Here is a 57,671-nt window from a genome sequence, read left to right on the forward strand (position 1 = left end):
TGTAGTGTTAGGTAAACCCAACTTTCACTTTAGAACCATGAGGCTCCAAAGATTATCCGGTATTAGCTTCGGTTTCCCGAAGTTATCCCAGTCTACAGGGCAGGTTGCCCACGTGTTACTCACCCGTCCGCCGCTAATTTCAGGGAGCAAGCTCCCATCCATTCGCTCGACTTGCATGTATTAGGCACGCCGCCAGCGTTCGTCCTGAGCCAGGATCAAACTCTCCATAAAAGTGTTTGATAAAGCTCATAATAAAACATTGACGAGATATTTACTATCTCTTTTAATTCGCTTGGCTGTGTGTTCAGTTTTCAAAGAACAATTATTTCGAAGTTGTTTTTTTCAACAAGGACTCAAGTTTATCAAACCGAACGCGTCTTGTCAACAACTTTTTTTCAGTAACCCCGTCGCAAAATTAGCAACTTAGCTAATGTACCATAGAAGTAAAGTAAGTGTCAATACTTTTTTTATGGTGGGCCTAAGTGGACTCGAACCACCGACCTCACGCTTATCAGGCGTGCGCTCTAACCAGCTGAGCTATAGGCCCATATGGAGCGGGTGATGAGAATCGAACTCACAACATCAGCTTGGAAGGCTGAGGTTTTACCACTAAACTACACCCGCATATGAAATCTTATGGTCGGGAAGACAGGATTTGAACCTGCGACCCCCTGGTCCCAAACCAGGTGCTCTACCAAGCTGAGCCACTTCCCGAGATATTAAAACTGATATGGCGCGCCCTGAGAGATTCGAACTCCCGACCTTTTGATTCGTAGTCAAACACTCTATCCAGCTGAGCTAAGGGCGCAAATTTAAACTTGCAGTGTGATTAAATTAAATATAACTAAGTGCGGTCGAGAGGACTCGAACCTCCACGGGAGTACTCCCACTAGCCCCTCAAGCTAGCGCGTCTGCCATTCCGCCACGACCGCATATACAAACAGTAGACCTGAAGTGAAGTTGTCCTAAAAATAAAAATGGTGCGGGTGAAGGGACTCGAACCCCCACGTCAAAGACACTAGATCCTAAGTCTAGCGCGTCTGCCAATTCCGCCACACCCGCATCTTTATTAAAATATGGCGGACCCGACCGGGATCGAACCGGCGATCTCCTGCGTGACAGGCAGGCATGTTAACCGCTACACCACGGGTCCTAAACATTTAGATGGTGGAGGATGACGGGATCGAACCGCCGACCCCCTGCTTGTAAGGCAGGTGCTCTCCCAGCTGAGCTAATCCTCCAGGTAAACAATTATAGATAATCATAGTAATTGGTGACCCGTACGGGATTCGAACCCGTGTTACCGCCGTGAAAGGGCGGTGTCTTAACCGCTTGACCAACGGGCCATAAAAAGTGGCGGAGAAGGAGGGATTTGAACCCTCGCGCCGCTCACACGACCTACACCCTTAGCAGGGGCGCCTCTTCAGCCACTTGAGTACTTCTCCTTAATATGGCTCCACAGGTAGGACTCGAACCTACGACCGATCGGTTAACAGCCGATTGCTCTACCACTGAGCTACTGTGGAATAATCACTTCCGACTTAAACTATTTTAACTTGTTCATGTCAGTTTGTCAACAATATTTTTCATTCCGAAATTTCGTTCATCAATTTAGCGACTTTTTAAATTTAACATAGACGACCAATTAAAGTCAACTTGTTTTATAAGTTTTCTCTTTCTTTATTTTACCTTTACAATTCCCACATACATATTTCTTCGTATCAATCAAACGCTTCCTGTTAAACATCGTTTTACAAGATGTACAAATATAAACATGCACAGTCTTACTTTGTTTTCTAGCTCCTGGAATAGAATTACAGTACATAGAGCCTTCCACTTTTGATAAAAGCTGCTGAAAATCTTTGTCTACATGACGATATCCCCTTTTTTGAATGTGCAAGTGGTAATGACATAATTCATGCTTAATTATATCAATTAACGCCTGTTTTCCAAAATGCTCTAACTGCTTCGGATTTATTTCTATATTGTGATTGCCAAGAAGATACCTTCCACCAGTTGTACGTAATCTTGGGTTAAACGTTGCGCGATGTTTAAAAGAAATCCCAAAATACTTATTAGATATTTCCTCAACTAACAGCTGCAAGTCATGTTCATTCATGAATGTCTTTCCCCTTATTAGTTATTGTTTATTTGAAAATCAATCGTACAAGAACGAATTTAATTACTAAATTAAATTATCCTTAGCAAAAATTAAAAAAATCATCAACAATGACAACCTTCCGTTCATATACTATTCATACTACCACATCATAGAATAATTCTATTATAAAAACTTTCAACTTAACATACTCGCTCTTAATCATTAAAGACTAGTCTTGTTTTTCATACATTAATAAAGGAAGGGGGACTTCCGGTGCCTGACTGGCTACAAAAGCAAATAAAAAATGCTTTCCTCGAAAAAAACACTCAACAAATCCGTTTGTTAAACCAATGCTGGTTTTACTACCATCGGAGGTATGAACCAAACAACACCCACAAAAAACAAACAAAATAGAGAGAAGAGGGGATAATGAAATCCCTTCTTCTTGTATATCATCACTTTCTAGAGGCTATAAACATACTTTCATTCAATTCCGATCGATAAGGTCCTACTCTACTAAATCTGTACTTTATACCTGATTTTCTGGTTTAAGCATAGTTAACGCAATACGTTGTTTCTTAATATCAACAGAATCAACCCAAACTGTAACAACATCACCCACAGAAACAACTTCCATTGGATGTTTGACAAAACGATTAGTTAATTTCGATATATGAACAAGACCATCTTGTTTAACCCCAATATCTATGAAAGCACCAAAATCCACAACGTTTCTAACAGTACCTTGTAATTCCATACCACTTTTTAAATCTTCCATCTGTAAGACATCTTTCTTTAAAAGCGGTGTAGCAACCTCGTCCCTCGGGTCTCTTCTCGGTCTAATAAGCGCATCAATAATATCCTTTAATGTAGGGATCCCGATACCTAGCTCTACCGCAACTTCTTCTAGATTAAGCTGTTTTAGCCGCTCGCTTAATTCTGCAGAACCAATTTGATCAGTTATTGCACCAACTCGGTCAAGAAGCTTCTTCGTCTCTTGATAACTCTCAGGATGAATCCCTGTCTGATCTAGCGGCTCTTTCCCATCAGTAACTCTCAAAAATCCAATACACTGTTCATACGTTTTAGCACCTAACCTAGGAATTTTTTTCAGTTGTGTACGATTAACAAACTTCCCTTCTTCTTCTCGCTTTTTTACAATATTATTAGCCACAGTTTTTGACAAACCAGAAACATACTGCAGTAGCGAACTTGAAGCAGTATTTACATTTACACCTACCTGATTAACAACCGTTTCAACAACAAAAGTCAAGGAATCGTTAAGCTTCGATTGAGTCACATCGTGCTGATATTGACCTACCCCAACAGATTTAGGGTCAATTTTTACTAGCTCCGCTAACGGATCCTGCAATCGTCTAGCAATCGAAATCGCACTTCGCTCTTCTACTTGTAAATCAGGGAACTCCTCTCTTCCTAGCGGTGAAGCTGAGTAAACACTTGCTCCAGCTTCATTAACAATTAAATAGTAAACGTCTTTATTCGTCTCTTTTATTACATCGGCAATAAACTGTTCTGTTTCCCTCGAAGCTGTTCCATTCCCGATAGCAATGACCTCTATAGAATATTTTTTTATTAAATCTTGAACAATTTGTTTCCCTTTTTCAACCTCATTCTTTGGTGGTGTAGGGTATATAACCGATATATGTAATACCTTTCCAGTTTCATCGATAACCGCCAATTTACACCCCGTCCGATAAGCAGGGTCTACCCCTAATGCGACTCGTCCTTTTAATGGTGGTTGTAACAAAAGGTTCCTAAGATTTTCGGAAAATATATGTATCGCTTGATCTTCTGCTTTTTCTGAAAGTTCTTTTCGAATTTCACGGTCAATTGACGGCTCAATTAGCCTTTTATAGCTATCAGCTACTGTCTCCTTGATATACGACGTTACAGGCGAATGCGAATTTTTTATATACTTCTTTTCAATCAACGTAATAATTCGCTCTACCGGAGCAGATAGCGATACCTTTAATATCCCTTCTTTTTCACCTCTATTTAAGGCTAATATACGGTGTGGTACAATTTTTCCGATTTGTTCTTCATATTCGTAATACATTTCGTAAACGTTTTTTTCATCCTTTTCCTGGTCTTTTACAAGAGAGATGATTTTCCCTTCTTTATAAGTCATTTGGCGTAAAAGTTTTCGTACCTCTGCATCATCAGAAATCCACTCAGCAATAATATCTTGCGCTCCTGATATTACATCCTCAATTGTGTGAACTTCCTTTTCCTCTGAAATATAACCCTTAGCGACCTCATGAACATTCCCCTCAGCCGGAAATGAAAACAACCACTGAGCAAAAGGTTCGAGCCCTTTCTCCTTAGCAACAGTTGCACGAGTTCGACGCTTTTGTTTATAAGGGCGATAAAGGTCTTCCACCTCTTGTAATTTTGTGGCTTTCAAAATAGATTGCTTAAGTTCATCTGTCAGTTTATTTTGTTCCTGAATGATGCGGATAACTTCTTCTTTTCTTGTTTCTAAATTATTTATGTATGTCCACCTTTCAACAATAGTTCTAATTTGAACTTCATCTAGGGAACCTGTTAACTCTTTTCGATAACGAGCAATAAAAGGTACTGTATTACCTTCCTCTATTAAACCTATTACGCTTTCAATTGCTTTAGTCGAAAACGATGTCTCTTTCGCGAGTAACTGAAGCATCTTTTGTTTTTTTTCTTCCATTTTACGCCAACTCCCTTCCTTCATATTTATCTATTTTATATAAACGATTAAAGAAAATAAAGAAAACATCTAAACTTTTTTACCAAGAGATACAAAGTAAATAAGAAAAGCGCAAGCGCCTTGGTCACGAGCGAAAGGCACTGGAAGGCCTTTGACAGAAGCCGCTCTTTGGCTTCCTACGTGCTTCTGTGTCTTCTAGTATGCTTCGTAGGAAGCTTCCTCGAAGCAGTGTTTTGTGCGACGAGTAACCGCAGGAGCAATTGTTTTCCGTGCGACGAGTAACCGCAGGAGCAATTGTTTTCCGTGCGACGAGTAACCGCAGGAGCAAAGCTGCATGAAGCTATTCAGAGACGTTATTCATGTAGTTATTGAAGTCAGTAGCTTGACTGAAGTGATCGAGCTCGTAGGCTGCTTGCGCTAGACAGTTTCCAAGTTAGAAATTTATAAATTCTGATACTGCAAAAAAGGATGACTTTTCATGTTAGTCACCCCCTTTAAAGAAGTTCTTTACTATTAGTTTGGCCTTGTCGATGATTAACACTAATAATTGCATTATAAACTTTCCGAAGCATCGGTTGGTAAGGATTCCTGTACTTTCTCCAACGCCCTTCTTTGCAAACGGGATACGTGCATTTGTGATATCCCTAATTTTTTGCCAATTTCCTTCTGACTAAGACCTTCATAATAAACACAATATAATATTTGTTTTTCCATATCATTCAACACCGAAAAGGCCTTCTCTATTAATAGCTGCTGATCGGTCTTTTCATAACCGGTATCAGTTGCTCCAACTAAATCTAACAATGTCACAGTTCCACCTTCTTGATCAGCATCAATCGAACGATCGACAGAGAGAGCATGATAACTCCTTGACATTTCCATCGTCTCTAACACTTCTTCTTCTGTTACATCTAAAAAACTCGCTATTTCATAAACCTTTGGTGAACGTTGCAATTCTGTTGTTAGTTTTTCAACTGCATTCTTTATTTTTGGACCTAATTCTTTTATTCTTCTAGGCACATGTACACTCCAGGTTTTATCTCTAATATATCTTTTTATTTCACCTATAATTGTTGGCACAGCAAACGCTTCAAAACTGCGCCCATAAGATGAGTCAAACCTTCGCAAAGCTGCTAAAAGACCTATCATCCCCACTTGAATAAGGTCATCACCATAATCTTTACCTTTCGAGAACTTTCTTGCTAACATATGCACTAACGATTCATACTTTTTTACTAATATGACTTGTGTTTCTTCTGAATTCGACCGTTGAAAGTCTTTGATCAATTGTTCAATTTGATTGTCGATCTGTAGTTGTTGCTGAAGATCTTCCGACATTTTGTTCCACCTCACCTCTTTGTAGGAACTTAGTCATAACAACAATAACCCCAATATCATTTCTAATCTCAACTTTATCCATTAAGCTTTCAATTAAAAACAAACCCAGACCACCTTCTTTTAAATCAGCAATTGGCTTATCTGTATTAACTGGTCCAAAATCACCCCTTAATTTCTCTAGAGAAAAACTCTGACCTCGGTCTGCTACCATAACTTCCAACCTGTCTGGATATACTCCGCAACCCACAGTCATTTGACCACCTTCATCGTTATAAGCATGAGCAACAACATTTGTACACGCTTCGGCTACCGCTATCTTAATATCTTCGATTTCATCATACGAATACCCTAACCGATTGGCTATTCCAGATATAGTTAATCGGATTACACCGACGTATTCAGGCTTCGCTGGTAATTTCATCTCTATATAATCAGATGTTTGGCTCACTTCGCTTCCTCCCTCATACTTTCATCGATGTTCATTACTTCATCTAACCCTGTAATATGAAATAATCTTCTCACTCGTTCAGTCATCCCAATGAGTTTAATAGAACTATCATGTTTGTGGGAAGATTTTAATGCTCCAATGAAAGTCCCCAGTCCAATGCTATCAATATAATTCACCTGAGATAAATCAATAATTATTTCATTTCCTTCTATTCCTGTTAAATGAAGGAGAGTTTCATTAAGTTTCTTCGCTGTATAAACATCTACTTCTCCATTTAGAATTAGGTATTGCTTTCCCGCTTTTTCTATTTGTATAATTTCCAAATTCAATTTTTGTCCCTCCTCAAAATCACAATCTTTATATACCACTAGAATGAATATTTTAAACGTTTCTTCTAATAATCATTAAAGTAAAATCATCTTTCAAACTATAATTTTGAATTTTTTCTAACTCAGAATAAACGCTATCTACGATTTCTTGAGCAGATAAATGTATATATTTTTTTATTATCCTCGGAATCTCGACCCTTTCTAGAAATCCCTCATCAGTCCGGCACTCTGTGACACCATCAGAAAGAAGGATAATTAAATCATTTTCCATTACTTCTCGTTCATACTCTATAAATTTTGCTTTTTTACTTAAACCGAGCACTAATCCCTTCGTAGTTAAGTCATAAAATTCTCCTGTACTATAGCAATAATAAAAGCCCGGTTCATGCCCTGCACCTGAATACCGAAATACGTGTTCATTTAAGTCATACGAACCAAATACCATCGTTATAAACATATTAGAGCCAATATTCTGCTCAACAACTCTATTTAAATTTTCTAATAGAGCATTAGGTTGCAAGCGTAATTCAGGTAAGCTATCCAAAGCATATTTAATCATAGACATACAAAGGGCAGCCGGTACTCCTTTACCTATAATATCAGCAACAGCCACTCCTAGGTGCTCTTGTTCATCATGGATAAAATGATAATAATCACCACTGACGGCACTCGCGGCAACACTTTTAATGCCAATATCCAGTTTTGGTGTTTTAGGAACAACTTTCGGAAACAACTCTTGTTGCATCTTTGCTGCAACTGCCAATTCAGAATCCAGGTGTTTTTGCCGGTCTCTTAAACTTTGATGTTCTTGATAGGCTAATCCGTAACTAACCATCACTTCAAGTAACAGGTCGTTTGTATCCACTACTTCCTTAGGTAAGTTAGGAAGTAACTCTTTAATAACGGATACATGGAGACTCACCATATCCTCTGGCGAAACATTTCTTTTGGTTATATCGACAGAAAATTTTCGAGCTTCATGAAACGAACATTGACTGCCTGTCTTTAAGTATTTTTCGATAATTGTTTTATAGTCCGCGCGTAGATTCTCACTCTTTTTTTCCATAAGCTTCCCCTTTCAAATGAAGCTTTTTTATTAACACTATAGTCTTCTCCATTCACCACAATTTTGAGCCTAATAATAAATTTAGCTGTTTCTATCATTATTTCATTTCTCGATTTAGGATGCAAAGATTTGCATAGTAATTAACTCCTATTATCATTTATAACTTTTATATCGTCTGAATACTCAGAACATTAAATACAAATAAAAAAAGCTGCTCATTAATAGCAACTTTCCCTATCTGCATAATTTATTTATTAATATAAATAAATAATTAAAAATCAATTAGTCCTAAACTAATTTGTAGCGCTTCATTTACTCGGGACATCATATCATCATCTAGATGAGTAATCTTGTCTGTTAGACGTTGTTTATCGATTGTTCGAACTTGTTCCAATAGAATAACAGAGTCCCGATCAAAGCCATAGCGTTTAGCGTTTATTTCCACATGAGTTGGTAGTTTTGCCTTTTGAATCTGAGCTGTAATTGCTGCGACGATGACTGTTGGGCTAAACCGATTTCCTATATCATTTTGAATGATGAGAACTGGCCTTACTCCCCCCTGCTCTGAACCAACAACTGGTGAGAGGTCAGCAAAATAAACATCGCCACGTTTAACAATCAAAGTTTACACCCCACTTACTAAGTCAAGTGTACGCGTATGCTCCGCTTCCTCTTCGGCAAGAAATGCTTCTGAAGCAATGTTCAAATTAATTTTAGCCATTTCCATGTAACCCTGCTGCATAGTTTCTCGAATTTGACGTTTCTTTTTTTCACGAAGATACGCTTTTGTAGCTTGTGAAATAAATTCACTACGGTTTACATTTTCTCTTTTAATCAACCCATCAACCTCATTTAATAAATGTTGTGGTAAGCTAACCGTGATCCTCTTTGTGTTATCAGACACAAAAACACCTCCAACATACACCTACAACTAAATTTAGTTTATATCCATCAATAATCATAGCATTACAATTCAAGTTTTGCAAAGGTCTTTGTTATTTATCCCTAGATAAATGTTCGTCAAATTCTCGTACCATTCTTGTTATTTCTCGTATTCTTTATAAAACTTCATTATTTATTGTTACTATTTTCCTATCCTTTAAAAAGACTCTTGGAACACGGTAACTAATCATGCATGGGACCTCGTAATTAATCGTCCCAAGACGATCAGCCACTTCATCAACGGAAATTGCATCTCCCATTTGTTCTCCAATTAACGTAACTTGAGTACCGACTGGAACTTCTTTTGGCAATTTTACCATCATTTGATCCATACAAACCCTACCCACTATAGGAGCCCTTTCACCTTCGACGAGAACATAACCATTATTACTATTTTGACGTAGCCACCCATCGGCGTAGCCTACTGGTATTGTCGCAATCCATTCCTTTCCAATTGTTCTATAAGTAGCTCCATAGCTTATTCCTTCATTAGCATTAACTTCTTTTACATGAATTATTTTGCTATGAAACGAAAAAGCCTCTTTTAATAAGAAAGGAATTTCATCTTCAATTTCCTTAGACGGAGTGAGACCATACATAGAAATACCTACTCTCGTCATCGTAAACATTTTTGACGGAAATCTTATCGTTGCGGCGCTGTTGCCACAATGAATGTATTGAACATCTACACCATAATTACGTAACCACTGAAGCATGTCTTCAAAAGAATTGTATTGCATTTGGAAATAATCTAAATCCTTTTCATCAGCTGTTGCAAAATGTGTGTATATTCCTTCTAGAAAATATTGTTTATTTTCATTTATACAATCAATAACAGCTTTTCCTTCATTTTTTGATCTTATACCAATCCTGCCCATCCCAGTGTCAATTTTCAAATGAAAAGTACACGAAAATTCTGAATAAAGATGCGGTTTCGCCTCTTCTAACCAGTCTGCTTGAAAAACAGTTAAGGTTATATTATGTTCTGCCGCTATATTTATGTCACTCGGTCTTACCCATCCAAGTACTAAAATAGGTGCATTTATCCCCTGTTTCCTTAATGCGATCGCTTCATCTAATATAGCTACTCCTAAATAGTGGGCACCAGCTTCTAACGCAGCGCGTGCTACGTGAACTGCTCCATGACCATAGCCGTTAGCTTTAACTGCAGCCATGATTTTAACATCGTTAGGTAGGTTCCTCTTGATGCAAGTTACATTCTCACTTATTGCATCAAGATCGACTTCAACCCACGTATCTCGATAAAAACAGTTCAAATTTCTCAAAACGTGCCCTCCTCTAACAACAACTTTTATATATGATAATAATAAAGCCATAATACAACTTGTCAAGAACTTATAGGAAAATTAATTATTAATTATTTTCAACTATAAACCTCCTTCGTAATCGGAAATATTTTAGGTTTGATAAGAAACTCCCGTGGCGGCGTAAAACGCCGCCATGGGAGTTTCTTATCAAAAATGCAGACCCCTAGTTTTACGCTACAGAGTCTGCATTTCCTTTTTACAGTTTATCTAACTCATATTACGTAGAAAGCCCACCTATAAACCTTGATGCCCCCTAGGTAAGGGAGCTCCTAAAGTCAATAAACTAACTTCAGAAATGAAGATTGTTATACACTTTTATAAAATCATAAATACTTACTGCTATCAGTTTCCTCAAAAATTGAAGTGAACTTTATTATTTTACTTCAGTTCCATAAACTGATCTCGCGATTGAAATCATTTCTTCCGTACTTAAATCCTTTGAAGCTAAGAAGAAATCTACACCGTCATAAGACCAATTAATTGATTTTGTTTGAGCTTCACTTGTAAGTGCCCCAACTGTAAACCCTAAATCTACAGGTTCTCCATCCGTAATATGCATTGGAGTACTTGCTTGCTGGACTCTGCTTTTTTGTTGAATTAACGTAAAATCTTGGTCACCGGTATATGTTAAAATTACTCTTTTCCCATCCTCAATATTTACTTCTTTTGAATCGTTTAACACCGTTCCATCTGGTACATACATCGGGAATGAAACAACTAGTGGCTCGTCACTTTCTTGGGCCATTGCTGGAAGACTTTCTAATTGAGCCCCTGTCATATTACGATCCATATCGAAGTCACCTTCATTAAAGCTAGCATTTAGTTCGAAATCTTCAAACTCTACATTCACCAATACCTTTAACTCGACATCCATAATCTTAGCAGATACAGGTGTTAAATCTTTTTTATTTAAAGTAATTTCTTGTTGTTGTAAATTTTTATTTGTGTAATTTGTTTTAGTTTGGAATACATAGTGCTCGTCATTCGCTGTAAAGATTCGTTCCGGGTCCATTAAAATATCGTTTACAAGGGACTCATATAAGTAGACTTGACTGTTGTTTTCTGGCCAATCACTTTGGAAACGGAAACTTTTATTTAATGCTGGTGTCAAAACAAAAACACCCTCATCATTTCGTAAAATAATTTGACTTTGATCCTTGTTAGCGTTATTTAACGCTACACGATAATAATTTGGATTCTTATGCCAAATTTCAACAACATATTGCTGAGGATCTTTCCCTGTTTCAAGAGTCATCGTAGCCTCAGCTTTGTACCCTGTCATATTTTTTATTTTTTCACCTAATTCTTCGATGATATCTTCTTGTGTTTTTTCACCACAACCAGCTAACATCCCTAGAAGTACGAAACACGAGAAAATAAGTGCTACCATTTTTTTCATTCATTCTCAACCCCTTTGTCTCATTTAGACGACAAGGGAGGGAATTCTATCGGTATTTGTGATAACGGTTTTGAATACTATTCAAAACTTTCGGCATTATATTAATTAAGTCAGATGCCATTACACTTAACGGACTATATTCATGACTAATTAAATAATCCGCCGCCATACCATGAAGAAATATAGAGTTACTAATGGCTGATTGCAAATCTTTTTGTTGCATAAGTAACGCAAGCACCATACCCGTTAATACATCTCCTGATCCACCCTTAGCCAAACTGGGATTTCCACTTGTATTAATGAACTGCTGTCCGCCTGGTGTTGTCACTACTGTATATGGACCTTTTAATACAAGATAAACTCCATATTTAACAGCAAAGTCTCTAGAAACCTGAAAACGATTTTTCTCAACCTTAGCAATAGGCTCATTAATGAGATAAGCAAACTCACCTAAATGAGGTGTTAAAATAGTTGTACCTTTTCGTTTTGCTAAAATCGTTAAAAAGTCCTTCAAGTAAAAAAGACCATCTGCATCAATGACTATCGGTTTATCAAAATCATGTAAAAGAGTTTCTATAAACTCGCCATTATTATTTCGCCCAAGTCCAGGACCTACGGCGATTGCATCAAATCGATTCATTAATTCATCATCAAGATTTAAGCTGTTAATTTCACCGTTTACCGATGGACATAGGTGAAATGTTGACTCAATCAATTGACTTGCAACTGTGTTAATGATTGTGTCAGGGAGCGCCAACGTGACTAATCCAGCTCCTAACCGATGGCATGCTTTAGCAGTCAATATTGGTGCTCCAGTCATAGTTCGAGAACCTGCAATAATAAGCCCCTTTCCATGACTTCCTTTATGTGATGATGGCTTTCTTACCGGCAAAGAACAGGCAACATTTTCTTCAGTCCAAAGAAACCGTTCACTATCAATTTGTTTAATAGCAAGCTTTGGTATGCCTATATCAACTATCGTCAAATCTCCGTAATATTCCCTGGAAGGAAAAGTGTAAGCACCAAGCTTCGGACACTGTAAAGTAATAGTACGAGATGCTTTTATTGCATCAGTAATACAGGAATTCCCATTTGCGGGCAACCCACTAGGAAGATCGACAGAAATAATTTGACATTCTAACTGATTGACTTGTTCAATTATCTCCTTATATGGCTGACGCAAAGGACCAACTAACCCTGTACCTAGCATTGCATCTATTACATGTGTTTTTCCCTTTAAATTTCTAACTAAATCCTCACAAGTAATTGCCTCATAGCTAGTAAACTCATATCCACACTTCTTAAACACTTCCATATGATAGCGTGCCGTGCCTTTCACCTTTTTCACAGGTGGAATTAGCCATACATCAACTTGATAGCCTTTTTCTAATAAAGACCTCGAAATAACAAAACCATCACCACCATTGTTCCCTACACCAATGAGCACAGCAATTTTAGCTGTCTTCTTATTCATTAAATGTAAAATAGAACTTACGAATGCAAGACCTGCATTTTCCATTAGTAATTCGGCTTTTAATCCTATTTCTTCAATGGTATAGCGGTCAATTTGGTGCATTTCTTCACCAGTTACCACATTCAAAATAGTTCCCTCCTATCCGCACTACCACTATATGAGACTGTCCTAAACAATATGCAGACTAGCATGACAAGCTCGATAAAATTTCATATAGAAATGTTGCAAATAATATGTAAAAAAGCTCTTATGACAAGCAAAGCACTTATTGAAATATTTCACAAAAAGGATTTACAACTCAATAATTACATTTGCCACGGCATATTCTTTACTATGCGAAATCGATAAATGAATTTTACCATTTGTTTTTTCGGAAACGATAGTTGGTTTACCGTTTATAGCCGGTAAAATTTCAACATCCTTCCAAGAAAGATTTCTCCCAATACCAGTTCCAATTGCTTTGGAAAAAGCTTCTTTCGCAGCAAAACGCCCTGCTAAAAACTCTATTTTTCTTTTCTCTATAAGCTTTTGAAAATTTTGTTCCTCTTTTTCAGTTAAGATACGTTTTATAAAATTAGGATGTCTATGTAGCGTATCTTCAATTCTTTTTAACTCGACAATATCAATTCCCGTACCAATGATCATAAAAATTTGCTTCCTTCCAATCATTTATTTAATCATAAGCTTAGCTTCTATCGACCTTTCAGGGGCCATTGACCATACCTAAAAATACGTTGATAAGTTATAAAGCGAATTTCTTACTAACCTTAAGAGCAGGATTAAAAAGTTTACTATTTAACCCTATTTCGCTTTTTGTGGCATTTATGAGATATTACCCAACTCGTTTTCCTAACATTTTATCACAGATAAAATCATAGAATAGAAAAAGCTTACTATTCATTTTGTCTCAATTATTACTGTAAACGCATGATTTTATGCTACAATAATGTTAATAAATCTAGGAAAAGGTGATCTACAATGTTTGTGAGAAATGAAAGTTTTCGTTCGTTCCTCAGATCCTACCCAGTTGTATCTGGAATTGTTGCCATCCATCTTATATTATTTTTATGGATGTTTTTATTTCCATCACTAGGTGGAAACCTTATATTTATTCTAGGAGTAGGACACAATTTATCAATTGCTCAAGGTGAATTATGGCGATTAGTAACACCAATTTTTATGCATATCTCACCTGCACATTTCTTATTTAACTCATTCTCATTAGTATTATTTGGCCCTGCACTTGAAAGGTTACTTGGAAAATGGCGTTTTATTTCTATATATATATTAACTGGAATTCTCGCTAACGTTGCAACCTTTTATATTGGCGGTTTAGGATACTCACCTCACCTAGGCGCAAGCGGAGCAATATTTGGACTTTTTGGGATATACCTGTATATGGTCCTTTATAGAAAAGATTTAATCGATCAAAACAATTCTCAGGTGGTAATAACGATACTAGTAATAGGACTGATTATGACGTTTGTCAATGCACGTATTAATGTTTACGCACACATTTTCGGGCTGATTTCAGGGGCTGCTCTTGCACCAATTTTCTTATTCAAACTAAGAAGATACGCACCGCAATATCGACATGTTTTTGATGAAGGCGAAATCAGTTTTAATCCTAACCGTTGGAAAAATAGACGTTTTGGCGCCAGAACAAAGAAAACAGTATTTTGGATCCTCTTTGTTTTACTTGTAATTTTAGGAGTAATTTTTAAATAAATAAAAGCCATGTCCAATTCATCATTTAGGACATGGCTTTTATTTATTTCGTTTAATACTTTTTCAATAAATATCGTAATGGAATAATTGAAACAAAAACAATTAATAATGCAGCCGGTGCAGCTAGGTGATAAATCGCTTCCGATGCTTCAAAATATACTCTAACCGCTAATGTATCAAAACCAGGTGGGCGTAACATTAATGTAGCTGGTAACTCCTTTATTGAGCTAACGAAAACAAGTGCCCCTCCTGCTAAAACTCCCGGCAATATTGAAGGAAGTATTACCTTAAACATAACTTTCCAAGGAGGATGTCCAAGGCTTCGGGCAGCCTCATCAATGCGGGGAGATACTAGACTTAGCGAAGCTTCTCCTGCCTGCATTGCCTGTGGAAGAAATCGGACCACAAAAGCTAATGCAACCATATAAAAAGTATTATATAGCATCGGGATGTGATTATTAAAGATAAACACGAAACCTAGTGCAACTATGACTCCAGGTAGAGCATATCCCGCATAACAAAGCTTATCAATAATTGTCGTAATAAAAGATGGATAACGGGTTTTTAAATAGATAATTGGTAACGCAACAAGCATACATAAGATAGCTGCTAATGCAGAAACTTTAAAGCTATTCCATGCAAAACCAAAAAATCTTCCATCTAAAGCACCCATTCGAACTCCAATATTTGACCAATATCCAAGTACACTTATTGGCAAAAATACAGATACAAAAAATACAGAACTTACAAATACTAAAGCTAACGGCTTCCACTTACCTAATTTTAATATTTCTGGCTCTCGGAAAGTGTTAGAGGTTTGATAATATTTATTTTTTCTTCGTGTCCGTGCTTCAATCCACAATATTAAGATCGTAAGAATAATTAAAACTAAGCTTAGTACTGAAGCAGATTGAGTGTCAAAGCTTGCTCTCTGGAAGTAGATCGCTGCTGTGAATGTAACATATCGTAGCATCGCGATAGCACCGAAGTCAGAAAGGACATAAAGAGAAATAAGAATCGCCCCTGCACCAATGGCAGGTCGTAAAAAAGGCAAATTTACTTTCCAGAAAATCTTAGCTGTACTCATCCCTTGTGAACGAGCAACCTCTTCAAAATTACGATTCATTTTACGAAGTGACGCACTCGTAATCAAGTAAACATATGGATACGTAAACATCGTTAAAACAAAGAATACTCCCCAAAATGAATATATATTAAGTGGGTAATTTCCAAATGTATCTACTAGCCAAGGCGTATCACGCCAAAAATTACGTATCCAACCACTTGGACCAAATACAATGATATACGTAACCGCCCCAACATAAGGCGGAATAACAAGAGGTAAAGCTAGGAGCCATTGCCAAACCTTACGTCCCGGTACATCCGTACGAACGACAATCCAAGCTAGCCCAACTCCAATTATAATGGCACAAATCGTGACAGCAAACGTAAGGGAGAATGTATTCCATAATAATTGCGGAATCCTTTCATCCAAGAGACGCATCCAACGATTAACTCCCGCAAAGAGTGAACGCCACATAACATATATAATCGGAATTGACATTATAATTGCAACAATTACTCCCAGAAGTAATAGAACTGGACCTGGGGGATTACCACGCCAAATCGCAAACCATCTTCTTCTTAAGATATGGAGAAGGGTTGGGGAAGACGTTTCCCCAACCTTAGCATTTTGATCATTATTTAATTTAGATTTTTTATCAATATCATCATTCATAATGCCCTCTCCTATACATTGCAAGTTATCTATAGTTATCTTAATTCTAGATCTAATCCTGATTGTTCAATTAGTTCTTTTGTATCCTCAAAGTAATTCCCTAACTCTTTAACTGGCATTTCTTGAGATTTCAACTCACTAAATTCAACAATATGTGGCTCTACTTCTGGTGGATATACAGCACCATATTCAGAGTTAATTAAAAGCTCTAAAGATTCACCAACAAACGCTACTTGATTTTCAGGTAATAATAACCACTCTAAAAACGCTAAAGCATTAGCTTCGTTTGGTCCACCTTTTACAAGTCCTACACCCGCAGCGTTTGCTACAGCACCCATTTGGCCTTCTTCTTGATCTAAGTAAATAAACCCTACGTTGTTGTCAGTTGGCTCAAGTAATTGCTGGTGGAAATAGTAATTGTTTACTAAACCGAATGAATGTAACCCTTCACCTACTGCACGACGAATGTCGCCGTGACCTTGGTAAATACCTGCTGCATTTTCCTTAATTGTTTCAATCCATTCAGCAGTTTTTTCATCGCCCCACTCGTAACGAAGAGCTGAAACATGACCAATCATACCACCGTTACCACCACGAGTAATTGCAAATTGATCTGCCCACTTGTCATCAAATAAATCTTCTACACTTTTAGGCATTTCTTCTTCTGTAATGATATCTTTATTGTAAATAAATCCACGTGCACGAGCAGAAATAGCAAAGTATGCATTATCGTCAGCACGGAATTCTGCTGGAATTGTATCAATTCCTTCCAGGTCAGCCCCTTCTAATAACCCTTCCATGTGTAGATATCCTAAAGCTCCTAGGTCATTTGAAATATAAATGTCTGCTTGAACATTTCCAGCTTCTTCAACAAGTTGAAGTGGGTCAGCACCATGTAAAGCTACAACCTCTACACCCGTTTCTTCTTGGAACTTGTCAAGTAATGATTGAACAAAATTCTCGTTACGTGCTGAGTATACCACAATTTTCCCATCTAATTCTACTACTTCTTCCTCTTGTTGCTCATCTTGTCCACTCTCTACTTCGTTCTCTTCTGGTTCTGCTGTCTCTTCTTGTCCACCGCATGCTGCTGCAAATAGTAGTCCTAGTGAAAGGATTGCAAAAAGAAACATTTTTAAAGATTTGTTCATTGTTATTGCCCCCTATGTACTTTAAATTTAATTAACGGAATGAAATTCATTCTCAATAACCTTCATAACATGAATTATATTGCCATTGATAATCATTGTCAATACGTTCCGAAGAAAAAAATTAGTGTTCACTAACCTTTCACTTTTTTTGTCAAATGTTTTGCTTATGGTCAGCACCCTAAAAGGTAAGAACGTTCTTTCGTGATTTACTATCTTAGTGTCGAAACATAATGAAGATGCATGGCGTTTTCTTTTTTCCTCAAAACAAGAAAAAGTCTCCCCCATTAAGAGGGAAACTTCATCCTCAGGTTAATTACTCTACTACACAAACCAAGTCTGACTTAATATTAAATGAGACGACTGAACCTATTTCGATCTCTTGATCTATTGGCGCATAAATAACCATTGGGTCTGATAGAGAATTTGATTGAAAATTTATATATAATTCTTGGTATTCGCCACTGTAAGTGACTCTCTCAACTTTCCCACAATAATTCCCTGTTCCTTCGGCTACTATTTGGCAACCTTCTGGTCGAATCGAAAGTTTTACTGTTTCACATATTTCAGTTGTTTGATTCGGTAAGCATACTGTACCAATTGTTGTGGTTACATGTTTCATGTCCTTTTCTAGTTTCCCAGTAAGTAAGTTTGTTTTACCGACAAATTGTGCAACAAAGCAATTCTTAGGGCAGCGATACATCTCTCGCGGGCTAGCTACCTGCTGAATTATGCCATCTTTCATAACAACTACACGATCAGAGACAGCAAAAGCATCTTTCTGGTCATGGGTTACGATAATGGCTGTAGTATTTGCTTTTCTTAAAATATTTGTAACATCAAAACGCATTTTTTCTCTTAATCCAGCGTCTAAATTACTAAAAGGTTCATCCATTAATACTACATGAGGACGTGGAGCTAACGCTCTTGCTAAAGCAACACGCTGCTGCTGACCTCCTGAAAGCTCACTCGGATAACGACTAGCGTAATCTGCCAAGCCTACAAGTTCTAAAACTTCGATAGCACGTAATTTTCTATCTTTTGTTTTCCATTTATTTAAACCAAACATGACATTTTTCTCAATCGTCAAATGAGGAAAAAGAGCGTAATCCTGAAATACCATACCAATTCCACGTTTTTCAGGTGGCAAAGAGCGGTGGTCATCGTACACAACTTGATCTCCAATTGATATTTTCCCCATACTCGGTTGCTCAAAGCCAGCAATCATTCTTAACGTTGTCGTTTTCCCACAACCACTGGGTCCTAATAAAGTAATAATTTCTCCTTGTTCTATCTTTAAATCCAATGCATCAACTGCCGGTTGTAATGCATTAGAAAAAAATTTCGATACTTGTTCGAGATGAATAAAGCTCACGATACTTAACCCCCTTTGACAATATGTATCTGCCTTTATCTCAAATAAATTCTGAATATAAAAGTCTAATGATAATGATTTTCATTTTAATACAATTATATCATAGGCTTTTTTTTAACGTCAATGTTGTTCAAGAGCTTGTCATATGTTTCGTCAACATTTCTACTGTTTTTACAAAGTGAGTGAGATACTTGTTCAGAGGCAAGGTACTCTACTTCAAAATCCATTAATTTTCTTATAAAATATTAATCTTTATCCTGTTTATAAAGACACAATTAACTGTTTTTCATATACATATATCAAGACTTTTTAAAGCGAGGTCTCTTAATGGATAATTTGCAGTTCAACAAAAAAGATTATTCAATGTTTCATATAATAACTTTTTTCTCACTTACGGCAATTTTTATCGTTTCAAATCTTTATATCATGATACCTTTACTTGATAGTGTTTCCATTACTTTTTCAATTTCAACGACACAAGCAAGTCTTTCAATAAGTGCGTTTTCTTTTTTCTATGCTTTTGGGCTAATTTTTTTTGGGTCTTTATCTGAACGTTTTGGGTTAAAAGAAACGATCTCAGTTGGGCTTTTCATTCTTACAATTTTAATGATTGTTAGCTATTACATCAGTAACTTTTCGGCGTTTCTTATTCTTAGGGGATTTCAAGGGTTTTGGGCAGCGACGTTTGCACCTGTCTCTTTCATTTATATATTTAACGTACTTTCTTTAAAGCATCAAGGTATAACAATTGCCGTTATTAATACAGGATTCTTATCAGCTGGCGTTGTTGGACAACTGTTTAGTTCTTCTATACATCTTTTTTGGGGTTGGGAAGGAGTCTTTATTGCATTATCGTTACTTTATTTACTTCTTTTTATCTATTCATTAAAATGTTTACCTCGTCCTACAAAACCCGCTCAATCGAGGTCGGTCCATTCGCTAATTAGAACTTTATTAAAAATACCTTTTAGAAAAGACCTAAGAAAACTCTATTTTATAACATTTACAATCCTTCTAACTTTTGTAGCCTACTACACTTCATTAGAAAATTATTATTCTACTATACTTGGTTTCCTCCCTGAAAATACACTGCTTATTAGGAGTTTTGGATTAACCGGGTTACTACTAACAATACTTTCGAACAAAATTAGTGGTCGAATTGGCTTTGAAAACACAATATTCATGGGGCTAACTTTAATGTTAACAGGTGTATTATGTAGTACATCCTCAATTATTCTTTTTCTCATTTTTGGATCTGTTATTTTTGTTGCCGGAACGTCAATCACCATACCTTCACTCATTTATATCATTAGTATAAAAGGTGCAGAAAATAAGAGCTTAGCAATTTCAATGTATAGCTTTATCTTATTAATTGGAGCTAGCTTCGGTAGTGTAATCACAATCATTACAAACTATTACGCAAAGCTTGCATTTTTATCGTTAATCTTACTCTGTTCTCTACTATCAATATTAATGGAAAAAAGAAGCAAACTCGTTTCAGCAAGCTGAAACATCGGAAAATCCTACCTAACTACGCTTAGAGGTGGGGGTCTTTTACCCTGAAAAAAAATCAGATAAATACCTATAATGACTAGAACCTAAAGGTTAAACTCATGTGTTCAAAGGAAGTGTTAGTATGAATGAAGATCAATTAACAGTTCAAATAATTAAGTATTTGAAAGAAAACAAAAAAAGTGCTTTTGAAAAAGTTCTTGATGAGCTCCAACCTTATGATATTGCTCAACTGTATCGTAACCTTCCTGAAAAAAATCATTTAAAGTTTCTTTTATTTTTAACACCTAAAGAGATTGCGGACCTTATCCAAGAGCTAGAAAGCGACTTACAAATTGAGATTATTCACCGGCTAGGTGTAGAAAAGTCATCAAAAATAATGGATTTGATGGAGAATGATAATCTGGCTGATTTGTTAAGTGAACTATCTGTTGAGAACATTCAAGAGTATTTATCAGTAATGAAAGCTGAAGATTCTACTTACATTCAAAATTTAATGAGTTACTCGGCTGATACCGCTGGCGGACTTATGACCAATCAATTTATGTCAATAAAAGATGACTATACTGTTCAAGATGCTGTTGATAAATTAAAATCATTCGCAGAAATGAATCATACCATTTACTACTTATATGTTATTAATGATGAAAAACAGCTTGTAGGCGTTGTATCATACCGCGATTTGGTATTAGCAGATACAAACGAAAGAATAAGTAAAATTATGTTTAATCGTGTTATTTCTGTACCTGTAGATCTAGATCAAGAAGAAGTTGCCAACCTAATTGAAAGGTACGACTTCATAGCGCTTCCTGTTGTCGATGAAAACCATAAACTTCTTGGTATTGTTACCGTAGACGATGTCATTGACGTTGTGATCCAAGAAGCTAATGAAGATATTGAAAAATTATCAGCATCAGGAAAGGATATTGACTTTTATACAAAAGCAACCACTGCTGCTTTTCGAAGGTTACCATGGTTAATTTTACTATTATTTATCGGTTTAATATCTGGAAGTATTATTAGTGGGTTTGAAGAAACACTCGAGCAAGTAGTAGCATTGGTATTTTTCATGCCAATGATCGCTGGTATGACTGGTAACACCGGAACACAATCATTAGCTGTTGTTGTTCGTGGGCTTATCACTCATAAGCTAGATAAAAAAACGGTCCTAAATCTCATTATTCGCGAGTTTAGAGTCGGAATAATCATTGGAATTATTTGTGGATTACTGATAGCTATTATTGCTTTAGTATGGATGGGTTCAGTCATTGCACTTGTTGTTGGTATCTCATTAATACTAACTTTAATCATTGGAACATTAGCAGGAACTCTCATACCGTTATTATTGTATAAATTGGGGGTCGACCCTGCAGTTGCCTCTGGCCCTTTGATCACAACATTAAATGATATCTTTTCGTTAATTGTCTATTTTAGTTTTGCAACAGCTTTTCTAGCTTATCTCTAAGTAAGTAAGTTAGTATTACGGCATCCTCGAACCATTGCCTTGTTCAACTATTGAATTAATTTTACGATACTACAATCAAAACTATAAACATAATCACCTCATACTTTCGCATACAATACAACATGTCCCGTAAAATGAGGTTGATGATAAATGTTTAATAAAGAGAAGTTGTTCGCTATTTTAGTAGGAAGTTTTATCATAAGTATCGGAATTAATAACTTTTTTGTTTCTTTTCATATTTTAGATGGTGGTATGATCGGTTTAGGCTTAATCTTTCACTACAAATATGATGTTAGTATTGGCATTTCTATTTTACTTTTAAGTATTCCTATCTATATCGCTGCTTGGGTTTGGTACCGCGAGTTTTTCTATAATAGTATTGTCGGTTTTGTTGTCTCTTCATTATTTATTGATATCTTTCATTGGCTTACTTTTAATACAGAAGATGTATCCCCACTCGTCGCGGCTTTAAGCGGCGGTGCGCTTCTCGGCATAGGAGTAGGTATCATGTTTCTATATGATGTAAGTACAGGTGGCCTAGATTTATTTGGACAGATGATAGCAGACATTACTAAAGTTAATGTAGGTATTATGATTTTCGTCATAGACTTACTCGTAGTCGTTGCAGGTGTTACAATTATTACATTTGATGAAATCATCCTATCCACAATTGCTGTTGCAGCTACAGGTGTAACAACGACAGCAATCGTCATGTTTAAGGAATCGATTGGGTAATATCCGACAATATATTTCCCAGGAAAACACAATTCAGCTAAAAATGAAAAAAATCGAGTAAATAATTACTCGATTTTTTTATTAATCAATTTTAAATTTGTTTACCTGGTCTTGTAATTCTTTCGCCATTTCTAATAGTTGTTCGGAAAATGCTGTAATTTCATTTAAGGATGTTGATTGTTGACTAACTGATGCGGCAACTTCATTAACTTGACCTGCTGCTTTCCTTGCAATATTAGCCATTTCCTCAAAGGATGCATTTACTTCCTCTGTACTTGCCGACATTTCTTCAGCTGTTGAAGTAAATAAGTCAACCTGATCTACTACATAACTAGCCGACTCCTTTATTTTTTCAAAGGCTTCACCAGATCGTTGAATTACAGTTACACCCGTATCTACCTCAGTAGTTACTTGATTCATTGCTTCTACCGTCCGCGAAGTTTCTGTCTGGATTTTTTGAACAAGTTCAGATATCCCCTCTAACGAGTCACTTGTTTGTTCCGCTAACTTTCTTACCTCGTCGGCAACTACTGCAAAACCACGTCCTTCTTCGCCAGCCCTAGCTGCTTCAATAGCAGCATTTAAAGCAAGTAAATTCGTTTGAGATGCAATTGCTGAAATGACCTCTATGATTTTACCAATATCATTTGAATAATGATCCAACTTTTGAACTAGTTTCGTCGAATTGTTTACTGATTGGTGAATAGAATTCATTTGGTTAGATACAAGTTCTACCGTATTGATCCCACTCTTTGAATCTTCCACTGTAGTATGTGTTGCATCGGATACTTGTAAAGCAGTCTCTACAATATATTGTACACCTTGGGTTAAATCATCTATTGCCTGTGCACTTTCTTCAGAACTTCTAACAGTTGTTTTAGCCCCTTCACTAACTCCGTTCATCTCACTAATAATTCGCTTGTTATTTGCACTCGCCTCATGGAAGCTATTAAACAATCTTTCTGATGTTTCAAAAAGCATATTTGTGTTTTTATTGATACTATAAATCATACTATTCATTTCGTTCACCATATGTTGAAATGCATGACCTAAGTTACCAATTTCATCTTTACGATCGACGGAAAAATTTACTGTTAAATCGCCAGCCTTCACTTGATTGACTTGCTTCGTTAATAGTCTTAAAGGCGCAACCAAAAATCTAGTCATAAGGGCTAATACTACTACACTTATGAGCGATACCGCTAATGTTATCCACATGGCTCTTTTTCTACTATTCTCTAGATTTTCAGCTACATAAGTAGCATCAAAATCTGCACCCACAATCCCAATCACTTCTCCTGATGTATTTACTATGGGAGAATAGGCATATATCAGTGAACCATATTCTTCACTATTAACCAACTCTCCAGCCATAGCTTGTCCACTTCTATAAACTTCTTCAATTATTGGATAATCTTCTATGTCTTCCTCTATATCACCAATATTTGACGCATCCTCATCACCTATTGGAAACCCATCTACGACATAATAATACTCATCAGCTTCTTTATTTTTAGCCATTGTGTAAAGATATAAAAGACCATTTGTTTCGCGAATTTGATCTAGCCTCTCACGCAAATAATAATAGTAATCAGTTTCACCTTCTATTAATATCTGTTCAAACTTACGAGCATCAATGATTTTAGCTGTACTTTCAGCCATTAATTTCGCTTGATTCCCTACTGATGATTCTACAATATTTTTTGCATTGATAAACATTATTAATCCAACAAAAGAAACCGTTAAAATAAAAAAGATAGAAAAGAACACGATTATTTTTCCTTGAATACTTTTCACTTTTCATCCCACTCCCATTAGGTTTTAAAAGAATTCACCACTCTACTCACCAAAAACATAGCCAAATTTACCCATGCGAAAATCACTAAAACAACAAAATTATACATCAGTTGACCAAAAAATGGTAGAAAAAACAAAGAGAAAGTGCTGACCTTCCCTTTTTATAGCCAAATTTACTTATTCATTCCTCTCAATATACTCAAATAAAAAAGATTGTCCATTTCTGTAAAAGCGCGGATCATAAATCCCTAACTTATCATCCTCATCAACTATTACAACAAACGGAGACCATTCATACAATGTTTTGGCTTCTGGCTTCTGGTCAAATAGATGGTCCAAATCAGCATTCTCGTGACTATAGAGGACGACATCAACAGACTTTTCTGACCATAAAGTTACTTTTGAAATCTCAATATCATGGTTATTCTTTCCAATTAACGTAAAGTTCCACGGGATAAAACTTGCTGATAGGGCTTTTTGTTCATAAAGCTCATTCGTTTGCTGATATATGATATAGCCTTGTCCTGTTTGTAAAGCAACGTGTAACAAAATCGCCATCCAAACATATCGATAAATGAAAAACGACTGAATTTTAGCTTTTTTTGCTATAATAAAGCCAATAATCATGATTGTCCAAATAACAAAGTCAATGATTGGTAACGTACCAAAGCTAATTCTGCCTTTAAAGAAAGGTTCAAAATATCCCGTTCCCCAAGCATTAAATAGGTCGCTAGTGTTATGAATAAGCACGGCTAATCCCCCCATAAGGAAAATACGCCGATCTTTCACTCTCCAAAATAAATAGCATAATAAGGCAAGGATTAACGCCCATACTGGAACCAGAAAAATTGAATGAGTAATACCGCGATGCCACATTTGATATTGACCCTCGGTATCCCAAAGCCTTGATATAACATCGATGTCAGGAATTTGGCTACCGACAACAGTCGTAAAAAGTAACGCACGCTTTTTTTCTTTGGAAAATTTTCGTTTATCTACTGCTCCATATAAAGTTAAACCGAATAATGTGTGTGTAATTGTATCCATCCAGGTTACACCAACTCTTTTTTCTATATTTTTATAATGAATCTAGTCATGAGAAAACCCTCTTTCACCAAGGGTAGCTATTTGTTGGAACTACTAATTTCGTTTCGTATGTAAATAATACCAATTTTACTTTTTCATTTACAACTTTAATGAAAAAAAGCTTTCTCCTATTATCGAAAAAGAGCTTTAATTTTATTTATTCATCGAGGTTAAATAAATTTCACAATGAACAAAAAGGAGTTGCATAAAGCTATATCTAGATACGAACGTTTCAACGCAACTAGATACAGCACCTTACCTTACTCGAAAGAATAACGAATCCTGAAATTCATTATTTAAAACAAACAGAAATTAACGATCAGCATGGTAAAAAAACAGTGGGATTAAAGCCGCCCACTGGTTTTTAGATTAAACTATTGAATAAAGTTAATATAATTCGGAATTGGTACTAACTCCTTAACTTGATAAGGGCCAATTCGATCAATGTTTATACCTTTGAATTGTACATATGAATGACCAAAATCTCTTGCTGCAAACATGATAGCTTCTAACATCATTAAGTTATCGATAGTATCTTCCGTTACTGATCCCTCAGTAAATGTAATTATGGCAGTGTCACCGTCTTCTTCTATATTATTAATGGTAACATCGTCACGAATAGAAGCTCTATACCCCAATTCAATTTCACTTTGTTTCATTTTTTCAATTACCTCTGCCAAACTTATATTTTCTTGAGCTTCTTTATTTCCTCGAACTAAAAACTTATGGTTGGTATTACTATGAAATACATAGTATCCACGATTAGGTTCTTGTAAATTCATTTCATTAAGCGGACCATATGGCCCCCAAGCTACACCAGGTTTGCCATCAGAAGTAAAATGAATTTCAGAATACTTTTGTTGAGAGAAAGTTTCCTTTAGTACTAACCTATACATTTCTGACTCTAGTGATGATAAGCTTTCTAAACTATTTTCAGGGATATCTATGTTTACAATGCCATCATTTTCGATAGTAACAGTGTTGATTGGAATGGGCGGAAAACTTCCTATACCCCATTGCTCACCCCAAAATGTTTCCTTCGCTGCTAAAAATCTCTCCGATAAAGATTTTTCATTAACCATTAATGTGATTGGAACAATCATTTCTCCTGACGGTAAGTGAGTTACTACCGCTATTGTTACAAGTTGATCATTAAATCTGTCTTCGTCATATGGTGTAACGGCACCTACATATCCCTGCTCATCTAATTCATTAGCTAAGTCTATTTCAAAGGTTTTTTCTGTTGTATCTATTCCGGTTTCTTCATCTGTCCTACCGTTCATCTCCATCATTATCTCAGCTTCATCATGGATTTCAGGGAAATCTGTTGTCAATTCTTGCTTATTGAAAAAGGGTGGTATCAAAAGCATCAATAAAAAGACAACAGAAGCAGTAGCAATAGTAGGAATAAACCAGCTCTTCTTTTTTCTTTGTATCATTTCATTTTCATGAATTTTTTCTTGAATTTTTTCAAAAAGAGCTTCTTTTGTTTGTCTATCCTCAATTTTAGGTAATTTTTTCAGTTGGTTTTCTATAGTCTTTTCATCCCATTTAGAGGATCGCTTCATCTTCCCACCTCCCTTATTTGTGATTGATCGTTGACATGCAAAAGTTCTTTTAACACTTTTATCGCTCTATGTTGAGTTGTTTTCACTTTACTTTCTGTCCACCCTAAAACCGTTGCAGTTTCAGTAATAGAAAGGGATTCAATATATCTTAATATAATGACTTGTTGTTGGTCTAACGTGCATTTACCTAACATCATATAAACTTCTTTCAGCTCTTCTTGTCCAACAATAATCTCTTCAGGTAACGGATCTTCATCTCTTATTTGGTAATCCTTTTCTGAAAGAGAAAATAGTCCAAGAAACTTTCTCTTTTTTCGATTTTGGCTTCGAATCCAATCTACTCCTACATGCCTAGCTATAGAATATAACCATGTTTTTTCACTACTGTCTCCTTTAAAAGAAGAGTAGGATTTAAAAACCTTTATATATACTTCTTGTACTAGCTCTTCAGCTATTTGTCTATTGCGGACCATGTAAAATAGAAACTGAAATAATGAATGGTGATAAGTCTCGTACAATCGCTCGAATTCATTATTCACTTCTGCTTTCCCCCCTCACAAACTAGTCGTCTTTTTATTAAAAAGGTTACACCACAACTTTTTTCAACAAAGATTAATAGTATTAAATAAAATATCTAAGTGAAATTCATAAATCTAAATATCATTATAACTGATTCAAATGAAATTTATTGCATAAAAAAATAAGAGCCTACTTTTAACGGGTTCCGTTTGCTATCACAAAACCATAAATGGCAAAAGAAAGTGCAGCCAAAAACGTATAACTAACTGCACAGCATTTGCGGTGCTTTTTTGTATCCTAATATAAAAAAATAGATCAACCTTTATTCGATTGAACATTCCAGATTTTTTTGGTTGTTTTCGTATACTTTGTTGTAGGCACTTTTCCTCTTTTTCCCGCAGGAGTCAAGTGTCTTCCGCTCCATTCCACTAGAGTCCTGGAAATTCAATCACAACTCCCCTTGTGAAAATAGCCTATTTTGAATATCTGATTGAAGTATCGCCGCGTTAGTTAGTGCAATCCTTCATCGGCTTTATGAAGAACACTTAGCATGTGTTTTTGCCTAGTTTGGGCCTTCATTGGCTTTATGAAGGACTCTTAGCTTGCGTTTGGGCCTAGTTTGGGCCTTCATTGGCTTTATGAAGGACCTTAGCTTGCGTTTGGGCCTTCATTGGCTTTATGAAGGACTCTTAGCATACGTTTGGGCCTAGTTTGGGCCTTCATTGGCTTTATGAAGGACTCTTAGCATGTGTTTTTTTTGCCTGGTTTGGGCCTTCATTGGCTTTATACAACTTTTTTATTAGTAAATCCTTTTATATCAACAAAAATTGACCGTCAAATTAGCATAAAATTTGACGGTCAATTATACATTTTTAATGTTTGCGATAGATAACGGAACCCGTCACCCTACTTTGGCTCTTGTTTTGGTACAATTCCAAAAATTTTACCCGTTTCAAATAATGAGATAACTTCGTCTAACCATGTATAATAAGCTTCAGCCTGACTGAGCTTTTTCAAGTCGCTTTTAATCAATTTCTTTACCTTTTCGCTAGTAGTTTGATCATTTAACTCCTCTAGCATTCCCTTCGTTTCTTCAATGGCAGCTGTATTTTCTACCGTCGCATTTCGCCAACGGTTAATAAAAACATTAGAAAACGATTTATACCAATCATCCTCTGTTTTGTACAAATCCTTTCTAATTCCTTTTTCCCATACTCTCTCTACCATATCTGCTTCTAGCAAAGCCCTAATTCCGGTACTCATGCTAGTTTTGCTCATTCCTAAGGCTTCACTCATATCATCTAGTGTCATTGGTTCCTCAGCAAAAAATACAGTTCCATATAACCGCCCTACTGAGTGGGAAATGTCATATAAATAAATATTTTTTGCCACTTCACTAACAAAGTGCTCTCTCGCTTTTTTCAAGTCATTAAAATCTTCTAATTCTTTTGTTTCTTTCCCTTTGTTTTCCATCCTACCTCCTCCGAACACGATTATTTATTACTGCTAGTTTAACAAAGCAAAAAAAAAGTTAACAGTTTACAGTTGAAATAAAAAAAAGAGGATAGGAAAGTATTTTTAAGTATTTCCACAGTTTATTGTGTACAGTTTTTTCTGTACGTACTTTTTGTTTGTTTTTTAAAGAATATACAGTTTGTATAGAAAATAAAAAAAGAATATAGTATACCTTAGTTATCATATGATGCGGACTTAATTTAGAACTTGTAGATAAGTCACTTATCTACAAAGAAACTGAGGTGGACAATGTGGAAAAAATAAAAGTTGAAAACTTAACAAAGGTGTTTGGCAAAAAACCTAAAAAAGCGATTGACTTATTAAAGAATAATTTATCAAAAGATGAAATCTTAAAACAAACGGGGATGACTATAGGGGTCAACCAAGCAAACTTTGAAGTAAAAAATGGTGAGATCTTTGTCATCATGGGATTATCAGGAAGTGGAAAATCAACACTAGTGCGTTTACTTAACAGATTAATCGACCCTACTACTGGCAGTGTATGGATTGATGGTGTTGATTTAGCTGCTATGGATGATAAAGAGTTAAGAGAAGTTCGCAGAAAAAAATTAAGTATGGTTTTTCAAAAATTCGGCTTATTTCCTTTCCGAACTGTCCTTGAAAACGTCGAATACGGTCTTGAGATACAAGGTATAGAGAAAGAGGAACGAAGAAAAAAAGCACAGTCTTCCCTTGAATTAGTTGGCCTTGAAGGCTACGAAGATAAATACCCAAGCGAACTGTCAGGGGGTATGCAACAAAGAGTTGGGTTAGCACGTGCATTAGCAAATGACCCAGACGTACTCCTAATGGATGAAGCTTTCTCGGCATTGGATCCGTTAATTCGAAAAGATATGCAAGACGAATTACTAGATTTACAAGAAAAGATGCAAAAAACAATTATCTTTATTACCCACGACTTAGATGAAGCTCTAAGAATAGGTGATCGAATTACAATCATGAAAGATGGCTCTATTGTTCAAATTGGAACACCTGAGGAAATTTTAACAAACCCGGAAAATGAATATGTTGAAAGGTTTGTAGAGGATGTTGATCGTTCGAAGGTATTTACCGCTAGACATGTAATGAAACGTCCAGAAACAGTTAATGCCGAAAAGGATGGTCCGCGTGTAGCTATGCAGCGTATGAAAGATACTGGCATTTCAAGTATTTACGTTACAAATCGCAAAAAAGAATTACTAGGGATAATTAGTGCCGAAAAGGCGTCTGAAGCTGTAAAAGATAAAAGTTCTAGTTTGCTAGATATTATGGAAAAAAACGTTCCTACCGTACATCCTGATACACCTTTACACGAGTTATTTGATATTGTTTCTACCTCACAAATTCCAGTAGCTGTTATTGAAAACGGCTTATTAAAAGGAATTATCATTCGGGGTGCTGTTCTTGCAGCCTTATCATCAGGTCAGGAGGTGAAATTTGATGAATCTACTACCAAAGCTTCCGCTAGCTGATGGAATTGATGCAATTGTTAATTGGTTAAAAAGTATAGATGGTTTGTTCGATGTCCCAAAAGCTGTTATCGGTTTTTTAGTTGAGTATATCAGTATTGGCTTAAGCGCAATCCCAGAATGGTTATTTATTCTTTTGGTCACAGCACTAGCATGGTTTGCTACAAAGAAAAGAGTAGGCTTACCCATCTTTGTTTTCCTAGGTTTATTTCTTATAGAAAACTTAGGTTATTGGAATGACATGCTATTAACGCTATCACTAGTACTAACATCTGCAGGGGTTTCTGTTCTCTTCGGTGTTCCGATTGGAATTTGGATGGCAAAAAGTAAAACGACAGAAAACATTATTACACCAATTTTAGACTTTATGCAGACGATGCCAGCTTTTGTATACTTAATTCCTGCTGTTGTTTTCTTTGGAATAGGAATGGTTCCTGGTGTCATCGCTTCGGTTATTTTTGCTATGCCACCTACAGTAAGACTTACTAATTTAGGTATACGCCAAGTATCTACGGAGTTGATTGAAGCCTCTGATGCGTTTGGGTCTACTCCATTACAAAAATTAGTGAAAGTTCAATTACCAATGGCAAAGAAAACGATTATGGCCGGTGTCAACCAAAGTATCATGTTAGCTTTATCAATGGTTGTTATTGCTTCCATGATTGGCGCTTCAGGGTTAGGTACAAAAGTCTACTACGCTGTTGGTCGTAACGATGCAGGTGGTGGTTTTGAAGCTGGTATTGCTTTAGTTATCTTAGCCATTATTTTGGACCGTATTACCCAAAGCTTTAACCGCCAAAAAGGGGCTGCATAAGCCGGTTTACATAAACGTTCGAATACCATCATTGAAAACTTTCTTACTTATAGAGTTTGATTAATAAGTTTTTCACTCTTTTTTGAAAAAGAGACTATATAAAAATATATAAATGAGGAGTGGGTCAAGAGATGAAAAAATACTTAACAAAACTAGGTGTCGCAGCAGGATTATCACTTACTTTACTAGCTACAGGTTGTGGAAGTGACACAACTAGCGGTGGAGACGGTTCAGTAGGAGATCAATTAAACTACACAATTACTGGAATTGATGCTGGTGCTGGAATCATGGCAGCAACAGAAGAAGCTATTGAAGCTTATGGATTAGAGGATTACACACTTCAAACTAGTTCCTCTGCAGCTATGACTGCGGCCTTAGCAGCTGCTTATGAAAATGAAGAGCCAATCGTAGTTACTGGTTGGACACCACATTGGAAGTTTGCTAAATATGATCTTAAATATTTAGAAGATCCAAAAGGGATTTTTGGTGAATCAGAAGTTATTCATACAATTGCACGCCTTGGACTTGATGAAGAACATCCATCTGCATTTGAAGTATTAGATAATTTCTACTGGGAACAAGATGATATGGGAGAAATTATGATTGCAGTAAATGAAGGCGCAGATCCTAAAGATGCAGCTAGTGATTGGGTAGCTAATAACCAAGAAAAAGTGTCAGAATGGACAAATGGTGTTGCGCCTGTCGATGGTGACAAACTAACTCTAGCATTTGTTGCATGGGATTCGGAAATTGCTTCTACTCACATGATCGGAAAAGTTTTAGAAGATATCGGTTATAACGTTGAATTATTATCACTTGAAGCTGCTGGTATGTGGACTGCTGTTGCAACTGGAAGTGCAGATGCTATTGTAGCTGCTTGGTTACCAGGTACACACGCTGCTTATTATGAAGACTTTAAAGAAGACTTCATTGATTTAGGAGTTAATCTAGAAGGTGCTGGAATTGGGTTAGTAGTACCTAGTTATATGGATATCGCTTCAATTGAAGATTTAAATAATTAATTCAAAAAAGGGACTGGGAACAGTCCCTTTTTTGAACTTTTTTCCTTTGTGATTAATAAATACATAATTTTTATGATATTCTAGTAACAAACCTAATTACTTATCGACTAATCATATGAAAAGAATAACCTTTAAAGGACGGTGGTAAAAATGAAGAAATGGATATCCATATTCGTAACATTTACATTATTGCTAGTAGTTTCTGCATGTGGACAAGGCGATGGTACCCTAAACGAAGAAGAAACTAACTTAGGTTCAGATGAAGAGCAATACGAAGAGCAAGAAGATGTAGTAGAAGAATCTGAACAGCTCGAAGAAGAAGCAATAGAAGAAAAAGAAAGAACTGATGCCCCTACTCCTGAAGAATCTACTAAAGACAAAACAAATGAAACGGAAAATTTAGATGCTCTTAACTTATACTTTGCTGACGCAGAATTAATGAGTATTTATCGTGTTAAAAGAGATGTAGAATATCCTAAAGATGAAGAAGGTATTCAAAAAGCCTTACAACTTTGGATTGCTGGACCAGTTGAAGAAGGATTACAAGGGCTTGTTCCTGAAAACGTAATAGTTCAGTCTGTAAATATAGACAACGATATTGTTTTTGTATCTTTCTCAGAAGAACTATTAAACGTAAACGTAGGATCTTCTGGAGAGTTATTTATTACCGAGCAAATCGCCATGGTAGTAGAACAGTTTGGGTATAAACAAGTATTTATTTTAATTAATGGTAGTGAGATAGATACACTTTCAGGCCATATAGATTTTAATGAACCATTTACAGCCCGATCTCCGAAAGATTTTGAGCTATATAACAAATAATTTTATGCTTAACTTTAATCAGCAGAAGCTTTGCCCTCGCTAATTGTAGTTTTACTTATTAGCCTTAAGCCCGGCACTTCCCCACTATACTAAGAGTTGAGGTGTCTGATCTAATTTCGCTTAATAGTGAGATGAAGGAATTAGGTGACTTTTACCAAAGTCGCCCTTTTTTATATAAGCAAGAGCAGTAAATTATTCTATACTAATTAAGTGCGTAAATTTCATAATTACCAAAACCGAGTTACACAAATCTATATCGTTACAAATAACCGACCACAACTAGATATAGCATCTTAGTGACGCGAATATTTACTTATGAAATACATTATGTTAGTAAGTGAACTCGTTTCAGCAACCTGAAACATCGGAAAATCCCACCTACGCCACGCTTAGAGGTGGGGGTCTTTTACCCTAGAAAAATTCAAATAAATTCTCTAGAGAAGGTGACGCTTATGTTAAAAAGTACAAACGAAACCGTTCTACATTGTTATCCAGGTTTAATTGCTGTAGTTACAGCCGAGTGGAATGGAACAAAAAATATCATGGCTGCTGGTTGGCATTCCTACATGTCTTACGCTCCGCCCATTTACGGTGTAGCAATAGCGGAAGAACGTTTTACACACCATTTAGTTAAAAACTCAGGAGAGTTCGCTATTCACTTTTTACCAGCTGAATTTGCTCACTATATTGAGGGTTCAGGTAAATTATCTGGGAAAGACGGAGATAAACTAGAAGCTTTAAATATCCCTTATAAAAAAGGGGAGACAGTAAACTCTCCTATTCTAACTGATGCTTATGTCGTTTATGAGTGTAAAGTTAAAGATATCCAAAAGTTTGGAGATCATGACTGGATTGTAGGAGAAATAACAAAATTCCATAAAGATGAAACTTGCTTTGACGGCTTTCTCCCTAACTGGGACAAGCTAGAAATCCCACTCTATATTGGTCAATCACAATACGTGATTGCAAATAAAGAAACGAAGAAGATAACTGTTGAATTGAATAAAAACGATTAATAAAGAGGCTGTTACTCAGCCTCTTTTTGTAATTTCATAAAAAAGCTAGCTTCATTTCCTCTCAATAATATTAGACAGGGATTTTTGAGGAAAGAGGTAAATGGCTATAATACATTAAACACACCTTTGAAAGCGCACGCTTTTCTTACTCAACATCAACTAACAACACTTTATACGTCATAGTTTTTCCCACTATATTTAACCAAACATATATGATTACCTAAGTAACATAATGATATTTTACATTATAATGTTTCATCATACTTGCTACATTTTTTTAATCTAGAAATTTTGTTAGATCACCTTACAACAAATCAATAATTTCGCGAAATACAATTTTAAATCTAGTGTTAATTTGTTACTATATTATATAGTAACAGTTTTTTTATTACTTAAGTGAGTGAATTTCATAATTACCTAAATGGAGCTACATAAGTCTAAATGTTGTTGGAAACGATCTTCATTCAACAACATTTAGTATCAGAGTAGCGAAAATAAACAATTATGAAATTCATTAAAGTATCAAACACAAAACTATGTATCATCTGTAACACTAAGGAGTTATCGTTATGGATCAAATAAATTTATTTCCATTATTTTTATCTTTAAGGGTTGCACTAACCGCAACTCTTTTCACAATTATTATTGGCTTACCTGTAGCCTATTATTTAAGTCGGGCAAAGGGGAAGTTTACTGATTTTATAGATACCGTGATAACTCTCCCAATTGTGCTTCCCCCAACAGTGTTGGGCTATTATTTACTAGTACTTTTAGGGAGGCAAAGTCCACTAGGAATTTTTCTTGAAGAACGTTTGAACATTATGATAGTGTTTACGCCTACTGGGGCTATTATTGCTGCAATGGTCGTTTCCATCCCTTTTTTAATTAAATCGGCGAAGGCAGCATTCGCTAATATTGACCCTAACATCATAAATGCAGCAAGAGTTTTAGGAAGGACAGAATTTAATATTTTCCTTACGATTATTATTCCGCTAGCATGGAGAGGAATTGTAGCAGGAATTACACTAAGTTTTGCACGAGCATTAGGAGATTTTGGGACAACTTTAATGGTCGCAGGAAGCATACCTAATAGAACTATGACAATGCCAATTGCTATTTATGATGCTCTTCTAGCTGGAAATCGCGATTTAGCGAATATACTTGTACTCATCATGACTATTGTTTCTCTTACTGTTCTTTACACGATTAACCGCCTTGAAAAACGAGTTTCGAAAGGGGGAATTCAATGATGTTAGAAGTGAAAATTAATAAGGCTTTCGGTAATTTTAATCTAAATGTCGACTTTCGTGTCGATAAAGGGATTATCGGTATCCTTGGACCTTCAGGTTGTGGCAAAAGCTTGACTCTTCAAGCAATAGCAGGACTACTAAAGCCTGATAAAGGAAAAATTTCCATTGGCGGTAGGGCCCTCTTTGATACTGAAAATAACATCAACGTACCGACACGCAAAAGAAAGGTAGGTTATGTGTTTCAAAACTATGCACTATTTCCTCACCTTACTGTGTTAGAAAATGTTAATTTCGGATTAGAGCACCTTTCCAAACAGGAAAAAAAGGAGAAAGTAGCTGCAATTATTAATACTGTTCAATTACAAGGACTAGAAAATCGCTTTCCAATTCAATTATCAGGAGGCCAGCAGCAACGAGTTGCATTAGCAAGAACGCTTGTCACAGAACCGGAAATACTTCTATTGGATGAACCCTTCTCAGCGCTAGATCAACACGTAAAAAAAAGATTGGAACTAGAGCTACTTGAAATCATTAAACAAAATTTCACAGGCGTTGTACTCTTTGTAACCCACAATATCGAAGAAGCCTACCGTCTTTGTGACTATATATGTTTATATGACAAAGGAACTAATATTCAATTCGGAGAAAAAAGCGAGGTATTACAACGCCCGATAAGTAAAGCGGGCGCCCAAATTGTAGGTTGTGAGAATATCTTTGAGATCGATCAGGTAGGAAAAAGCTCTATAGCCGTAAATGGCCTTAACCTTCAAGTAAATAGTGTTATTCAAACTAAAAAGAATTATGTTGGTATTCATAGTCATGACGCCATTTTCACTTCAAATAAATATGAAGATAATACGTATCAATATAAGCTCAATAGCATTGTAAAAAGTATCGACCGTTCGATAGTTTCTGTCTCTATTAATGAGCTAGATTTTAAAGTAAACGTGCCAAAGTCCCAAGTAAATAAGGTTTTAAACGAAAATTCATATCTGTATTTACCACCGGATAAATTATTTTTAATGAACTAGTTATGGAACAGCTTTATTTAAAAAACTCTCTTCTACCATTTACTAATAATTTTTTTGGTATCAGACTTATATTTGGTTATAATGAGGTTAGAAGTGAATCTGAAAAAGCGGTGATTAGAAATGTTAAACGATACAGGGGAAAGATTGATCCCCAATAATATGAAGCCTTTAAACGGCTTGTTATTAGAACACGTGGCAAGATATTATTTTTCGACCCCTTATGTAACTGGTCGTGTCCTTGATATTGCTTGCGGTTCTGGATACGGTGGACTTATGGTAGCCAAAGAACGGAAACATCAAATTGAAGAAATAATTGGTGTAGATATTGATAAAGATGCTCTCGAATATGCAAAAGGACAATATTATCATCCCCTATTAACCTTCAAACAAGGTGATGTTCTAGATCCTATGCTTCCTGAAAAGCTAGGTACCTTCGATACAATTTTAAGCTTTGAAACAATTGAACATGTCGACGACGACGAACTATTTATGAAGAATATGTACAACCTCCTTAAACCAGGCGGGAAGTTAATTATTTCTACTCCATTTGGAAAAGGTAGAGGAATCCCGTCCGGACAACCCTTCCATGCTCATCAACTAACAAAGGAAGAATTCCAAGGAGTATTTACGAAGTTTTCTAAAGTAGAAATTTATTATCAACGCGGAGTAACCATCGAACCACCTAGAGAAGGTGTGTATTATCCAATCGGGGTTGCGGTATGTGAGAAATAATGGATTTTTACTAAGGGAAATCTACACATTTCATAATGGGTGTATCTTAAGTACACCCATTTTATTTTTTTCTACAAGTTTCATTGTAAAATTAATTAAACGTTTAATTAATTTTTTGTACAACTGAGGGTTTATAATAAAGTATACCTTACATCAAGACACTGAAATTATTAAACTTTAAATTTCTTTACTTCAACTTGCAATTCTTGAGCTAGTCGTCTTAAACTATTAGCAGAAGTTTCGATCTCTACCATTGCTGCTAACTGTTGCTCACTACCTTTCATCACTGACTTGAAGCGATCGGAAGTTTCAACAGTAACCTCAGCCATATCTTCTACTGAAGCATTAACCTCCTCAGTGCTAGCTGACATTTCCTCTGCAACTGCTGTAACTTCTTGAATTTGTATAGAAACATTTTGTATCGACGTTACTATTTTTTCAAATATAGAACTTGTTTCTCCTACCACATTAATTCCTTTGTGAACCTCTATTGTACCACTATCCATTGTATAAACAGCAACTGCTGTGTCTGCCTGAATTTCACGAATAACAGACGAAACTTTTTCTGCAGATTTTCGAGATTCTTCAGCTAGTTTTCTAACTTCATCTGCAACTACTGCAAAACCTTTACCATGTTCTCCTGCTCTAGCCGCTTCAATTGCTGCATTTAATGCTAAAAGATTTGTTTGATCAGATATATCAGTGATCACACCTAAAATACTGCCAATTTCTTTTGAGCGCTCACCTAACCTACCAATGATCAATGTAGCGTCTTTAACCCCTTGACTAATCGAATACATTTGCTCAATAACTTTTCGTAATGAATGCTTGCCATTTTCCGCTTCTTGGGTTGCTTCTAAAGAGCTTTCTGAAACGATAGAAGAGGATTCAGCAATTCTTTGAATACCAACAGTCATTTCTTCCATAGCACGTGCACACTCCTTCGCACTATTTACGGTTAGTTCAGCCCCTTGAGATACTTCCTGAATTGTCGCTACAATCTGATTATTAGCTACTGTTGTTTGTTCAGAGCTAGAAGTGATTTCTTCCGATGCTGCCACAACATGATCTGACGTTTCAACTGTTTTTGAAAGGAGATTTCTTAAACTAGTAGCCATTTGATTAATAGAAGCCGTCAACCGACCAATCTCGTCTTTCGTACGAACTTCTATTTCTTTATTAGAAAGATCACCTTTCGCTACTTGTTCAACCCTTTCTACAACTACTTTAATTGGTGAAATAATTTTTTTCGCTACTACAAGAGCAACAACAAAAGTTAAAATAATACCAATGACGATAACAACAATATTATAAGTAACAGCCGTTCTCCCATGTTCTTCCATATCATTCCTGATTTCAATAATTTTTGTTTGTCCAAGTCCAGATAAGTTTCGATATCCTACAACAATTTCATCTGCTAACGGGTCGATGTAACGTTGAAAACTCTCAAGAGCGGTCTCTCGATCATTTTTTTCGTACACAACAAAAATCTCTTCTGTGATCATACGGTCCCAAGTATGACTCTCTTTCATTAACTCTTTGAGCTGGTAATTGTCATTTAACTTTAATATTTCCTCTTCGAGTACTTTGCTTTCCTCTCTTAGATTCATGTAGCGCTCTTTGTGAGTACTATTATTTAATAAAATATATCTATTGGCTGCATCAAGTCTTTGTTCTGTATTATACGCTAAGTCTTCACTTATCCTTAATATTTGTAAATATTCTTGAAGTGTTTGTTCTACTGTTGTATTAATTTTATATACATTGAATAAGTTATACGCCGACATCATCAATAACAATAGAAGAATCATTGAAAAACCACTAATAATTTTTCCACGTATACTTTTCATTCATTCCCTCCTTGCTCGCCACTACTAGCTTAGTCGGTAAACATAACCTACATACTAAAAATTAATCATATAGTAATAAACTAATACTGATTATCACAATTTCAAAGAAGCTTTGAAAAACTTCATCACCATAATTCATATCCAGCTTCTGTGAGGATTTTGTACCATTGTTCTCTTGTCATCTGTATACCACCTATTGAATTTAATGCTCGCTTAATACGCTCTCTATTTCCAGTACCTAATACAATTACTGGATCTGACGAATGTTTAAGAAGCCATTTATATATCACTTCGTCAATATTCTCTAGGTGATGTTCTTGCCTAATACTTTCTAATACATTCTTCATATTTTCTTCAAAGGCATTTTTAGGATTGAAAATTCTCCCCCCCGCTAATGGCGACCAAAACATCGGGTGAATTCCTTCCTTTAAGCAATGAGTCATTGTTCCATTTTTATAATTTTCGATTCCAAGAGGGTGGAGCATAAATTGATGGGTAACAAATTTTACATCTACATATTTTTGCAGTGTATCAAATTCCAATGGATTATGGTTCGATAAACCAAAGTATTTAACTTTTCCTTCATCCTTCAATTGTTTAAGGGTACCATTTAATTCTTTCGGGTTAACTAGTAAGTCATGCATATGAATAAGTAGCAAATCAATGTATTCACATTGGAGTTTTTCTAAAGAGTTATTTACCTGTTTGAATATGTAATCTCTATCCGTATTAAAATATCTCGTTTTTATATTTGGATTTTCATCATTAGGTACACATATCGAACATTTTGTAATAATCTCTATTTTTTCTCTTAACTCGGGCTTCATTTGGAGTACTTCTCCAAATAATGCTTCATTATGGTGATTGCCTCCATAAATATCAGCATGATCGAATGTGGTAATTCCTTGATCAATACACCATTCAACAAAGTCAGTCCTTTGCTGCAAATTCAATCCCCATTCATGCATTCTCATACATCCAATAACTATTTTTGAGATTGAAAAATTTCCATGCAAATATACTTTCAGAATAAATCCCTCCTAACAATGACCGTCGTCTACATTTACATACTGTAATCCTCTTATTCTAATTAACTAATTGTATGAATCTTCACATTCTTACTATAGATGCTCTGGGTTAAAAGTATATAATTTCCTCATCGAAAAGAGCGACCACTGGTGACATTTCATCTTTAAATATTCGTATCAAGTCTTTATTAACGACTTGTTGAAAAAACTACAATATCTCCTCAAGTGTTGGAATGGCAGAAATCGCGCCTACTTTAGTACAAACTAATGCACCAACTTTATTACTAAAGGAAATAATATTTTTGAGTTGTTCAAAATCATTTATAACCTTTTTAGGTTCTTCTTCTTTGGCTAATTGGTAAAGTGTAGCTCCTACAAACGCATCACCGGCCCCTGTAGAATCAATGGAAGTAACTGCAATACTAGGAATGACTTCATATATTTGTCCATTTGAGATAAAGGTCCCTTTTTTCCCTAATGTTACTGCTACAATTTTTGCTCCAAGTTGGTGAAGTACTTGAACACCTCTTACTAAGTCAGCAGCACCTGAGATTATTTTTAATTCTTCATCACTAACTTTAACAAAGTCAGCAAATGAAACTCCTTGTTTTACTAACTCAACAAAAGTCGTTTCTTTTTCTTTCCAAAGGTCAGACCTAAAATTAGGGTCAAAAGAAATAAATTTTCCTGCTTCTTTTGCTGATCTCATCGTATTTAAATACGTTGTTTGAAATGGGTCTTCTAATAGTGCTGTCGCTGAACCAAAATGTAAAATGCTAGCGTTGTTTATTTTTTCCTCATCTAGGTCACCTTCCGATAAAAAAGCATCCGCACCTCGATGAAAAACAAAATCTCTTTCTCCATTTTTCTTTAATGATACAAATGCTAATGTCGTTGGATTTTTATCATCTAAAACGAGCATCGATGTATCAACCTTTATTTCATCTAGAGTATTTTTTAAAAAATGACCAAATGGATCATTCCCCACTTTTCCACTAAACGTTGCATTTCCACCTAATTTCACAATCGTTGCACACACATTGGCCGGTGCCCCACCTGCCTGCTTTTCAAAGCTTTTACCTTCAACTAAGTCAATGTCCACTTCTTTACAGAAAAAATCAATTAATAATTCTCCAATACAAATGATGGATGAATTCATACTCATTTTATCTCTCAACCTTTCTTTACCTTAATTACAAATAAATAATGCATTTATGCCAATTTTCTAGACTAAATAACCGAAAAGCTCTAACCGTTCGATTAGAGCTTTTCAGATGATGAAATATTACTTATTCCAAATCGAGACTAGATCCGTAATTTTTAATTGAGTCACATTTGTATTTCCTTCAATTGAAAATAAAGTAAGATGTTCTGATACCTTACTCGGGAAGATTAAACTAGTAACAGCAACCTCACCATCATTGGCAAACACTTCAATCGATGAAGTATCGATAAATATTTGAAGTTTAAGCCGATTATTTTTCATCTTCAAAGGAGCTTCTTGAACTGCTGCAAAGGATTCTGAAAAACTATTATCTCCAGAATGCGTTCGATCAACGAATAATAGTTCCTTCTGGGTATCATATCTTACAACCGTCTTTTCTCCTTCAGAATTTTCAATAAAGAGACCAAAAGAAGTTGCGTTTTCTTTCTCAAATTCAACCGTAACTTCTGTTAAATCCCTGACGTTGTATGACATATTAGTTTCGGCAATAACTTGGTCTTTGTACACTTCTGTACCTTTACGAATAGAATTAATTTCCCCTACTGGTTTTTGAACCAAACGAACTCCCTCTTCACTGGAAGTTAACGATAACTCTCTCGGTAACGTCATTGAGCTACGCCACCCTTCTGTTGGCACCTGATTTGCATAACGCCAGTTACTCATCCAACCAATATAAATTCGTCTTCCATCTTGTACATCTGACCAGCTTACACCTGCATAATTATCGCGACCATGATCTAACCAAAGAACCGTTTCGTCTGAATTATCGTTGATAAAAGTAGTTCCATCAAAGTCACCAATAAAATATTGTGTTCTCGATCCTTCTTTCAATTGTGGATTATCGCCAATACTCAAAAGCATTACCCATTTTTGGTTATTTTCATCACCATCTACTGGTAATTTAAACAAATCAGGACATTCCCAAACTCCATCATGTGAACCAGCCTTTTGACCAAATTCACTTGCAAACTTCCAATCTTTTAAGTTAGGCGATGTATAAATTGTCACTGTTTGACAAGTAGCTAATACCATTACCCACTTATTAGTTTCACTATGCCAAAATACTTTCGGGTCGCGGTAATCCGTTATATTTACATCAGAAAGGACAGGGTTCCCCTCATACGTTACCCATGTTCTTCCATTGTCATTGCTGTATGCTAAGCTTTGTCGTTGGCGTGGTCTATCCGAATCTGGATAGTTATCAGCACTCGTGTAAATAGCGACTAACCCTGGCCCCTCATCAAAGAATCCAGATGTATTGTTCCAGTCTACAACCGCACTTCCAGAGAAAATAGCACCGTGTTCATCAGGGTATAACGCGATCGGAAGCTCTTCCCAATGAATTAAATCGCGACTCACCGCATGCCCCCAATGCATAGGTCCCCATGTAGTACCATGTGGATGGTATTGATAAAAGAGGTGATACTCATCATTAAAAAATACCATCCCGTTTGGATCATTCATCCACTTTTCTTCTGGTGAAAAATGAAATTGTAAGCGATGTTTTTCTTTATATTTAACAGACATTCGTTTCTCTCCTTTAAAAGCAAGGTGCCAGACACTACCCATACCTTTGACGAAATTCGACATATTCCGGGTGGTGACAGGCACCTTATTAATTTTTAATTTGTTGCACGATCATATCCGGCTTGTTTAATTTCTAACCATTCTTGTAGACCTAAACGATCTAGTTCCTTCAAGTAATCCACCCACTCTTCTTCCACTTTACCATTTGTGATCCATTCCGCTCTTTTTCTATTAAAATACGGGAATAAATCTGCCTCGATCGTGGCTAGTCGATCAAGTTCTGCTTGATCAAAGAATACTCTAGGATAAATATTATCAGCTTTCATGTGTGGAACCATAACCTCTTTCATTAAACCTAATCTCCAAGCTGCATCGTCTGGCTTTGTTGTCACAGTGCCATAATAGCTATCAAGAATTGCTAGAGCTCCACCAACAGATGTTTTTTCTCTCAATTCTACAGGTGCCGCACCATCTAACGGAAGGTGCCTTAACATCTGAGCGCTTTCATCCCACTCAAAGATATTTTGTAATTCTTGATCACCATACGTACCCCAGTTGTTTTGAACTGATTGATGGGGATCATAAAGTTCATCAATCCATTTTGCAGTTAACTCAAGGTTTTGGTTTGCGCTTGTAATAACGATTCTCGAACGGTCAAAGCCCATTCCATTCGTTCTTGTCACATTTTTATAACCATCCGGACCAAATAATGGTGGCATTAGGTCAAAATCGTCCCCCATACCTGTAATATTTCCTTTATCCCATGTGAAGTACATTCCGTAACGTCCTTCTTGTCCTTTGGCAACATAGGCTGGCCATTCATGTTCAAATGCTTCTATATCAATTAGATTTTCATTATACAACTCATTCATGAAATTGATTGCTTCGATATATCCTTCATCAGCTGCCGTTAATTTCACTTCACCATCATTCGTTACAACCGTACGATCCCAGTTATCACCTAGACCAAAAGAACCAAATAAGAAACCTGGATCTTGTCCACCATCATTAATAATAAATGACATTGGGATTGTTTGTCCGTTCCCTGCCGGATCATGATCGCGGAACGCAATTAATACTTCTTTTAATTCCTCAGTTGTTGTCGGCATTTCTAATCCTAATTCTTCAATCCAGGCCACATTAATCCAAGGGAAGTTATCTACAGAGTGAATACTCTCTCTCCCTTCTCCTAATTCTTCAATCCAAGGAAATGCATAAATATTCCCATCTGGAGCCGTCATCATCCCTCTATACTCTGGCGCTAATTCAAGCACTCTCTGTAAATTAGGCATGTAATTGTCAATTAAATCATTAAGAGGAATAATCGCTTCATCTTTTGCTAAGTTTAATAACTCAAAGTCACTAAAAGCTGCGTTTTTGATTACATCTGGCATTTCACCCGTAGCCATTGCTAAATTTCTTCTTTCACCAAATGTTGCTCCTGTAAAGTTTCTCCATTCAATATGAACACCTGTTTTTTCTTCTAAACGTTGATAAATCAATTTATCATTAGGATCTTCAGGTGCTAACGGTGAACTCGAAGTCATAATTTTTAACGATACTTTTTCTTCTAATGGAAATGAAATTTCCGATAAACCATAATCTTCAGACCACGTTTTTGCTGTGTTTCCACCACCACAACCAACAAGGAGTGATGCACCAACTACTAAAGTTGATAATGTTTTTACAATCTTTTTCATAACAAACCCTCACTTTTCTTTTTTTATTTTAATGACCCCACCATAACTCCTTTTTCAAAATACTTTTGGAAGAATGGGTACATTATTAACAGTGGTAAACTTGCAACAACAATCGAAGAATACTTAATCATTTCAGCAATTCTCTGCATCTCAGCCCTTGCAAGTTGATCAGCAATCATTCCTGGTTGGACTTCGTTTTGAATTAGAATTTCACGTAAAACTAGCTGCAACGGATAAAGAGATCGGTCATCTAGATAAATCATCGCTTGGAAATATGCATTCCATTGTCCAATAAAAGCAAATAGTGCGAGAACAAAGATAATTGGTTTTGCTAGAGGTAAGATAATCTTAATGAATATCTGAAAGTCCGTTGCACCATCAATTCTTGCAGCTTCTTTCAATTCATTTGGTATTCCTTTAAAAAAAGTCCTGGCTAATATAAGATTCCAAACACCTACAGCTCCAGGTAAAATAATCGCCCAAGGTGTATTTAGTAAGCCTAAAGACCTTACAACTAAATAGGTTGGAATCATTCCTCCGTTGAAAAACATCGCAATCAGAAAGAAAATCGTAAAAAACTTTTTCCCGACTAAGTCATCAACCGATAACGAATATCCCGCAAGAACAGTAAAGGTAATCGCCACAAGGGTAAATCCAGTAGCGTACATGATTGAATTAAAGAACCCCCTTACAATAGACCCATCTTGAAATATTCGTACATAACCATCGATCGTCCAATGTGCCGGGTCGAATGAAATTCCTCTCGTAATCAAAATATTTGGTTGTAAAAAAGAACCAAGTAATACATATAAAAGAGGAATAGTGACAATAACTACAATCAAACTCAACAGAATTTTATTTACGAAAAGGATAAGTCGATCTGTTTTTGAGTTATTGATTAAGTGATTTTTTTTCGAGTTTATCATTCTACTTTTCCTCCTTTCTAATAAAGAGATTCACCTTTAAGTTTTTTTACAACTTGATTAGCAGTTGCTAATAAGATCAAGCCGATAACCGTGTTAAATAATCCAACTGCTGCACCAAATGACCAGTCACCCGCTAGTAAGCCTCTTTTGTAAACATACGTATCAATTACTTCTGAAGCAGGTAAGTTCATAGATGTTTGAAGTAAATAAGCTTTTTCGAAACCAACCCCCATGATGCCACCAACTGCAAGAATAAAGAGTACAGCCATCACGGGTTTCAGCACTTGAATGTCAATATGCCAAATTCTTTGTAACAGTGACGCTCCGTCAATTGTGGCTGCATCATGTAGCTGTGGATCACTGTTTGAAAGAGCAGCAACATATACAATCGATGCAAACCCAGCACCTTGCCAGATACCAGACGCTATAAAGATTGTTCTAAAATAGCTTGGTTCAGACATAAACGATATTGGTTGATTAAAAAATACACTTAACAATGAATTTATCGGCCCTGCTGGTGATAGAAATATAAATAACATCCCTCCAATTACAACCGTCGAAATGAAATTTGGTGCATAAATAATTAATTGAATGTTCTTTTTTATACCTGCTCTTCTCACCTGGTTTAACATAAGAGCTAATATCACTGGAACAGGAAAACCAATAAGAAGTCCATAAATACTAAGCTTGATCGTATTCATAAAAATTTGAAAGAAATTAGGCGAAGTTAAAAAGTTTGTAAAGTGGGTAAGCCCAACCCACTCGCTTCCAAAAATCCCCTTCGTTACACTGAAGTTTTGAAAGGCAATCAGTACTCCATACATCGGTATATAATTAAAGATAAAAACCGAGAGCACGGCAGGAGCTAAAAATAAATATAAAACATAATTTTTCCTAATATAGCTTAAACGGCCTTGCTTCTTTTTTGAAAAGTTAGTCATCTGAGCTGAAGCATCAGCTGTCTTGGCCACTGACACGAAGTCTTGAGCCATACATATCCCTCCTTAAGGCAATAATTTTATTTATTTAATCATTGTTGAAATGATCTAACCCTCCAATCAATTACTTTTTTCTTCACACCAAGAATATGAGCGAATAATTTCGAAAGCGATGTAATTACTTAGAAACTAACAAGGTAGCGCTTTCTTATTTTTAATATAACAAAATAGTTTAAGAGACTATTTCAATATTTTTGGGTTATACATTCTAATATTTTCGGGAGTTGCAATCGGTTACATTTTTCTTCTTAATTAAATATACTTATCCATTAATGTGTGGCGAGTAATCAAAGTAAGAAAAATAATCGTACAAATAAAAAAATTCTCTAGTAGATAGCTAGAGAATTTTTTTATTTGTACGATTTAACTAATTGACCAAGCTTTTTCTAGGGAAAGAAAAGGATGCTATTTTCACCATAACTAAACCAATTAAGCTCATACCAAAAATAAAAATTAAAGCTGGGATTTTCAAATACAAAAATAATACAATTGCCAACATAAAAATCAATAAAATTGTATGAAAAGGTTTTGCGACCGCAAGAATTAACGCATGTTTTGGATATTGCATAAATTTTAGATCAAAATGAACAAATATAGGGAAAATATAAAGTAAGGTGAGTAAATATGCAAAAGCGACGACAACCGTAATGCTCGCCAATGCTAAACGAAAAATGCTATTGTCTAATTGTTGTAGTACTTTTAAATCAAGGTATAAAATGAGGCCAAAAATGAATACAAAGTAGCCAACAAGATTTGACATAACGAATTCAGATTTAAATTTATTCCAAAAAAGCTTCAAGATAGGTGCATCCTCATCATCCATTACTAGCTGCCTTAAAACAGCAAATAATGCTGCAGTAGCCGGGAAAAAACCTACGATAAAAAGCCCCAAGAAAGAAAATAAAAACCATAGAAGGTTTAATAGTACTAAATTAAATGCCCAATTGCCTAGGCGAATGTACCATTGAGACCCAAACATGTTTATGCACCTCCATAGTATTAAATTCAAAATTCACTGTCTCATTAATTACTTTAACAAAACGGCTAGAAATATGATTTTAATATTTTTGGTTGGGAACATTTAAAATATTCGGGACTTGAAATCGGTTACGTCACAAAACTTACCCATCAAAAATTTTATACTAATTTAATAACAAAAACGAGATAGCTTGTTTAAAAAGACACAAAACCCACTAATTATAAACTAGTGGGTTACCATTTTTTATGGGACTATGGATGCTGATGACTCTAATAATTCTTCTATGCCTCTATCAATTCTTTCTACCGCTTTCACCGCTGCGGCCTCTACATCCTTGCCGTCCATTCCAACATCTTCAAAAAGTAATTTAATTGAATGACTAACTACTGAATATGCTGGCGTCACCGGTCGGTTTTTTGAGTATTTTTGTCCTTGTTGAACAAAAATATTTTTAGGATACTCATTAAGCTCAGCTATATCATTAGCTACTGAGTATCTCGCAGGAATTTCACCTGTAATTTCTACAAATTTTTTTATTCCCTCATAACTAGTCATAAACTTAATGAATTCCCAAGCTTCATCAGGATAATTAGTCCTTGATGAAATGCCAAGTGCCCATCCACCATTTGGTGCAACTTGATATTTCCCCTTTGGCAATGGGGCAATCCCAAAATCTTCTCCTAGCGTAAAATTTGTATAACCTTCTAATTCTGATAAATGCCAGGAACCTAATATCGTCATAGCAAGTTTACCCGTTTCAAAAGCTCCTGATGGTAACTCAACCGTAGCAACTTGATGTTTATGATAGAGATCTTGATAAAATTGTAATGCTTCCAATGCTTCGTCCGAATTTAAATATCTATCTGCCGTTGTACCATCTGGACTTAGAGCTTCTGCTCCAAACTGCCAAAGGATAGGTAATTTAAAATAAGCTGGCCCTTCTCCTTCGCTAAATCCTTGGGCTGGGTCAATCCCATACACACCCTTTTCTATATTGGTAATTTGCAAAGCAATATCTAACACTTCATCCCATGTCAATGGGTTGTCTGGATCAGCTGATGGAAATGGAATTCCTGCTTCTTTAAATAAATATCTATTATAAAATAATGCAATACTAGGTTCAGTAATAGGCGCTAGAAAGAATTCGCCCTCAAAGGTTAATCCTTTTAAGGTAGGCTGAGATATATCATCAATATTACCTTCCTCTTTCATATATTGATCAATTGATAATAGTGCCCCTGAATTTGCATACAAAGCGAGGGTAGGGCTATCAATTGTCATAATATCAGGATAGTTTCCAGCAGCCAATTCTGTACGTAATCTTAACTCATATTCGTTTGCCCAATTCATCGTTTGCATATTGATTACGATTTTCGGATGAGCAGCTTCAAAATCCGCAACTAGTTCTTCATACGCTTTATTAAATGCTTCATTTCCAGAATTTCGCCAAAATGTTAGCTCAATTTGATCTATAGTATTCTTATCATCTACTATTTCTTCTGAGTCTGTAAAAAACATTTTACCAAAGGCGAAAGCAAACACTGCTAAACAAAATACAAGTGCAAAAATAAGGACAATTAACCATTTCTTCATTTGTATTCCCTTCTTTCAAAGTGTCATTTGACCACTACTTAAACTGCTTCTACTACTCTATAGAGTTCCGATATTCAACAGGTGTTTGCCCAAAATGCTTTTTAAATACTGTACTAAAATACCCTGAATTAGAAAATCCAACTAAGTTCGCAACATCTATAATTTTAAGGTGTTTATCTTTAAGGAACTGTTTTGCTTTTTCCATTCGCAAGTTAACGAGATAATCACTAAAATTTTGTCCTACATGATTTTTAAAGGTTTCAGATAAATAAGCACTATTTATATGAAATAATTCAGATAATAAAGAAAGTGAAATTTCACTACCATAATGCTCGTCCAAATAATGGCGGATACTATCCATTAATACCTTTCCGCTAGAAAAACGGGTCATACGTACTTTTTCAATAATTAGCTGCGCTAACTGTACGAGGTATTTGATAACTTTACTTTGGGAACATAGCTCCCAAATACTCTGTTGGCAATTCCAAATCGTTTTTTGGATGTCATTCGTTTCTATATCATATTTTTTGGCTAATGAACCCAATAGAAATAGGACTCGATTCGCAACAAATGAAAAAGACAAAACTGATTGATTATCCCCCTCGCCCAATACAGTGTTGAGACTTTCCTTAAACATCTTGAAATCGACATTTTCGATTGAATTCGTCAACCTTCTTTCAAAATCTGGAGAAAAGTTAAACCCTTCTTCTCTAGTCACTGCCTGATCAATAACCTGCGAGTGCGAACCTAATTGACTTTGACTCCAAGAAAGTAAGCTTGAAATATAACCCGTTCGAAACTCTATTAGTCCATTAACAATAGATCCAATACCTATGACTGTCTCTAAACTAAAGAATCTTTTCGCATTTTGTTGAACTTTCTTAACTAAGTTAGAAATATCATTTTCTAAATCTAAATCGATAAGTTGTACGAAATGAACCATATTTGCATAACTTGGGTTATAAAAGGAGTAAGTCCCTCGATGTTCTTTTGCAATTTCCCTACAAAACATCTGAAAAGGTTGCCACAGTTCCTTTAACCTATTTGGGTTATTATTGTCTTCTCGAATTTCCACTGTTAAGAACTGAACTTTAACATTTTCATTAGCAAAATTATCTAAATGAAGTTGACGTAGTCTATCTTTAACCAAATTCAACTGTAATAATTCATCCTTTACTAAATGCAACAAATATTGTTCTTGAACTTCCTGTAGGTGGGAATAAACAAACTGACTCATTTTAGCTAATTCACCTTGTTTCCTCCTTTCATCCTCAATTTCTTTACGAATTCTTCTTAATGCATCATTTAATTCATCGGGTGCAACCGGCTTTAACAAATAGTCTCTAACACCTTCCTTCATGGAACTTCGTACATAATCAAAATCAGAATAACCAGATAAAACAATTACTTTTATAGTTGGAAAGTCTTGGTGACATCGCTTTGCAAATTCAACACCATCCATAATTGGCATTCTCATATCTGTAATGACTACATCTACTTTAATATTTTGAAGTAGTTCAAGTACTTCTTGACCATTTGAAGCCTCATCAACAATTTGGAATCCCTCTTCTTTCCAGTCCACTTTCATACGGAGACCTTTACGGACTTGAATTTCGTCATCGGCAAGAATAACCTTCAACATCGTATATCACCTCTCTTAAATTTTATACATAATGAAATCTTTGTACCAATACCCTTTTCCGAATCGATTTGGTACGAAAAGTCATGACCGTAAAAAAGCTTTAACCGCCCAAGCACATTCCTTAATCCAATACTATTTCCTTTACTTTTTAATACTTCAGTGGTTTCTTCCTTTAATAAATCTAAAATAATTTCTTTAGATATTCCTACGCCTTTGTCTTCTACAACAATAAATACCTGATCTCTAATTTTTTCGGTTTTAATCTTAATTTCTGCGTATTTCTTCTCTATAAAACTATATTTAACAGCATTTTCTACAAGTGGTTGTAAAATGAATTTTACAATTGGAAGTGCTTTAGTTTCATGATCTTCTTCAATAGTAATAGAAATCATATCTTCGTGCCTTAACTTTAAAATATCTGTGTAACTCTTAATATAATCTAATTCTTCTCCTAGTTTTACAACGTCATTTTTTGTATTTAAGGAATATCTCATCATTCTACCTAAATAAATACTTACATTCATTACTTCTTTATTTTTTCCTTGAGCAGCTAGTCCACCAATGATTTCTAGAGTATTATTCAAAAAGTGAGGATTGATTTGCAATAGTAAAGCTTTGTACTCAGCATCTTTTCGACGTAGATTTGCTTCATATTGTGTTTCAATTAAATTCCTTAACTTTTCAATGGTATGATCGAATACTTTTATTAAATAACCAACTTCAGTGTTATGAGATTTGATGGTTGGCATAAATTTACTTGCACCCGAAAAGTCTCCACGTTCAATAAATTTCATAGCTTTTGCAAGTTTACCTAATGGACTTGTAATATTTGAAGAAAGCAAATATGATGCAACAATTGTTAGCATAAAAACGATTATACTTATTAGGAGTAAATTCCGTTGCAAATAATAAACTTTCGAAAATAAGTCAGAATCCGTTACCGCAGTCATTAAAATCCAATTACCTACTGGTAACTTTTGAAAAAAAACAAAATAATTCTCTCCAGCTTCATTAATTTCTACTAAACCCTTTTGATAATGTCCACTTGTTATGTAAGACAAACTTTTCTCTAACACCTTTTCAGGAGTCTCAATCGCCCCTGACAAAACGTTTGTTCCGTGTTGATCTATCAAAAAAGCACGTCCGTTTTGGCCAATTTTAATATTACTTAACGCCTTTTCTAGCAAAGTTGACGGGAAATTAACTTTAATCACTCCACTTGGAACTAATGTATTTGTATCAAAGAGAGGTAAGATATAACTATTTATTTCACCCTGATACGGCTGAAAAGGATCTACGTGTGAGTTTACGAACTGCTGTTCATTTTCAACAAAGTCTGTAAACCATTCAATCTCTTGAATAGTTGGATTATTTCCCCAAACGCCTGTACCATCATTCAGAAACACAGAAATAGACATTGCATATGAATTATTCAGCATCATTGAGGATAAGAGCATTCTCAGTTGATTTTTCGTTAATAAAGTCTCCTCTAACGTACGAACGTTGCCTTTTTCTAACTCTAACCAACGCTGAGTAGTTGGATTAACTAATACTTGTTTTCCTAGATCTTGTGCTTGAGTAGTAATTGAATCAACATAAAGTGAATATTGATCCATCATCTCTATCGTTAAATCTTGAGTCTGTTCTTTAATAATGGATGTAAACCAACTTGGAATAATGATAGATAAAATAATGAACGGGACTGTTAGTAATAATGTAAAAATTAAAAATAAACGATTTCGTAATGAAAAAAGCATTTAACACCTCCAGTTAAGAAAAGTGCAAGCGTCGTAGCTCTATACGTATTAAGCCAGGCCGAGTCGAGTGAGATTTAGGAGAGTGGAAAAACGTTAGTCTTTCGTTCTCGACTTATCGTAGACGAGGTAAAGGAGTTTTCATGTCGATAGGGCGCTAGATCTAGACATCATTCCAAGTTTTATACTCTCACCTTCCAAAAAGGAAAACCCTTACAAATTCTTATATTTACCTTTTCTTAAAATTAAATTATACCATTTATCAATACCTAGTATGGTAGCTAAAAACCTAACACAATTTAACAGTGATACCTAAAGTTCCCCAAAAAATTAAACTAAATAACTAGTTCGTTCAAACATAAATCCTCCATGTCTAAGTACCCTATGGGCAATAAATATCTTTTAATTTATTAATCACATTTATAAGGACGTTATTACACCTTTATTTAGTTTCAAATTCTTAATTCTTCTGCATCATTACTTTAATAGAAACCTTCACAACTCTTCTACACTTTAACATAAATCCCCAATTCTGTTTAAGTATTTTTCCACAACCTGGCCCTTTAAAAGTAAAAGAGCACTACCCTTTTTATTTAATGATAGCGCCTTCAGTGTCAATTCTAAAATTTTATCCGTTTGAAAGAGGGTTCCATCCATATCAAAAAATTACAGATAGTGTTATTGATTTCTCTCCTTTTAAATAGCTGTTTTCATTTCAAAGCTTAGCATAATGGCAGGTGCCAATTATTTTCGCCGATCATCAAGCTATTCAACCTTATTATACAAAAATAACCAGAAAAATGTAAAAGATTAGAAAAGGGTATTTGGATATTTTGTAGAAATAAGTAATACAAGTGGAACGGAATAACAAATCTAACAAAAGAGGGTGACTAGTATGTTCAATTGGGTGCCGAATAATGAGCAAGATGTGTGTGAAAGAAGGCTTCGAAAGGTTATGAAACGCTTAAAGGTTGAAAACTTCAATTTCAACTACGATCGCAGCAGCTGTTACATTGATTTTCACTACCAGAATAAAATATACAGGCTGGAACACTCCATTGAAAAGGCAAAGGATAAAGGATTGATCATGTTAAGAAACGGATTAGATTGTCTCTCTGAGCTGATCGACTCCCTTGAAGATCTCTGTCAAATCATTCAAAGAGGAACGTATAATCTTGAGACGTGGATAGCGGGCATGGCGCAGTCAGCTTCTGTAGAAGAAATCCCAAATTATGTAGAAGAACTGCATATCCGATATAAGCCAATAGGAAAACAAAAATCCGCCGAATACGACCGCCATGAAGAAATGACGAATATTGCTCCTGAGTCCTATCTCGAGGATTTTAGCCGAAATCAAATTTTGCAGCGGACTCGAGGTAAATAGAGACTGGTTAGAAGCAGTTCAAAATGGAATGGCCGTCAACAACAATATATATGTGAAAAAAGTCGATCTCCTAAACGGAAACGACTTTTCTCCTTATTATAAAGGAGTGGGCCAACTGCTCACCGTTGAACTCCACTCCTGTTTTTTATATCCTTAAAACTAAAAACTTAATTTTAATTAAACACGCTCTCAATTAAATTATATATAGTTATTCGACCGTAACACTTTTTGCAAGATTTCTTGGTTTATCTACATCACAATCTCTATGAAGTGCTGCGTAGTATGCAATTAATTGCATTGGGATCACGGTTACGAGTGGCGTTAAATACTCGTGTACTTTTGGAACTACAAACTGATCATCTTCCGCATTTAGACCTTCTAAACTAATGATACATGGAGAAGCACCACGAGCAGCTACTTCCTTCACGTTACCACGAATACTTAAGTTAACGTGCTCTTGTGTTGCCAATGCAAAGACTGGTGTACCTTTCTCGATTAATGCAATTGTCCCATGCTTTAATTCTCCACCAGCAAATCCTTCAGCCTGAATATATGATATTTCCTTTAATTTCAAGGCACCCTCTAATACAACATAGTAGTCGGATGCACGACCGATAAAGAAGCAATTACGCGTGACACTTAAATAGTCGCGGGCAATCTTTTCTAAAGCTTCTTTTTGATCACAAAGAGTTTCCATAACCGTTGCCACAATACTCAACTCTTTAATAGGGTCAAAGTCTAATTCGAACCCTTGTGCTTTAGCTGAATCTACAGCAAGTAAAGATAGAACAGCCATTTGCGCTGTATAAGCCTTTGTAGAAGCAACAGCAATTTCAGGTCCACCATACGTATGGAGTGTGTAATCTGCCTCACGTGATAACGTTGAACCTGGTACGTTTGTTATTGTTAACGCAGGGTAACCTAACTTCTTCACAGCTACTAAAACTCCGCGGCTATCTGCAGTTTCACCGCTCTGTGAAATAAAAATAAAGAGTGGGTTTTTAGAAATTAATGGCATATTGTAAAGAAATTCACTAGCGATATGCGTCTCTACTGGTTTTTTTGCAATGCTTTCAATCAACTGCTTACCAACAAGACCAGCATTATAACTAGTACCAGCTGCTATTATATAAATTCGATCAGCTGCATTCATCGCATGACGAATTTCTTCATCTAATTTAACCTGACCATTTTCATCTTGATACTTCGAAATAATGTTACGAATAACAAGAGGTTGTTCGTCTATTTCTTTTAACATATAGTGAGGATACGTACCTTTTTCAATATCGCTTGCATCTAATTCAGCGATATATGATTCTCTTGAAATTGTCTCACCTGCTAAATTTTTAATCGTAACGGAATCACGGGTAACAATAACAATTTCTTGATCCATTAATTCTACAAATTGATTGGTTGTTTTAATCATTGCCATTGCGTCACTAGCAATGACATTAACACCATCCCCTAAACCAACTAGTAATGGGCTTTTATTCTTTCCAACATAAATCTTATCTGGATCTGTTTCATCAATTAATGCAATCGCATACGAACCCTTTAATAACAGAAGAGTTTGTCTAAATGCTTTTTCAACCGTATTTCCTTCATCCATAAAGCGCTCTATAAGCTGAACGACCACTTCAGTATCAGTTTCACTAACGAATGAAACATCTTGCAAATGCTCAGCTTTTATTTCTTCATAATTTTCAATAACCCCATTATGAACAAGTGTAAAACGGTGAGAAGTACTTTGATGTGGATGAGCATTAACACGGCTTGGTGGCCCATGAGTCGCCCATCTTGTATGACCGATACCTGCTGTACCGTACACTTCATTATCAACAATATTTCTCAATGCTGCAATACGACCTTTTTCTTTAAAGAGATGAACACCTTTTTCATTTACAATTGCAATCCCTGCAGAATCATAACCTCTATATTCTAACTTTTCTAATCCACTTAGTAATATTTCCTTTGCATCTTCATTACCAATATATCCAACTATTCCGCACATATTTATAGTCCTCCCTCGGTGGGGCAAGAAAGCATGCGTTATCTTAGCTTTATTACTTAGCATATACTTTTCAAAAAAGCATATGCACAATAATAAAACATAATCAAACTAGGGGCTTTTTGCCCCACTCTTTACATTTTTTAATTGCAGAGCACCAATACTTTAGTTTTTGTTCAAGAAGTCACCTTCTGTTTTTTACCAAAGCTTGCGGTTGTGGTGTGGCAACCGAGAGGCATCCGCCGATGTTTTCGATAAACCTCTTCCTCGTCAACTATTCGTGTTTCCGTCCATTCGAATAGTTCAGGCGCTTTTTAGTATATATGAGCCGATCCACCTTTCTCTTTCAGAATCAAACTAATCATACTAGTTTTTACAGAAAACGTCAATCACTCTTTTGTACCATAATTTACCATAACCTCACAAAGAAATTTGTTTGGCTATACTATAAAAATATGCACAGAGCAATTTAATTGTGTCTGTGCATATAACATATATATTATAGTGAACCTAATTCTTGCTTAACTACATCAACAATTTCTTGAACATATTGATCACAAAGGTCTTGGGTAGGTGCCTCTGCCATTACGCGAACGAGTGGCTCTGTTCCAGAAGGCCTTACAAGGATTCTTCCATTACCATTCATTGCTTGTTCTACGCGACGGATTTCTTCATTAATAACAATATTAGACATTAATTCCTGTTTGTTGGCTACCTTCACATTAACAAGCTTTTGTGGGTACTTTTTAATTTCTGATGCAAGTTCAGAAAGAGATTTTTGAGTTACTTTCATGATATTAACTAACTGTAACGCTGACAACATACCATCGCCAGTCGTATTATAATCTAAGAAAATGATATGACCGGATTGCTCACCGCCTAGGTTATAACCACCTTTTCTCATCTCTTCCATCACATAACGATCACCTACAGCCGTTTGCTTTGCCGCAATACCTATCGCTTCAACAGCCTTATAAAATCCTAAATTACTCATAACTGTCGAAACGACAGTTTGATGCTTTAATCTACCTTTTTCCTTAAAATACTTTGCACAGATATACATGATCTGGTCACCATCTACTATGTTCCCATTTTCGTCTACTGCAATTAAACGGTCTGCATCTCCATCAAACGCTAACCCTATATCTGCCTTTTTATCCAAAACAAACTGCGCTAATGTCTCTGGATGAGTCGATCCTACACCGTCATTAATATTTAAGCCATTAGGATTCGTTCCTAAAGTTGATATATCAGCCTCTAAATCTGCAAAAAGATGCGGCGCAAGAGATGATGCTGCTCCGTGTGCACAATCAAGAGCAATGTGAATACCTGAAAAGTCCTCATCAACAGTCTGCTTTAAAAACTGTAAATATTTCTGCCCACCTTCAAAGTAATCACTCAGTTGCCCGACATTTACTCCAGTTGGTCTTGGTAATTGATCATCTACTTGATCTAATAATTTTTCAATTTCCAGTTCTTGATCGTCTGATAATTTAAAACCATCTGGACCAAAAAACTTAATCCCATTATCTTCAACAGGGTTGTGAGAAGCAGAGATCATAACTCCCGCATGGGCACTTAATGCT

At 35.7% G+C, this 57,671-nt stretch carries 47 protein-coding genes, 11 tRNA genes and 1 rRNA gene (1 of these 59 running past the window's edge); 14 read left to right on the forward strand and 45 right to left on the reverse strand.

Going from position 1 to position 57,671, the window contains the following annotated elements; all coding sequences use genetic code 11:
- From BKP37_RS06555 to BKP37_RS06615, 13 genes are all read right to left on the reverse strand, one after another.
- Positions 1 to 231, reverse strand: a 16S ribosomal RNA gene (locus tag BKP37_RS06555); the annotation flags it as partial.
- Between the two features lie 239 nt (positions 232 to 470).
- A tRNA-Ile gene (locus BKP37_RS06560) sits at positions 471 to 547 on the reverse strand.
- Between the two features lie 3 nt (positions 548 to 550).
- Positions 551 to 624: transfer RNA gene (locus tag BKP37_RS06565), tRNA-Gly, on the reverse strand.
- A 13-nt stretch (positions 625 to 637) separates the two neighbouring features.
- A tRNA-Pro gene (locus BKP37_RS06570) sits at positions 638 to 714 on the reverse strand.
- Between the two features lie 17 nt (positions 715 to 731).
- A tRNA-Arg gene (locus tag BKP37_RS06575) sits at positions 732 to 808 on the reverse strand.
- A 41-nt stretch (positions 809 to 849) separates the two neighbouring features.
- Positions 850 to 932, reverse strand: a tRNA-Leu gene (locus tag BKP37_RS06580).
- A gap of 46 nt (positions 933 to 978) precedes the next feature.
- Positions 979 to 1,062: transfer RNA gene (locus BKP37_RS06585), tRNA-Leu, on the reverse strand.
- Positions 1,063 to 1,077: 15 nt separating this feature from the next.
- Positions 1,078 to 1,153, reverse strand: a tRNA-Asp gene (locus BKP37_RS06590).
- Positions 1,154 to 1,165: 12 nt separating this feature from the next.
- Positions 1,166 to 1,241 (reverse strand) — tRNA-Val (locus BKP37_RS06595).
- A 30-nt stretch (positions 1,242 to 1,271) separates the two neighbouring features.
- Positions 1,272 to 1,346: transfer RNA gene (locus tag BKP37_RS06600), tRNA-Glu, on the reverse strand.
- An 8-nt stretch (positions 1,347 to 1,354) separates the two neighbouring features.
- Positions 1,355 to 1,445: transfer RNA gene (locus tag BKP37_RS06605), tRNA-Ser, on the reverse strand.
- 6 nt (positions 1,446 to 1,451) lie between these two features.
- A tRNA-Asn gene (locus tag BKP37_RS06610) sits at positions 1,452 to 1,526 on the reverse strand.
- Between the two features lie 125 nt (positions 1,527 to 1,651).
- On the reverse strand, positions 1,652 to 2,119 hold the full coding sequence (locus tag BKP37_RS06615; protein WP_071308839.1) for a SprT family protein: 468 nt from the start codon (positions 2,117 to 2,119) through the stop codon (positions 1,652 to 1,654).
- Between the two features lie 255 nt (positions 2,120 to 2,374).
- Between BKP37_RS06615 and cmpA the strand changes: the two genes are divergently transcribed.
- On the forward strand, positions 2,375 to 2,515 hold the full coding sequence (cmpA, locus tag BKP37_RS19590; RefSeq protein ID WP_139193078.1) for a cortex morphogenetic protein CmpA: 141 nt from the start codon (positions 2,375 to 2,377) through the stop codon (positions 2,513 to 2,515).
- Positions 2,516 to 2,630: 115 nt separating this feature from the next.
- On the opposite strand, the gene BKP37_RS06620 is transcribed toward cmpA, so the two are convergent.
- The 11 genes from BKP37_RS06620 to acpS all read right to left on the reverse strand — a co-directional run bounded on the left by BKP37_RS06620 (position 2,631) and on the right by acpS (position 13,774).
- Positions 2,631 to 4,805: a Tex family protein gene (locus BKP37_RS06620; RefSeq protein WP_071308840.1), complete on the reverse strand. Its 2,175-nt coding sequence runs from the start codon at positions 4,803 to 4,805 to the stop codon at positions 2,631 to 2,633.
- Positions 4,806 to 5,357: 552 nt separating this feature from the next.
- Positions 5,358 to 6,143 (reverse strand): RNA polymerase sigma factor SigB, encoded by a 786-nt coding sequence (gene sigB, locus BKP37_RS06625; protein WP_071308841.1) that lies wholly within the window; start codon positions 6,141 to 6,143, stop codon positions 5,358 to 5,360.
- Positions 6,097 to 6,564, reverse strand: a complete 468-nt coding sequence (rsbW, locus tag BKP37_RS06630) for an anti-sigma B factor RsbW (protein ID WP_071308885.1) — start codon at positions 6,562 to 6,564, stop codon at positions 6,097 to 6,099. Before rsbW ends, sigB begins: the two co-directional genes overlap by 47 nt.
- Positions 6,565 to 6,587: 23 nt before the next feature.
- Complete coding sequence (locus BKP37_RS06635; protein ID WP_071308842.1) at positions 6,588 to 6,920, reverse strand: STAS domain-containing protein; 333 nt, start codon at positions 6,918 to 6,920, stop codon at positions 6,588 to 6,590.
- 52 nt (positions 6,921 to 6,972) lie between these two features.
- Positions 6,973 to 7,986 (reverse strand): PP2C family protein-serine/threonine phosphatase, encoded by a 1,014-nt coding sequence (locus BKP37_RS06640; RefSeq protein WP_071308843.1) that lies wholly within the window; start codon positions 7,984 to 7,986, stop codon positions 6,973 to 6,975.
- 271 nt (positions 7,987 to 8,257) lie between these two features.
- Positions 8,258 to 8,608, reverse strand: coding sequence for a type II toxin-antitoxin system PemK/MazF family toxin (locus BKP37_RS06645; protein WP_071308844.1), 351 nt, complete (start codon positions 8,606 to 8,608; stop codon positions 8,258 to 8,260).
- Between the two features lie 3 nt (positions 8,609 to 8,611).
- On the reverse strand, positions 8,612 to 8,890 hold the full coding sequence (locus BKP37_RS06650; protein WP_169823089.1) for a CopG family ribbon-helix-helix protein: 279 nt from the start codon (positions 8,888 to 8,890) through the stop codon (positions 8,612 to 8,614).
- A 154-nt stretch (positions 8,891 to 9,044) separates the two neighbouring features.
- Entirely contained in the window at positions 9,045 to 10,205 is a 1,161-nt protein-coding gene (gene alr / locus BKP37_RS06655) for an alanine racemase (RefSeq protein WP_071308886.1), read from the reverse strand.
- Between the two features lie 424 nt (positions 10,206 to 10,629).
- On the reverse strand, positions 10,630 to 11,655 hold the full coding sequence (locus BKP37_RS06660) for a LolA family protein (protein ID WP_071308846.1): 1,026 nt from the start codon (positions 11,653 to 11,655) through the stop codon (positions 10,630 to 10,632).
- A 46-nt stretch (positions 11,656 to 11,701) separates the two neighbouring features.
- Positions 11,702 to 13,249 carry an NAD(P)H-hydrate dehydratase gene (locus BKP37_RS06665; RefSeq protein WP_245712458.1) on the reverse strand — a complete coding sequence of 516 codons (1,548 nt, stop codon included), beginning with the start codon at positions 13,247 to 13,249 and terminating at the stop codon, positions 11,702 to 11,704.
- A gap of 171 nt (positions 13,250 to 13,420) precedes the next feature.
- Complete coding sequence (gene acpS / locus BKP37_RS06670; RefSeq protein WP_071308848.1) at positions 13,421 to 13,774, reverse strand: holo-ACP synthase; 354 nt, start codon at positions 13,772 to 13,774, stop codon at positions 13,421 to 13,423.
- A 333-nt stretch (positions 13,775 to 14,107) separates the two neighbouring features.
- On the opposite strand from acpS, the gene BKP37_RS06675 reads away from it, so the two are divergent.
- Positions 14,108 to 14,857: a rhomboid family intramembrane serine protease gene (locus BKP37_RS06675; protein ID WP_071308849.1), complete on the forward strand. Its 750-nt coding sequence runs from the start codon at positions 14,108 to 14,110 to the stop codon at positions 14,855 to 14,857.
- Positions 14,858 to 14,909: 52 nt separating this feature from the next.
- On the opposite strand, the gene BKP37_RS06680 is transcribed toward BKP37_RS06675, so the two are convergent.
- The 3 genes from BKP37_RS06680 to BKP37_RS06690 all read right to left on the reverse strand — a co-directional run bounded on the left by BKP37_RS06680 (position 14,910) and on the right by BKP37_RS06690 (position 19,118).
- Positions 14,910 to 16,595: an ABC transporter permease gene (locus BKP37_RS06680; protein ID WP_071308850.1), complete on the reverse strand. Its 1,686-nt coding sequence runs from the start codon at positions 16,593 to 16,595 to the stop codon at positions 14,910 to 14,912.
- A gap of 35 nt (positions 16,596 to 16,630) precedes the next feature.
- Entirely contained in the window at positions 16,631 to 17,746 is a 1,116-nt protein-coding gene (locus tag BKP37_RS06685; protein WP_071308851.1) for an extracellular solute-binding protein, read from the reverse strand.
- A 313-nt stretch (positions 17,747 to 18,059) separates the two neighbouring features.
- Positions 18,060 to 19,118 (reverse strand): ABC transporter ATP-binding protein, encoded by a 1,059-nt coding sequence (locus BKP37_RS06690; RefSeq protein WP_071308852.1) that lies wholly within the window; start codon positions 19,116 to 19,118, stop codon positions 18,060 to 18,062.
- A 327-nt stretch (positions 19,119 to 19,445) separates the two neighbouring features.
- Here BKP37_RS06690 and BKP37_RS06695 point away from each other — a divergent pair, with 327 nt between their 5' ends.
- The 3 genes from BKP37_RS06695 (at position 19,446) to BKP37_RS06705 (ending at position 22,830) form a co-directional block, all read left to right on the forward strand.
- The gene (locus BKP37_RS06695; RefSeq protein ID WP_071308853.1) at positions 19,446 to 20,627 is read left to right on the forward strand and encodes an MFS transporter; all 1,182 of its coding nucleotides are present in this window, start codon (positions 19,446 to 19,448) and stop codon (positions 20,625 to 20,627) included.
- A gap of 127 nt (positions 20,628 to 20,754) precedes the next feature.
- Positions 20,755 to 22,095, forward strand: coding sequence for a magnesium transporter (gene mgtE, locus BKP37_RS06700; protein WP_071308854.1), 1,341 nt, complete (start codon positions 20,755 to 20,757; stop codon positions 22,093 to 22,095).
- Between the two features lie 150 nt (positions 22,096 to 22,245).
- Complete coding sequence (locus BKP37_RS06705; protein WP_071308855.1) at positions 22,246 to 22,830, forward strand: YitT family protein; 585 nt, start codon at positions 22,246 to 22,248, stop codon at positions 22,828 to 22,830.
- 81 nt (positions 22,831 to 22,911) lie between these two features.
- On the opposite strand, the gene BKP37_RS06710 is transcribed toward BKP37_RS06705, so the two are convergent.
- The 5 genes from BKP37_RS06710 to BKP37_RS06730 all read right to left on the reverse strand — a co-directional run bounded on the left by BKP37_RS06710 (position 22,912) and on the right by BKP37_RS06730 (position 29,273).
- Positions 22,912 to 24,627: a methyl-accepting chemotaxis protein gene (locus BKP37_RS06710; RefSeq protein WP_071308856.1), complete on the reverse strand. Its 1,716-nt coding sequence runs from the start codon at positions 24,625 to 24,627 to the stop codon at positions 22,912 to 22,914.
- Between the two features lie 177 nt (positions 24,628 to 24,804).
- On the reverse strand, positions 24,805 to 25,674 hold the full coding sequence (locus tag BKP37_RS06715; protein WP_071308857.1) for a metal-dependent hydrolase: 870 nt from the start codon (positions 25,672 to 25,674) through the stop codon (positions 24,805 to 24,807).
- 413 nt (positions 25,675 to 26,087) lie between these two features.
- Entirely contained in the window at positions 26,088 to 27,281 is a 1,194-nt protein-coding gene (locus BKP37_RS06720) for a hypothetical protein (protein ID WP_071308858.1), read from the reverse strand.
- Positions 27,278 to 27,820 (reverse strand): RNA polymerase sigma factor SigX, encoded by a 543-nt coding sequence (gene sigX / locus BKP37_RS06725; RefSeq protein ID WP_071308859.1) that lies wholly within the window; start codon positions 27,818 to 27,820, stop codon positions 27,278 to 27,280. The genes BKP37_RS06720 and sigX overlap by 4 nt, the downstream gene beginning before the upstream one ends.
- An 886-nt stretch (positions 27,821 to 28,706) precedes the next feature.
- Positions 28,707 to 29,273 (reverse strand): GbsR/MarR family transcriptional regulator, encoded by a 567-nt coding sequence (locus tag BKP37_RS06730; protein WP_071308860.1) that lies wholly within the window; start codon positions 29,271 to 29,273, stop codon positions 28,707 to 28,709.
- A 293-nt stretch (positions 29,274 to 29,566) separates the two neighbouring features.
- Between BKP37_RS06730 and BKP37_RS06735 the strand changes: the two genes are divergently transcribed.
- From BKP37_RS06735 to BKP37_RS06770, 8 genes are all read left to right on the forward strand, one after another.
- Positions 29,567 to 30,787 carry a quaternary amine ABC transporter ATP-binding protein gene (locus BKP37_RS06735; RefSeq protein ID WP_071308861.1) on the forward strand — a complete coding sequence of 407 codons (1,221 nt, stop codon included), beginning with the start codon at positions 29,567 to 29,569 and terminating at the stop codon, positions 30,785 to 30,787.
- Positions 30,756 to 31,598 (forward strand): ABC transporter permease, encoded by an 843-nt coding sequence (locus BKP37_RS06740; RefSeq protein ID WP_071308862.1) that lies wholly within the window; start codon positions 30,756 to 30,758, stop codon positions 31,596 to 31,598. The genes BKP37_RS06735 and BKP37_RS06740 overlap by 32 nt, the downstream gene beginning before the upstream one ends.
- 131 nt (positions 31,599 to 31,729) lie before the next feature.
- Entirely contained in the window at positions 31,730 to 32,620 is an 891-nt protein-coding gene (locus BKP37_RS06745; protein WP_071308863.1) for a glycine betaine ABC transporter substrate-binding protein, read from the forward strand.
- 150 nt (positions 32,621 to 32,770) lie between these two features.
- Complete coding sequence (locus tag BKP37_RS06750) at positions 32,771 to 33,442, forward strand: GerMN domain-containing protein (protein WP_071308864.1); 672 nt, start codon at positions 32,771 to 32,773, stop codon at positions 33,440 to 33,442.
- Between the two features lie 452 nt (positions 33,443 to 33,894).
- A complete protein-coding gene (locus BKP37_RS06755) occupies positions 33,895 to 34,458 on the forward strand; it encodes a flavin reductase family protein (RefSeq protein ID WP_071308865.1) in 564 nt (187 codons plus the stop codon).
- Between the two features lie 569 nt (positions 34,459 to 35,027).
- Complete coding sequence (modB, locus tag BKP37_RS06760) at positions 35,028 to 35,708, forward strand: molybdate ABC transporter permease subunit (protein WP_071308866.1); 681 nt, start codon at positions 35,028 to 35,030, stop codon at positions 35,706 to 35,708.
- Positions 35,705 to 36,739 (forward strand): sulfate/molybdate ABC transporter ATP-binding protein, encoded by a 1,035-nt coding sequence (locus BKP37_RS06765; protein ID WP_071308867.1) that lies wholly within the window; start codon positions 35,705 to 35,707, stop codon positions 36,737 to 36,739. The genes modB and BKP37_RS06765 overlap by 4 nt, the downstream gene beginning before the upstream one ends.
- 120 nt (positions 36,740 to 36,859) lie before the next feature.
- Positions 36,860 to 37,471: a class I SAM-dependent methyltransferase gene (locus tag BKP37_RS06770; RefSeq protein ID WP_071308868.1), complete on the forward strand. Its 612-nt coding sequence runs from the start codon at positions 36,860 to 36,862 to the stop codon at positions 37,469 to 37,471.
- Positions 37,472 to 37,641: 170 nt separating this feature from the next.
- Here the strand turns inward: BKP37_RS06770 and BKP37_RS06775 are convergent, their stop codons facing one another.
- The 11 genes from BKP37_RS06775 to BKP37_RS06825 form a co-directional block, all read right to left on the reverse strand.
- Positions 37,642 to 39,321: a methyl-accepting chemotaxis protein gene (locus tag BKP37_RS06775; protein ID WP_071308869.1), complete on the reverse strand. Its 1,680-nt coding sequence runs from the start codon at positions 39,319 to 39,321 to the stop codon at positions 37,642 to 37,644.
- 125 nt (positions 39,322 to 39,446) lie between these two features.
- Entirely contained in the window at positions 39,447 to 40,337 is an 891-nt protein-coding gene (locus BKP37_RS06780) for an aldo/keto reductase (RefSeq protein ID WP_084034575.1), read from the reverse strand.
- Positions 40,338 to 40,557: 220 nt separating this feature from the next.
- Positions 40,558 to 41,514 carry a carbohydrate kinase family protein gene (locus BKP37_RS06785; protein ID WP_425424977.1) on the reverse strand — a complete coding sequence of 319 codons (957 nt, stop codon included), beginning with the start codon at positions 41,512 to 41,514 and terminating at the stop codon, positions 40,558 to 40,560.
- Positions 41,515 to 41,634: 120 nt separating this feature from the next.
- Positions 41,635 to 43,101 carry a glycoside hydrolase family 32 protein gene (locus BKP37_RS06790; protein WP_071308871.1) on the reverse strand — a complete coding sequence of 489 codons (1,467 nt, stop codon included), beginning with the start codon at positions 43,099 to 43,101 and terminating at the stop codon, positions 41,635 to 41,637.
- Positions 43,102 to 43,196: 95 nt separating this feature from the next.
- On the reverse strand, positions 43,197 to 44,801 hold the full coding sequence (locus BKP37_RS06795) for a type 2 periplasmic-binding domain-containing protein (protein ID WP_071308872.1): 1,605 nt from the start codon (positions 44,799 to 44,801) through the stop codon (positions 43,197 to 43,199).
- Between the two features lie 23 nt (positions 44,802 to 44,824).
- Entirely contained in the window at positions 44,825 to 45,727 is a 903-nt protein-coding gene (locus tag BKP37_RS06800; protein ID WP_071308873.1) for a carbohydrate ABC transporter permease, read from the reverse strand.
- Positions 45,728 to 45,744: 17 nt separating this feature from the next.
- On the reverse strand, positions 45,745 to 46,668 hold the full coding sequence (locus BKP37_RS06805; RefSeq protein ID WP_139193081.1) for an ABC transporter permease: 924 nt from the start codon (positions 46,666 to 46,668) through the stop codon (positions 45,745 to 45,747).
- 424 nt (positions 46,669 to 47,092) lie between these two features.
- On the reverse strand, positions 47,093 to 47,704 hold the full coding sequence (locus BKP37_RS06810; RefSeq protein WP_071308874.1) for a YesL family protein: 612 nt from the start codon (positions 47,702 to 47,704) through the stop codon (positions 47,093 to 47,095).
- Positions 47,705 to 47,947: 243 nt separating this feature from the next.
- A complete protein-coding gene (locus BKP37_RS06815) occupies positions 47,948 to 49,297 on the reverse strand; it encodes an ABC transporter substrate-binding protein (RefSeq protein WP_071308875.1) in 1,350 nt (449 codons plus the stop codon).
- 52 nt (positions 49,298 to 49,349) lie between these two features.
- Positions 49,350 to 50,939, reverse strand: coding sequence for a response regulator transcription factor (locus BKP37_RS06820; RefSeq protein WP_245712457.1), 1,590 nt, complete (start codon positions 50,937 to 50,939; stop codon positions 49,350 to 49,352).
- Positions 50,933 to 52,696 (reverse strand): sensor histidine kinase, encoded by a 1,764-nt coding sequence (locus BKP37_RS06825; RefSeq protein WP_071308876.1) that lies wholly within the window; start codon positions 52,694 to 52,696, stop codon positions 50,933 to 50,935. Before BKP37_RS06825 ends, BKP37_RS06820 begins: the two co-directional genes overlap by 7 nt.
- 892 nt (positions 52,697 to 53,588) lie before the next feature.
- Here BKP37_RS06825 and BKP37_RS06830 point away from each other — a divergent pair.
- Positions 53,589 to 54,077 (forward strand): hypothetical protein, encoded by a 489-nt coding sequence (locus BKP37_RS06830; protein WP_071308877.1) that lies wholly within the window; start codon positions 53,589 to 53,591, stop codon positions 54,075 to 54,077.
- A 208-nt stretch (positions 54,078 to 54,285) separates the two neighbouring features.
- On the opposite strand, the gene glmS is transcribed toward BKP37_RS06830, so the two are convergent.
- Together glmS and glmM are read right to left on the reverse strand one after the other, a co-directional pair.
- On the reverse strand, positions 54,286 to 56,088 hold the full coding sequence (glmS, locus tag BKP37_RS06835) for a glutamine--fructose-6-phosphate transaminase (isomerizing) (RefSeq protein WP_071308878.1): 1,803 nt from the start codon (positions 56,086 to 56,088) through the stop codon (positions 54,286 to 54,288).
- Positions 56,089 to 56,584: 496 nt separating this feature from the next.
- A protein-coding gene (gene glmM / locus BKP37_RS06840) for a phosphoglucosamine mutase (protein ID WP_071308879.1) crosses the window boundary here: on the reverse strand, positions 56,585 to 57,671 show its 3' portion. Its footprint extends 260 nt past the window's final position; only the last 1,087 of its 1,347 coding nucleotides appear in the window; the start codon falls outside the window, past its right edge; the stop codon is at positions 56,585 to 56,587.

Source organism: Anaerobacillus alkalilacustris, from assembly GCF_001866005.1.
Lineage (GTDB): Bacteria > Bacillota > Bacilli > Bacillales > Anaerobacillaceae > Anaerobacillus > Anaerobacillus alkalilacustris.

Coding starts and splice junctions, on each gene's coding strand:
- mgtE (WP_071308854.1), top strand. CDS start 20,755: ATGAATGAAGATCAATTAACAGTTCAAATAATTAAGTATTTGAAAGAA.
- BKP37_RS06790 (WP_071308871.1), bottom strand. CDS start 43,101: ATGTCTGTTAAATATAAAGAAAAACATCGCTTACAATTTCATTTTTCA.
- BKP37_RS06785 (WP_425424977.1), bottom strand. CDS start 41,514: ATGAGTATGAATTCATCCATCATTTGTATTGGAGAATTATTAATTGAT.
- BKP37_RS06615 (WP_071308839.1), bottom strand. CDS start 2,119: ATGAATGAACATGACTTGCAGCTGTTAGTTGAGGAAATATCTAATAAG.
- BKP37_RS06675 (WP_071308849.1), top strand. CDS start 14,108: ATGTTTGTGAGAAATGAAAGTTTTCGTTCGTTCCTCAGATCCTACCCA.
- BKP37_RS06755 (WP_071308865.1), top strand. CDS start 33,895: ATGTTAAAAAGTACAAACGAAACCGTTCTACATTGTTATCCAGGTTTA.
- BKP37_RS06715 (WP_071308857.1), bottom strand. CDS start 25,674: ATGGATACAATTACACACACATTATTCGGTTTAACTTTATATGGAGCA.
- BKP37_RS06660 (WP_071308846.1), bottom strand. CDS start 11,655: ATGAAAAAAATGGTAGCACTTATTTTCTCGTGTTTCGTACTTCTAGGG.
- BKP37_RS06825 (WP_071308876.1), bottom strand. CDS start 52,696: ATGCTTTTTTCATTACGAAATCGTTTATTTTTAATTTTTACATTATTA.
- glmS (WP_071308878.1), bottom strand. CDS start 56,088: ATGTGCGGAATAGTTGGATATATTGGTAATGAAGATGCAAAGGAAATA.
- BKP37_RS06810 (WP_071308874.1), bottom strand. CDS start 47,704: ATGTTTGGGTCTCAATGGTACATTCGCCTAGGCAATTGGGCATTTAAT.
- BKP37_RS06815 (WP_071308875.1), bottom strand. CDS start 49,297: ATGAAGAAATGGTTAATTGTCCTTATTTTTGCACTTGTATTTTGTTTA.
- BKP37_RS06680 (WP_071308850.1), bottom strand. CDS start 16,595: ATGAATGATGATATTGATAAAAAATCTAAATTAAATAATGATCAAAAT.
- BKP37_RS06620 (WP_071308840.1), bottom strand. CDS start 4,805: ATGGAAGAAAAAAAACAAAAGATGCTTCAGTTACTCGCGAAAGAGACA.
- BKP37_RS06720 (WP_071308858.1), bottom strand. CDS start 27,281: ATGAAGCGATCCTCTAAATGGGATGAAAAGACTATAGAAAACCAACTG.
- BKP37_RS06750 (WP_071308864.1), top strand. CDS start 32,771: ATGAAGAAATGGATATCCATATTCGTAACATTTACATTATTGCTAGTA.
- BKP37_RS06770 (WP_071308868.1), top strand. CDS start 36,860: ATGTTAAACGATACAGGGGAAAGATTGATCCCCAATAATATGAAGCCT.
- modB (WP_071308866.1), top strand. CDS start 35,028: ATGGATCAAATAAATTTATTTCCATTATTTTTATCTTTAAGGGTTGCA.
- BKP37_RS06795 (WP_071308872.1), bottom strand. CDS start 44,801: ATGAAAAAGATTGTAAAAACATTATCAACTTTAGTAGTTGGTGCATCA.
- BKP37_RS06695 (WP_071308853.1), top strand. CDS start 19,446: ATGGATAATTTGCAGTTCAACAAAAAAGATTATTCAATGTTTCATATA.
- BKP37_RS06740 (WP_071308862.1), top strand. CDS start 30,756: ATGAATCTACTACCAAAGCTTCCGCTAGCTGATGGAATTGATGCAATT.
- BKP37_RS06640 (WP_071308843.1), bottom strand. CDS start 7,986: ATGGAAAAAAAGAGTGAGAATCTACGCGCGGACTATAAAACAATTATC.
- BKP37_RS06820 (WP_245712457.1), bottom strand. CDS start 50,939: ATGTTGAAGGTTATTCTTGCCGATGACGAAATTCAAGTCCGTAAAGGT.
- BKP37_RS06765 (WP_071308867.1), top strand. CDS start 35,705: ATGATGTTAGAAGTGAAAATTAATAAGGCTTTCGGTAATTTTAATCTA.
- BKP37_RS06685 (WP_071308851.1), bottom strand. CDS start 17,746: ATGAACAAATCTTTAAAAATGTTTCTTTTTGCAATCCTTTCACTAGGA.
- BKP37_RS06705 (WP_071308855.1), top strand. CDS start 22,246: ATGTTTAATAAAGAGAAGTTGTTCGCTATTTTAGTAGGAAGTTTTATC.
- BKP37_RS06775 (WP_071308869.1), bottom strand. CDS start 39,321: ATGAAAAGTATACGTGGAAAAATTATTAGTGGTTTTTCAATGATTCTT.
- acpS (WP_071308848.1), bottom strand. CDS start 13,774: ATGATCATTGGTACGGGAATTGATATTGTCGAGTTAAAAAGAATTGAA.
- BKP37_RS06745 (WP_071308863.1), top strand. CDS start 31,730: ATGAAAAAATACTTAACAAAACTAGGTGTCGCAGCAGGATTATCACTT.
- BKP37_RS06800 (WP_071308873.1), bottom strand. CDS start 45,727: ATGATAAACTCGAAAAAAAATCACTTAATCAATAACTCAAAAACAGAT.
- rsbW (WP_071308885.1), bottom strand. CDS start 6,564: ATGAAATTACCAGCGAAGCCTGAATACGTCGGTGTAATCCGATTAACT.
- BKP37_RS06805 (WP_139193081.1), bottom strand. CDS start 46,668: ATGACTAACTTTTCAAAAAAGAAGCAAGGCCGTTTAAGCTATATTAGG.
- BKP37_RS06830 (WP_071308877.1), top strand. CDS start 53,589: ATGTTCAATTGGGTGCCGAATAATGAGCAAGATGTGTGTGAAAGAAGG.
- sigB (WP_071308841.1), bottom strand. CDS start 6,143: ATGTCGGAAGATCTTCAGCAACAACTACAGATCGACAATCAAATTGAA.
- BKP37_RS06730 (WP_071308860.1), bottom strand. CDS start 29,273: ATGGAAAACAAAGGGAAAGAAACAAAAGAATTAGAAGATTTTAATGAC.